Source organism: Ferrovibrio sp. (assembly GCF_029255545.1).
Taxonomy (GTDB): Bacteria; Pseudomonadota; Alphaproteobacteria; order Ferrovibrionales; family Ferrovibrionaceae; genus Ferrovibrio.
In genome coordinates this window covers 58,965-115,143 of the sequence record NZ_JANLJJ010000091.1, presented here as the reverse complement: position 1 = coordinate 115,143, position 56,179 = coordinate 58,965, and the positions used below count along the sequence as shown (strand labels likewise).

Genomic DNA, 56,179 nt, shown 5'->3' with positions numbered 1-56,179 from the left:
GGGCTTTGCCCGAGCCAGAATTGCGGCCGGGCGCGGCCATATCCCAGGCCATGCGGCCCGTCATAAAGCCGCGTATAGCCCAGCGGCTGCAGCGCGGCGTCGTAGAAGCGGCCGGCGGCGGCAAGATCGCGCACGCCGATGGAAACATGGTCGAACATCTTGCCTAACCCTTTTGTTGGTTAGATCGAGCATAACCCGAGACAGCGCCATTCGCCAGAGCGACGCCAAGGCTGACGGCGACGATCCCGGCCCAGGTGGCCAGCTCGGGCCATTCGCCGAGCAGCGGAATGGCCAGCAGGGCGGTCAGCGCCGGGGTCAGCGCGCCGAAGGCGGCGGCGCTGGCGGCGCCGAGCCGGCGCACGGCGAAGCCATAGGCCGCCATGCTGAGCAGGCCGGAAGCAACCGACTGGAACACCTGCACGCCGACCTCGAACAGCGGCGCCACGAGCAGGCGGCTGTCCAGCAGCAGATAGACCGGCGCATAGGCCAGGAAGGAGGCGACATAGACCACGGCGGCGGCCTGCCAGACGCCCAGCCCGCTTTTTTTCATGGCGATGGTGTAGCAGGCCCACATGGCGCCGGCGGCGACGAACATCAGGTCGCCGCGCCAGGTGTTGCCGGTATCGTGCAGGATCTGCCAGCCGCCGACGGCGATGGCGCCCAGCAGCATCAGCAGGATGCCAAGCCGGCGCGACGGCGTGAAGCGCTCGCCCAGCAGCAGCACCGCCAGCAGGGCGGCAAAAAGCGGCATGCTGCCGGGCATCAGGGCGCCGGCATGGGCGGCGGGGGCGAAGACCATGCCGCCGCTACTGGTCAGCAGGAAGGGCAGGCCGGAGCCGGCGACCAGCACGGCGAGCACCAGCGGATAGCGCGGCTGCTCCGCCGCCGAAGACGGCCGCCGGGGCGGATGCCGAAGCAACACCGGCAGCAGGATCAGCGCGGGCAGGGCGAGGCGCAGGAACACGACATCCCACAGCGACAGGGTGCCGGTGACGCCGAAGCGGGTGGCGACCAGCCCGGCAGCCCACAGCATGACGGTGAAGAGGGCCGCCGCTGCCCCGAAGAGGCGGGTCGGTTCGGCACGGGCCGGTTTGGCCAGTGTTTGGGCGGCGGGGTCGGCGAGGCAGCTATCGGCAGACATGGTCTGAATCTCTCAGCTGGGGTGACGGCAGAATGCCGCGGGGCGTACAGGCATGTCCTTGCTATTTCTGCCTGTTATGCGATGATTTCGGCAATCTTTTGTTATTGATAGTTCATTTTCAGGCAGATCATGCCAAATCCATCGCTGGACGCCTTCGACCACAAGATTCTCGCCGCCCTGCAGCGTGATGGCCGCCTGAGCAATGTCGACCTGGCGGCAGAAGTCGGCCTGTCGCCGTCGCCCTGCCTGCGCCGGGTCAAGCGGCTGGAGCAGGAGGGCTATATCCGCGGCTATCGTGCGGTGCTGGATCGCCGCAAGGTCGGCCTTGGCCTGACCGTCTATGTCGATATCAAGGTTGAGAAGCATTCCACCGAGAATGCCGCCATGCACCAGCGCCTGCTGGAGGCAATTCCGGAAGTGGTGGCAGCCCATATGGTGTCGGGCGAGGCGGATTTCGTCGCCGAGGTGGTGGTGCCCGACCTGGCGGCCTATGAGGAACTGTTGACCGAGCGGCTGCTGAGCCTGCCGATGGTGAAGGATGTCCGGTCGAATTTCGTCATCCGCCCGGTCAAAACCGACGCCGCCCTGCCGCTTGGCCACCTGAGCCGGGACTGAGCTGTCCAGCGCGGCCGGTAAACCGCCGTCCCCTCGACTCTTTTCGGGCGTCACCGTATAGTCCGGCGACCGCCGCAAAGCCGCCATATTGCCTGCCTAATCACTGCCCCGCCGGAACGCCGGCAGGGGCGGGCCGGAACGATACGGAGCGCTGCCAGGCGGGTCATCGGGTTGGGTTTCTAGCTGTCAGGCTGCCATGCGCTATTCGGGACTTCTCGTCCTCTTCCTCGTTGCCGTGCTCAATCTGGCCGGCTGGGCCTACATGAACCGTCCGATCGAGCCGCGTCCCTGGGGCGAGGTGATGAACGGCGTCGACTACACGCCGTTCCGCGGCGACCAGGACCCGCGCAACAACAAATTCCCCTCCGAGGCCGAGATCGAGCAGGACATGCAGCTGCTCGCCGGCCAGGTGAAGCAGATCCGCACCTATTCGATGCTGGATGGCCAGAGCGAGATCGCCAAGATCGCCGGCCGCTATGGCCTTGATGTGATGCAGGGCACCTGGCTGGATGGCCGGCTGGAGCGCAACGAGCAGGAAATCGAGGCGCTGGTGCAGGCCGCGCGCACGCACGGCAACATCCGCCGCGTGCTGGTCGGCAACGAAACCCTGCTGCGCGCCGACATGCCGATCCAGGATCTGGTGCAGTATATCCGCCGCGTCCGCACCGAACTGGCCGACAGGCATATCGAGGTTTCCACCGCCGAGACCTGGGATATCTGGCTGCGCTATCCGCAGCTAGGCCGCGAAGTCGATTTCATCGCCATCCACCTGCTGCCTTACTGGGAAGGCCAGGCGCCGGACAAGGCCGTTGAATACGCATTGTCGCGCTACCAGCAGGTCAAGGACGCCTATCCGACCAAGAAGGTGGTGATCACCGAGATCGGCTGGCCGTCGGAAGGTCGCATCCGCCGCGACGCCTTGCCGAGTCCGACCACCCAGGCCGCCTTCCTGCGCGGCTTCCTCAACATCGCCAACCAGCGTGGCCTCGACTATTTCATCCAGGAAGCCTTTGACCAGCCGTGGAAGCGCAACATCGAGGGCTCGGTTGGCGCCTACTGGGGCGTCTACAATGCCGACCGCACGCCGAAATTCCCCATGGTCGGCCCGGTCAGCGACCGGCCGCACTGGCCGCAGCTGGCGGCCGCCTCGATCCTGCTGGCCTTGCCGCTGATGGCGTGGTTCCTGGCGCGCTGGTCCGACCTGCGGTTCTCCGGCCGCTTCTTCTTCATCGCGCTGATCCAGATCGTGACCAGCGCGCTGGTCATGGTGGTCGATTCCGGCCTGCGCACCTACATGAGTCCGGGCATCGCGCTGATGTGGGCGATGCTGCTGCCGCTGCTGCTGCTGCTGTTCATGGTGGTGCTGGCGGAAGGCCTGGAGCTTTCGGAAGTGATCTGGGCCAGCCGGCGCCAGCGGCATTTCCTGCCGTTCAAGACCGATATCGAGCGCGCCTGGCCGAAGATCTCGATCCATATTCCGGCCTATAACGAGCCGCCGGAAATGCTGAAGAAGACGCTCGATGCGCTGGCGCGGCTGGATTACCAGAATTACGAAGTGCTGGTGATCGACAACAATACCAAGGACGAAGCGGTGTGGCGGCCGGTCGAGGAATACTGCCGCCAGCTCGGCGACAAATTCCGCTTCTTCCATGTCGCGCCGCTGCAGGGCTTCAAGGCCGGCGCGCTGAATTTCGCCCTGCGCAACACGGCGAAGGATGTCGAGATCATCGGCGTGATCGATGCCGATTACCTGGTCGAACCCGACTGGCTGAAATCGCTGGTGCCGTATTTCGACCGCGCCGACATCGGCTTCGTGCAGGCGCCGCAGGATCATTACGACTGGAAGAACGACACCTTCAAGGAATTCATCAACTGGGAATATGCCGGCTTCTTCCAGATCGGCATGGTTCAGCGCAACGAGCGCGACGCCATCATCCAGCACGGCACCATGACGCTGGTGCGCCGCAGCGCCATCGAGCATGTCGGCCCCTGGGCCGAATGGTGCATCTGCGAGGATGCCGAGATGGGCCTGCGCCTGCTGGCCGGCGGCTGGCATTCGATCTATACCGACCGTCGCTTCGGCTACGGCCTGACGCCGGACACCTTCTCGGGCTACAAGAGCCAGCGCTTCCGCTGGGCCTATGGCGCGGTGCAGATCATCAAGCGGCACTGGCGCGACATGCTGCCGGGCGACGAGCGCAAGCTCGATCCGATGCAGCGCTACCATTTCGTCACCGGCTGGATGCCGTGGTTTGCCGATGCGCTGGGCCTGGTCTTCGCCATCGCCTCGCTGGCCTGGACGGTTGGCGTGCTGGTGATGCCGAAATATTTCGAGCTGCCGCTGGCCCTGTTCCTGCTGCCGGTGGTGGCGGTGTTCGGCGCCAAGCTGGCGCAGTTCCTCTGGCTCTACAAAATCCGCGTGCCCTGCACGCTGCGGCAGCGGCTGGGCGCCGGCCTCGCCGGCCTGGCGCTGACCTACACCATCGCCAAGGCGATGCTGTTTGGCCTGTTCACCTCCAAGCTGCCCTTCATTCGCACGCCGAAGCATGAAGACCAGGCCGCCTTCGTGCAGGCCCTGATCATGGCGCAGGAAGAAGTGCTGCTGGCGGCTCTGCTGGTGCTGGCCGGCATCGGCATGTGGAATTTCCAGGGTGGCGAGGATCCGGAGGCGCGACTCTGGGCCATCGTGATGTGGGCGCAGTCGGTGCCATACTGGGCCTCGCTGGTGCTGGCCGCGATCAGCACGGCCCCCAAGCCGCCCAGCAAGGAGGCCGCGCCGGCCCAGGCGACCCCGGTCGTCGCGCCAGTCGTCACCTCGGCGCCCGCACAGGGTACGCCGGCCCAATGATCGCATCACGGTGATCGGATTCCTGTGACGGCGGCCGCCAGCTCCAAGCCCAACGGATGATAGTCATGCATGCGCCGAGGCCGAACACGGCCACCCGCTTCCTGCTGTTGCTGCTCTGCCTCGCGCTGGGCGCGGCGCTTACCATCCTGATCTGGTGGTGGCCGAACCGTCCGGTGCAGGTGGGGCATGATCCTGGCGGGCCCAAGGTCGGCATGATCGAAAGCCTGTCCTTCGCGCCGTTCCGGCGCGGGCAGGGGCCGCTGGACAAGATCTATCCCAGCGCGGCCCAGGTGGAAGAGGATCTGGCCAGCCTGCAAGGCATCACCAGAGGCGTGCGCACCTACACGGCCCGCGAGGGCCTGGAGGTCGTGCCGGAAAAAGCCGGTAAATACGGCCTGCAGGTGATGCAGGGCATCTGGCTTGGCCGCGAGCCGGCAATCAACGATGCCGAAGTGGACGCCGGCATCCGGCTGGCCAACCGCTATCCCGGCACCATCAAGTCGGTGATCGTCGGCAACGAGGTGCTGCTGCGCAAGGATCTCACGGTCGATCAGCTGATTGCCCAGATCCGCCGGGTCAAGGCGGCGGTGAAGCAGCCGGTGACCTATGCCGATGTATGGGAATTCTGGCTGCGCTTCCCGCAACTGCTTGATGAGGTCGATTTCGTCACCGTGCATTTCCTGCCCTACTGGGAGGATATGCCGATCAGCGTCGCGCATTCCATGCCGCATATCATGGAGGTCTATCGCACGGTGCAGGCCAAGCTGCCGGGCAAGCCGGTGGTGATTGGCGAAGTCGGCTGGCCGAGCCAGGGTCGTTCGCGCCGCGAGGCGATTCCCTCGACCATCGAGGCCGCCGGCTTCATCACCGATTTCCTGCAACTGGCCGAACGCGAGAAGCTCTCCTACAACCTGGTCGAGGCCTTCGACCAACCCTGGAAGGAGCGGCTGGAAGGCACCGTCGGCGCCGCCTGGGGCGTGCTCGACGAAGTCCGGCAGCCGAAATTCGACGTCGGCGGCATGGTCTCCGACCTGCCGGAATGGCCGCTATTCGCCGGCCTGTCGCTGCTGCTGGGGCTTATCCTGATGGTGGTGCGGGCGCAGCAGCTGGCGGCCCTGCCGCCGCGCGCCATGCTCACCGCCGTGCTGTTCGCGCAGGCGCTCGCCGTGCTGCTGGCGGCCGCCATCGAACACGGCCTGGAATACAATTATTCGCCCCGGCATCTGATCGAATTCGCCGTGCTGGCCTCGGTGCAGGGCGTGTTCGCCGCGCTGCTGTTCGCCGAACTGCTCGATCGCCTGGGCGGGAGCGATCGGCCAGCGGGGCCATTGCGTCCGCTGGGTGCCGGCCTTGCCGAGGTCCGTCGCTTCGCGCCGCTGTATCTCGGAGCCGGCCGCGCCCGCGTTCCGGCTGCGACGCTGGCCAGCCACGCCACCCTGCAACGCGCGCGGCTTGCCGAATGGATCTATGGCCTGCTGGCATTGTGGGCCGTCTATCACGGCGTCATGCTGGTGGTGGCCGGCCGCTATCGCGATTTTCCGATCGACTATTTTCTGCTGCCGATCACCGGCTTCATCGTTTTGCGTCTGCTAACCAGCAGGCGGGAGACCGGTGCGGCGCGCTTTGCCCTGGCGGCCGGCTTCGTTCGCCCGGCCGCGCAGGCCGGGAGCAATCCCCGTTTCGGCTGGGAGGCCGTGCTGGGCTTCCTGCTGCTTTGCCTGCCGGTGCTGGTGCTGCTGATCGAGACCCTGCACAACCGCGAGGCAATCTACTGGTGCGCGATCATGGCCCTCTATGCGCTGCCCTTGCTGGGCAACCTGCTGACCGCGCGGGCGGCCGCCTCGGCCGGGGCCGGACTGGCGGACAAAGCAATTGCCCAATCCTCCCCCAGCCGGTAAAACCGACGCTCACCTGTTTGACGCAACGTAAGTTCTGGGAGGAACCTTATGAGCCATACCCGCCGGAGATTTGTCGCTGCCGCGGCGCTGTCCCTGTCCCTTGCCGTCACTGCAGGTGCGGCCAAGGCGCAGGATTTCGTCAACATTCTGACTGGTGGTACCTCGGGCGCCTATTATCCGATCGGCGTTGCGCTGTCGAACGTCTACACCAAGGCCATGCCGGGTGCGAAAATCCAGGTACAGCCGACCAAGGCCAGCGTTGAGAACCTGAATCTGCTCAATACCCGCAAGGGCGAGATCGCGCTGACGCTCGGCGACACGCTTTCGAATGCCTGGAAGGGCGATGCCGAAACGGGTTTCCCGCAGAAGCTGACCTCGCTGCGGGTGATCGCCGCCGCCTACAACAACTACATCCAGATCGTCGCCAGCAAGGATTCGGGCATCAAGACCCTGGCTGACCTGAAGGGCAAGCGCATTTCCGTCGGCGCCCCGAAATCGGGGACCGAGATCAATGCCCGCGCCGTGCTGGGCGCCGCCGGCCTGACCTACAAGGATTTCTCCAAGGTCGAGTATCTCGGCTTCGGCGAGTCGGTCGACCTGATGAAGAACCGCCAGCTCGACGTCACCCTGCAGTCGGCGGGCCTGGGCGTCGCCTCGATCCGCGACCTCGCCAACTCGGTCGATATCGTCATCGTGCCGGTTCCGGCCGACGTGGTGAAGAAGATCGGCGATCCGGCCTACCTCACCGACACGATCCCGGCCGGGACCTACAAGGGCCAGGACGCCGCCGTGCCGGCCGCCGCGGTCGGCAATTACTTCGTCTCCACCGACAAGGTCAGCAATGACCTCGCCTACAAGATGACCAAGGCGATGGTCGAGGGTCTTGATCAGCTTTATGCCGCGCATTCCGCGGCCAAGGGCATCAAGAAGGAAGCCATGGCGGCGAACCCGCCGGTGCCGCTGCATCCGGGCGCCGAGAAGTATTACAAGGAAAAGGGCATGATCAAGTAAGCGATCGGCTGCCTGATTACAGCGCCGGCGCCGAGGCGAAAGCCAGGGCGCCGGCGTTTCAGTATCCAAGAGGGGAAGCGTACCATGACCGCCAGCAACGCCGCCGATAAAGAGACCCCGGCCATCATCGATCGCGAGAATCCGACGCATGGCCTGACCCAGCTGGTCGGCTGGCACGGCAAGGCGGTGTTCTACATTGCCGTCGTATTCACCTTCTTCCAGATCATCACCGCGGCGTTCAGCCCGCTCTCCTCCCAGGTGCTGCGCAGCCTGCATGTCGGCTTTCTGCTGCTGCTCACCTTCGTGTTGTTCCGCTATCGCCACGGCAAAAGCAGCGACCGCGTGCCCTGGTATGACTGGGCGCTTGGCCTGCTCGGGTTCGCGCTGGCCTTTTACCACTGGGTGTTCGAAGCCGACCTGATCCTGCGCGCCGGCGATCCGATCCTGGTCGACCTGATTGTCGGCGCCATCGTGGTGGCGCTGGTGGTCGAAGGCGCGCGCCGCATCATGGGCTGGGAGCTGCCCCTGATCTGCGCCATCTTCATTCCCTATGCCCTGTTCGGTCGTGAGCTGCCGGGCTTCCTGGTGCATCGTGGCTTCGACATCGAGCAGGTGATCGACACGCTGTTCCTCGGCACCGAAGGCATCTATGGCACGCCGACTTTCGTCTCGGCGACCTTCATCTTCCTGTTCATCCTGTTCGGTGCCCTGCTCGAGCGCGCCGGCATGATCCAGCTGTTCAACGACATCGCGCTCGGCACCGTGGGTCACCAGAAGGGCGGTCCGGCCAAGGTGGCGGTGATCTCGTCGGGCCTGATGGGCACCATCAACGGCTCGGGCGTCGCCAACGTGCTGACCACCGGCCAGTTCACCATCAAGCTGATGCAGCGTTTCGGCTATACGCCACGTTTCGCCGGCGCGGTCGAGGCGACCGCTTCGATGGGCGGCCAGATCATGCCGCCGGTGATGGGCGCGGTGGCCTTCATCATGGCCGAGACGATCGGCGTGCCATATTCCGATATCGCGCTGGCCGCGGTGATCCCGGCGCTGCTGTACTTCGGCTCCGCCTTCTGGATGGTGCATCTGGAGGCCGGCCGCCGCAACCTGACCGGCATGCCGAAATCGGAATGCCCGAACGCACTGACGGCGATCCGCAAGCAATGGTATCTGCTGCTGCCGCTCGGCGTGCTGGTCTATCTGCTGTTCACCGGCTTCACGCCGCTGTTCGCCGGCACCATCGGCATGGCGCTGACCGCCATCCTGATCCTCGGCCAGCAGGCCACGGTCACGACCCGCAGCATCCTGCTGCGCTTCGTCTTCTGGATCGTGCTCGGCCTGGCCGCGGCGATGCTCTATCAGGTGATCGGCCTGCGCATCGAGGTGGCGGCTGTCACGCTGATTGCCGTGCTGATCGTCACCACCTGGTTCGTCAAGGGCGGCCTGGAGGCGCAGCGGCTGTTGCTGCACAGCTTCGCCGACGCGGCCAAGGGCGCGCTCGGCGTGGGCATGGCCTGCGCGCTGGTCGGCATCCTGATCGGCATCATGCAGATGACCGGCCTGGCCAATGCCATCGCGCGCGGCATCCTGGCGGTGGCCGGCGACAACCTGCTGCTGGCCCTGATCATGACCATGGTGGCCTGCCTGATCCTCGGCACCGGCCTGCCGACCATCCCGAACTACATCATCACCAGCTCGATGGCTGCGCCGGTGCTGCTGGAAATGGGCGTGCCGCTGATCGTCAGCCACATGTTCGTGTTCTACTTCGGCATCATGGCCGATCTGACGCCGCCGGTGGCGCTCGCCGCGCTCGCCGCCTCGTCGATCGCCAAGGAAAGCCATATGAAAATCGCGGTGACGGCGACCAAGATCGGCATTGCCGGTTATGTCGTGCCGTTCATGGCGGTCTATACGCCGGCGCTGATGCTGCAGGGCGGCACCTGGTTCGATACCGCCTATGTGCTGTTCAAGGCGGTGATCGCGGTTGGCCTGTGGGGCGGCGCCGCCAGCGCCTGGCTGCTTGGCCCGATGAGCTGGCCGGAACGCATCTGGGCGACGGCGGCAGCCTTCCTGTTCGTGGTGGCCCTGCCGGTTACCGACGAGATCGCGGCGGCGCTCACCGTCAGCTTCCTTGTCTTCCACTGGTGGAAGATCCGGCGGGCCAAAACCACGGCGGCCTGATGCCTGGCCTCTGCCTCGTGCTGGGCGCGGCGATGGTCGCGCTTGGCGTCGATGCAACCGAGCTGCGCTGGACCCACAGCGTGCAGAAAACCGAGTGGCGCGAGAGCTGGCGCGCCACATCGGCCGGCCTGCAGCTTGAACGCGCCGCCGTGCAGGGCAGCGGCGCCGGCATGGAACCGGGCGAAGGCGCGAGACTCGAAAACGGCTTCTGGGCTTGGCGCCCGCAGCGCCCGCCACAGCCTGAGCTGATCCTGACGCGCTCGGGTTACACCGGCGCCGACTGGCAGATCTGCATCAAGGGAAGCTGCCGCGATGTCGGCAGTTACTTCCCCGGCAGCGCGCCTGACCAGGACGCGATCCTGAAACCCTGTCCTTAAAGGACGACCGGCAGCGCGCGCAGGCGCTTGCCGCTGGCGGCGAAGATCGCGTTGGTCAGCGCCGGCGCCACCGGCGGCACGCCGGGCTCGCCGATGCCGCCGGGCGGGGCGTCGCTCTCCACCAGATGCACCTCGATGGGCGGCGTGTTGGCCATTTGCAGCATGCGGTAAGAATCGAAATTGCCTTCCTGCACGGCGGCATCCTTCAGGGAGACCTTGCCGTGCAACGCGGCGGTGAGGCCGAAGACCGCACCGCCGGACAACTGCGCCTTCACGATGGCCGGGTTGACCACCGTACCGGCATCGGCGGCGATGGTGATGTGGTCGATCGCCAGGTTGCCATCGCGCATTGTCACCTGCGCCACCATGGCGACGATGCTGCCAAAGCTTTCATGCAGGGCGATGCCGCGACCCTGGCCTTCGCCCAAAGCCGTGCCCCAGCCGGCTTTCCCGGCCGCCAGCTCCAGCACGCGGCGATGGCGCGGCCGGGCGGCGAGCATCTGCAGGCGATACTCAAGCGGGCCCTGCTTCGCCGCATGGGCGGCCTCGTCGACCAGGCTTTCCTTGACGAAGGCGGAATGGGAATGGCCGACCGAACGCCAGAAGCCGACCGGCACCGGGGTATCGACGGCAACGTATTTCAGCGCCGTGTTGGGAATCGCATAGGTGCCATCCAGGCAGCCCTCGATGGCGGTCTCGTCCGGTCCCAGCCAGGTGGCGGCGGCAAGGATGCGTTTCATGATCGAGGGCGAGGCCAGCGCATGCTTCCAGGCCACCAGCCGGCCCTGGCCATCGAGGCCCAGCTTGACGCGATGCAGGGCGGCGGGCCGGTAGAAATCGCGCCGCATGTCCTGTTCGCGGGGCCACATCACCTGCACCGGCTTGCCGGTGACCGCCTTGGCCACGGTGGCGGCCACGGCGACGAAATCGGCCTCGGCGCGCCGGCCGAACCCGCCGCCCAGATAGGTGGTGTGGATGCGCACGCGATCTTCCGACACGCCGGTAACCGAGGCGGCAGCCTTCTGCGCCATGGTCTGGGCCTGGGTCGGCGCCCAGACATCGACGCCATCGGGGCCGATCCGCACCGTGGCATTCATCGGCTCCATGGTGGCATGGGCCAGGAACGGCAACTGATAATCGGCGCTGATCACGGTGGCCGCCGCGCCGAGCGCCCGGTCGGCATCGCCGGCTTTGTGCGCCTCCTTGCCTTCGGTGTCGACGAGAGCGTTTAGCCGGCGCCACAGCATCGCGTCGTCGAAGCCGCCATCAACCTCCGGCCGCGTCCATTCCGCCGTCACGGCATCGCAGGCCTGCATGGCGCGCCAGGTATTGTCGGCCACCACGGCGAAGCCATCCGGCAGGCGCACCACCGCCTTGATGCCGGGGCGGGCGAGGGCGGCTTTATCGTCGAGCGATTTCAGCATGGCGCCGAAGGCCGGCGCCCAGCGGATGGCGGCGAACAACAGGTCAGGCTCGCGTATGTCGAGGCCGAAATCGGCGCTGCCGTCGATTTTGGCGGCGGTATCGACGCGCTTGTCATGCTGGCCGATCAGCCGCCAGAGGCCGCGTGGTTTCAGCGGCGGGTTGTCCGGCGCATCCAGGGCCGCAGCCGCGTCCGCCAATGCTCCGTAACTCAGGCTGCGATTGCTCGGTTTGTGCAGCACCATGCCGTCGGCCGCGTCGCATTCCGGCGCCGGAACTTTCCAGCGTTCGGCGGCGGCCTGCACCAGGCGCAGTCTGGCTTCGGCCCCGGCCCGGCGCAGACTGTCGAAGCCGCCGCGGATCGAGGTCGAACCGCCGGTCACCTGCTGGCCGATCAGGCGGCCAAGCTGCTCCAGGCCCCAGAGCGGCAGGCCGCTTAAGCTTTCTGCCTTGCCGCCGCTGAGCATGCTCTTGATCATATAGACATTGCGGTAGGCCTTGTCGGCCGGCGCGTTGCGGATGATGACTTTCAGGGGATCGATCCCGAGCTCCTCGGCCAGCAGGGTGGCCAGCCCGGTATGGGCGCCCTGGCCCATCTCGGAGCGGTCGATCAGAAACGTGATACGGTCGTCCCGGCCGATATGCAGCCAGGCATTGAGCCGGGCGACCAGTGGCACGGATACCGTGGTCTGGCCGCGCGCTGGCGCCGGCAGGGCGATACCGATCAGCAGCCCGCCGGCCGTGAGTCCTGCGGCACGCAGCAGGCTGCGACGGGTGGGCGAAAAAGCGCCGGCACGGCGAATGGGGCGGGCGGAAGGCATTGGCGTCTCCCGAAGCTGCGGACCATGGCAGGATACAGGCCGGACCGGCCGGCTCCAAGCCGGCAATGGCAAGACGAAAGAGGCAATCGGGTGACAATGTCGCGGTTGAGTTTCCGGCGCGGCAGGGCTAAGCCGGTACATCAACCATAACAACGCCGTTCGCCATGTCCTCCCCGTCTGTCACCGCCGCCACCCGCGGCCAGCGCCTTGCCCTGGCCGGCCTGGTGATCGGCGCGCTTGCCATCGCCTTTTCGCCGATCTTCGTGCGCCTGTCGGAAGTGGGGCCGACCGCGACCGGCTTCTACCGCACGATCCTGGCCGTGCCGCCTTTGTGGCTGTTCTGGCAGTTCCGCCCGGCCAGCGCGAAAAGCATGGATGCGCCGGGCCTGCCGCCGCTGGGCCTGATCCTGATTCCCGGCCTGCTGTTCGCCGGCGACCTGTTCTTCTGGCACCTGTCGATCCAGTACACCACCGTGGCCAATGCCACGCTGCTGAGCAATTTCGCGCCGGTGATCGTCACGCTGGGCGCCTGGCTGGTGCTGCGCGAGAAGATCACGCCATCCTTCCTGGTCGCCTTACTGGTGTCGATCTGCGGCGCGCTGATGCTGGTGGGAGCCAGTTTCCAGCTTGGCGGCGATTATGTGTTCGGCGACATGCTGGCTTTCACCACGGCGATCTTCTACGGCGCCTACATGATCGCGGTGGCCAAGCTGCGCGGCCGGCACAGCACGCAGCAGCTGATGCTGTGGTCCAGCCTGGTCAGCGGCCTGGCCCTGCTGCCGGTGGTGTGGGTGATGGGCGAGGGCCTGCTGCCGCCGACGCTGACCGGCTGGGCGACGCTGTTTGGCCTGGCCTGGCTGAGTCATGCGCTGGGCCAGAGCCTGATCGCCTATGCGTTAGGCCACCTGCCGGCATCGTTTTCCTCGCTGGTGGTGCTGATCCAGCCGGTGGCGGCCGCCTTCTTCGGCTGGCTCTGGCTGGGCGAGGGGCTGCAGCCGCTGCAGATGGCGGGTGGCGTCGTGGTGCTGGGCGGCATCCTGCTGGCGCGCCGCGCGCAGCTCAAGGCCGGCTAGGCCGCCGAACTGGCGGCGCGCTTCGCTGCGAAATCGACGAACCAGACCAGGCTGCCTGGATTGACCATGGTGCCGGGATTGGAAACCTTCTCGGCCGGCTGGCCGAGCAGGATCTTCTTCACCGGCACTTCCAGCTTCTTGCCCGACAGGGTGCGCGGAACCTCGGTCACCTGGAAGATGTCGTTGGGCACGAAGCGTGCAGAGACCGCCTTGCGGATTGCCTGGTTGATGCGGTCCTTCAGGGCGGCATCCAGCGCGATGCCGGGCCGCAGTACCACGAACAATGGCATGTAGGATTCACGGCCCAGGTATTCGAGATCGATCACCAGGCTGTCGAGCACCTCGGGCAGTTCCTCCACCGCGCGGTAGATTTCCGCCGTGCCCAGCCGCAGGCCATAGCGGTTGATGGTGGCATCCGACCGACCGTAGATCACCGCGCCACCGCGCGGCGTGATCCTGATCCAGTCGCCATGGCGCCAGACGCCGGGATACATGTCAAAATAGCTGTCGCGATAACGCTGGCCGTCCTTGTCGTTCCACAGGAACAGCGGCATGGACGGGATCGGCGAGACGCAGACCAGTTCACCCACCTCGTTGTCGAGTGGTTTGCCCTGATCGTCATAAGCCTGGATGTCGGCGCCGAGGCAACGCACCTGCATCTCGCCGGCATAGACCGGCAGCATGACGCAGCCGGCCACGAAAGCGCCGGCAAAGTCGGTGCCGCCGGAAATCGAGGTCAGCCAGACATCCTGGCCGAGCTCGCCGTAAATCCAGGCGTAAGACTCTTCCGACAGCGGCGATCCGGTCGAGCCGACGCTACGCAGATGCGACAGGTCGGCGATCTGGCGCGGCTGCACGCCCGCCTTCTGGCAATTGGCATAGAAGGCCGCGCCGGCGCCAAAGAAGGTGGCCTTCGTTTCGCCGGCGAAGCGCCAGAGAGTTGTCCAGTCTGGATGGCTCGGCGCGCCGTCGTAGATGGCGATGGTGGCGCCGACCAGCAGGCCCGAAACCTGGGCGTTCCACATGATCCAGCCAGTGCTGGAATACCAGTGATAGACATCGTCAGGCCCGATGTCGTTATGCAGGGCCATCATCGCCATGATGACCATCAGGATGCCGCCATGACCGTGCACGATCGGCTTGGGCAGGCCGGTGGTGCCGGATGAATAGACCACCCAGAGCGGATGGTCGAACGGCACCGGTTCGACTTTTAATTCGGCGGGCCTGGCAACGATGTCGGCCCAGTTGCCGATGCGGACATTCGTCGGCATGGCGTGGCTGCCCAGGAATGTACTTTCCTGCCCCGGCATCAGGATCAGGTCGGCCAGGCTGGGCAGGGCGGCGACCATCTCGGCCAGCACCTCGCCTTTGTCGTGGTGTTTGCCGTTGTAGTCGCAGGACGGCACGGCAAACAGCGCCTTGGGTTCGATCTGGCGGAAACGGTCGAGCACCGCGTTCAGGCCCATATCGGGCGAGCAGACCGACCAGATCGCGCCGAGGCTGGCGGTGGCGAGGAAGGCGATGATGGTTTCCGGCGTGTTCGGCGCATAGGCCACCACGCGGTCGCCGCGCCGGATGCCTTTGCCGCGCAGATAGGCGGCCATGCTGCCGACTTTTTCATGCATCTCGCGCCACGACATCTGGCGCAGCGGCTGGGCTTCCGAAGCAAAAAGAATGGCCGGCCGCGCATCGGTTTCGTGCCGCAGCACCTGGTCGACGAAATTCACCTCGGCGCCGGTGAACCATTCCGCGCCGGGCATCTCGCGTTTGCCCAGAACTTTCGTATAGGGCTTATGGGCCCTGATCTCGAAGTAATCCCACAGCGAGGCCCAGAAGCCTTCCAGATCGCTGACCGACCAGCGCCACAACGTATCGTAATCAGCGAAATCGCGGCCACGCTCGCGCTTCAGCCAGTCCATGTAATGGCGCAGCCGGCTGCGGCCGATCCGATCGGCCGAGGGGGACCATAACAGGGCTGGGGCGTCACTCGCGCTCATGTTTCCTCCGGAGAACGTCTAGGCCTTCTCGATCAGCTTAGCGATCTCGGGCGAAAATGCACCATCCAGCAGGATGAAAGCCATGCGGGCGGGATTGGTCTCTGACGGATTTTCCCAGGCATGGTCGGTGCCGCGCTGCACCACCACATCGCCGGCCTGCAGATGCGTGCGCGAGCCATCGTCCAGCACCAGCACGATCTCGCCGAACACCACGATGCCGTAATCCACCGATTCCGTGCGGTGCATCATCGGATGCGGGCTGTCGGGCTTCCAGGTCGAGGCATGGGCCGAACCAACCATGGCGAAGGCAGCCTCTGCCATCTCGCGCGTCATGGGCGGGCGGGCGGCCTGTTTCGGGCCGAAATCGACGAAGCGGATGATGCTGCCCTGTTGCGGCGGTTCGATCTGCAGCGGGCGAGCAGTCGGATCGGCGCCGTTGTCGACGCGCACCGGGCTGCCACTGGTGTTCCAGATTTCGTAGAAGGCGACGCCGATCTCGGGTTTTTCCAGCGTCGGCTGCATGGCGGTATCCATGGCGACGACGGATTTGCCGTTGGCATCATGGCCGGTGACGATGCGGCGGGGCGTGCGGTTCATGGGCGGTCCTTCCAGTGCACCATGGGCAGGCCGGCAACCGGGCTGCGGAACCACGGGATATTGGTGCCAAACAGGGTGCCGATATAGGCATTGCGCAGGTCGGGGCCGCCGAAGGTGACACTGGCGATCCAGGGCGTGACGCTGCTGCGGGTGGCCATCATCAGCTCGGGCGTGGTCGCGCCGGCCTGATAGGCGGCCTCAAGGGCTGCGATGGCCTGCGGGTTGCCATCGTCGAACAGAGTCAGCATCTCGCCCTCGGGCGTGAGCGCGATCAGCTTCTCGGCCATCACCAGGGTGACCCAGAGATTGCCGAAAGAATCGAAGGCGCAGCCATCGGGGAAGCCGGCCGGGCCGAAATCGCCGGGGCCAAAAATCTCGCGGTTGCCCAGGCTGCCGTCCGCGTTGGCGCGGAAGCGGGTGATGCGGCGGCCGCAGGTTTCCACCGCGTAGAGATATTCCTCGCGGGCGTCGAAACGGATCTCGTTGGTGAAATGCAGGCCATCGGCCACGATGCGCAGGCCACGCTCGTCGGCCAGCGCAATGAAACCGTCATCTATGCCGGGGCGGATCGCTTCCATCCAGTTCTTGATGCGGGTGGAGACGGTAAGCCAGACGCGGTCTTTCGAGTCGCGCAGCACGAAATTGACCTTGCCGATTGGCCGGCCGTCGATGCTGTCATACAGCACGCGGCTGCGGCCTTCGCGATCCATCACCTCCAGCCGGTCGGTGCCGAAATTCGAGATCAGGATGTCGCCGTTGCGGGCAAAGGCCAGGCCATTGGGCAGGGTGCCCTCGGTGAAGCGTTTGGCCAGGTCGGTGGTGCCGGCAAAGTGGCTGTCGGCCTGCTGGGCGATCAGGCGCTGGCTGCCATCAGGCGAAATCCACATCACGCCACCACGGGCATCGGCCGACCACAGCGTGCCGTCGGGTTCGGCCAGGATGCATTCCGGCCGCTGCAGGTCGCGGCCGACGAAGTTCAGGTCATCGCGGGTGAGGCGAAAGCCATGCAGCGGATTGGCGGCGGGCATGTCACACCAGGGCCAGGGTGAGTTTGGGGAACAGTACCAGGATGATCAGGGTCAGCAGCATGATCGCGGCAAAGGGCAGCGTGCCAACGAAGATCGCGCGCAACGTGATGCGTGAGTCGTTCAGCGTACTCTTGATGACAAAGACGCTGAGGCCGAAGGGCGGGGTGAGCAGGCCGATCTCGACGGCGACGATGGTGATGATGCCGAACCAGATCAGGTTCATGTCGAAACCGCTGGCGATGGGCAGCATCAGCGGCAGCACGATCAGCAGGATCGAGCTGGAGTCGATGAAGCAGCCGAGGATGACGATCAGCAGGATATAGACGGCGAGGAAGGCGAAGGGGCCGAGGCCGGCGGCGCTGATCTCGGAAACCAGGAATTGCGGCACGCCGGAAAGCGCCAGCATGCGGGTATAAAGGCTGGCGCCGACGATCAGGAAAGAGACGGCGACGGTGACGTGGCCGGTTTCGACCAGAACCTGCCAGAATTTCCTGTTGTCCAGCTTGCGCTTCCACAGCGCGATCAGCAGCGCCCCGGCGGCGCCCACGGCGCCGGCATCGGTGGCGGTGAAGAAGCCGGCATAGATGCCACCCAGAACGGCAGCAATCAATGCCATGATCGGCAGCAGCTTGGCGGCCATCTCGCGACCGCCCATCAGGGTTTCGTGACCGGCATCGCCTTCGGGTCGTCCGCCGACATAAGACGGCCAGAAGCGTGCCATCAGCATGATGCCGATGGCATAAGTGAGCGCCAGCAGCAGGCCGGGCACGACGCCGGCCATGAACATGCTGCCGACCGAGACCTCGGCGAGGAAGCCATACAGGATCATCAGCAGGCTGGGCGGGATCAGCATGCCCAGCACGGAGGAGCCGGCCACCACGCCGGTGGCGAAACCGGGTTTGTAGCCGTAGCGCAGCATCTCGGGCACGGCGACGCGGGTGAACACGGCGGCCGAGGCGATCGAGATGCCGGTGATGGCGGCAAACACCGCGTTGGCCGCGACGGTGGCGATGCCCAGTCCGCCACGCAGGCGGCGCAGGCCCTGGTTGGCGACCTCGAAGGCATCCTTGCCGATATCGGCGATCGAAACCAGGAAACCCATCAGCACGAACAGCGGCACGACGCCGAAGATATGGCTGGCGACCGCGTCCGACGCGCCCTGGGCCAGCATGGAGGTGGCGACCTCGGGGCTATCCTTGATCAGCCAGACGCCGACGAAGGACGTGAGGCCAAGGGCGACGGCGACATGCAGGCCGAGCCAGATCAGCAGCATCATGCCGGCCAGGGTAAGGAAACCAATCTCAAGGCCGGTCATTTGCCACCTGCAAAAACGAAACGGAAATCCTGCCAGGCCATGATCAGATATTGCAGCCCGGTGGCAGCCGAACCGATCAGGATCAGCAGCCGGATCGGCCAGGTCGGCGCGGTGAAATCGCCGGCGGCGCCGACATATTCACCGATCTCGATGGCTTCCTGGAACGGCGCGATGCTGCCCCAGAAAATGATGGCGAGAAAAATAACGCCGAGCAGGGCGAACAGGCCCTGCAGGGCATGGCCAGCGCGCGGTCGCTTAATCAGCAGGGTTTCGATCACCATGTCGGAACGCGTCATGCGGCCAACCATCAGGGTATGGCCAAGCTGCAGGAAGACGATGCCGACAATGGAGAGCGACAGCAATTCGGTGGTGCCGCGGACCGGGCTGGAAAACAGCTCGCGTCCAAGGATGTCGCTATTGATCAACACCATGAGGAGGAAAATCCACACGGTGCCGAGGGCGTTCATCGCCCCCAGCAGACGGGAAAACATCGACGGCACCACCGATTGATTTCGTGTCGGTTTTATTATTCTTTCGACCAGTCGCGCGGGAACTGCACCCCGGCGGCGCGGATCTGGGCGACAAACTCATTCAGGACCTGGGTGCCGGGCAGGCCCTTGGCGTCCAGATCCTTGGCCCAGGGCAGGGCGACATTGGGCAGCACCGCGGCCCACTGCTTGCGCTCCGCCGGCGAGAGTTCGCGCACCTTGGCGCCGCCTTCCACCATCTTTTGCATCAGGGACACCGACGTGGCCGTCAGCAGGGCGGAGAGCTTGGCATCGTATTCGGCGCCGACTTCCATGACGATCTTCTTCGCGTCGGCCGGCAGCTTGTCATAGACGCGCTTGCTCATCGCCAGGGCGCCGGCGAACTGGGCGCCGTAATTCACCTTGGTGATATGCGGCGCCACCTCGGTCAGCTTGATCGGGAAGGCGCCGGTGGCAAAGGTCAGCGCACCTTCGGTCACGCCGGTCTGGATGTCGTTGTAATAGGTCTGCAGCGAGCCGGCGACGGCGACGGCGCCGGTGCCTTTGACCCAGTTGGCCGAGGGGCCGGGGGCGTTGATCTTCTTGCCGTTGAGGTCTTCCAGCTTGTTGATCGGTGTTTTGGTGAACAGATGATAGCTGTCCAGGCCGGTGCCGCCGAGGAAGACCATGTTGTTCTTGGTCCAGGCATCCGACATCGCCGGAATCTTGGCCTGCATGGTCTTGATCACCTTGGCAATCACGGCGATGTCATCGGTCATGAACGGAGCGACGTAAGACACGTTCTGCAGCGGGAATTTCGGCGCTTCGAAAATGGTTGAGACGAAAGCCAGTTCGGCCAGGCCATCCTTGACCGCGCCGGATTCGCTGCCCAGTTTGACGGCGGTGCCGCCCCAGGCCTTGGTCCATTCGAATTTGGTTTTGCTGCCGGCGGCGGCGAGGCGCTTGTCGACCTCGGGGATGAAGAATTCGTCGGCCAGCTTCACCCAGGGCAGGGCGGGCGGATGGCCGGCGATCGCCGTCATCTTGACAGTTTGCGCCTGCGCGGCGCCGGTCAGCAGAATGGCAGCCGTGGCTCCAAGGGTGCAGGCGATGGTTTTGATCGCGGTCATTTGGTTTCCTCCCGAAAGTTATCCGCGGTTATGCTTTGACGGCTTTCTCCGTGCTGTTGGTTCGGCCGTCGCCGAAACAGAAATCGTAAGTATGGCTTAAGTGATGGTGCAGCATGGCGCAGGCGGCCTCGGCATTGCGCGCCAGTACGAGATCCATCAGCTGGTGGTGCTCGTCCATGATGCCGCGGCCCTGCTCGACCAGGAAATTCTGCATCATGCCGTGGCGGTAGCGCTCGGCCTGGTCGTAGAGCCGGCCCTGTTCGTCCAGCAGCCGTGGCGAGCCGCAGGCGGCGATCAGGGCGTTGTGAAAGGCTTTGTGCAGCTCGCCGAATTCGGTCAGGTTCTCTACCGGCCGGCCGCCCAGGCGGGCGACATAGCGGTCAAGGCGATGATAGGCAGCCAGGATGGCGGCTTCCCATTCATCGTTGCCGCGTTCGATGGCGCGCTTCAGCGCCGCGGTCTCGATTACCTGGCGGGCAATGGTGATATCCGCCAGGTCTTCCGGGCTCATGGCGGCGACGCGGAAGCCGCGCTGGCTTTCCACGGACACAAAGCCCTGGCTGATCAGGCGGGCCAACGCCTCGCGCAGCGGGCTGGCGCTCAGGCCGTAGCGGGTTTTCAGTTCGTCGATCTGCAGCTTGGCACCGGGCGGGAAGAGGCCGGCAATGATGTCGGAGCGAATATTGCGGTATGCAAATTCGGTCAGGCTGCCGGCTTCGGCTGCCAGATCGCGGATATCCGCCTTTGTCCTCCCGTCGGTCATGTGGTCAATCTGGAAGGCTGAAGGGCAGGCTGTCAACGATAAAAAGAAAAAAAATCGACAAAATAGATTCTCGTCGTTATTATGGGCTGTACAAGCCGCCAGTCAGAACCGGCCAAGGAGGAACCATGCCCCGGCGTTTTGTCGACCTCTCCATCTACCTTGAAAACGACGTGCAGTCCGATCCGCCGGGCTTCAGTCCCAGGATCGAGTATATCCGCCACCAGCAGAGCGCGGCCGATGTGGTGAAGTTCTTCCCCGGCCTGAAGGAAGAAGACCTGCCCGACGCGGAAGGCTGGGCGGTCGAGAATGTCACGCTGAACACCCACAATGGTACGCATCTGGATGCGCCGTATCATTTCCATTCGACCATGAACCATGGCGAACGGGCCTGGACCATCGACGAGGTGCCGCTGGACTGGTGCTTCGGCGATGGCGTGAAGCTCGATTTCACGCGGTTTCCCGATGGTTATGTCGTCACGGACAAGGATGTCGAGGCAGAACTGAAGCGCATCGGGTATGAGTTGAAGGAACACGACATCGTCGTGGTCAACACCGCGGCCGGCAAGGCCTATGGCCAGCCCAGCTATGTCAGCACCGGCTGCGGCATGGGCTATAAAGCCACGATGTACCTGCTGGAGCGTGGCGTGCGCGTCACCGGCACGGATGCCTGGAGCTGGGACGCCCCCTTCGTGCATACCGCCGAGAAATTCAAGGACAGCCACGATGCGTCGCTGATCTGGGAAGGCCACAAGGCTGGCCGCCATATCGGCTATTGCCATCTGGAGAAGCTGCATAACCTTGAAGTGCTGCCACCGTTTGGCTTCACCATCTCCTGCTTCCCGCACAAGATCCGCGGCGCCTCCGCCGGCTGGACCCGCGCCGTCGCGATTTTTGAGGAATAACCAGACATGAAATTCTGCACTTTCAGCCATCCGGCGCGCGGTTCCATGCGTCCCGGCGTGCTCACCAGCGACGGCGCCAGTATCGTCGACCTGGGCGATGCCTTTCCGGACATCCTCTCCATCATCAAGGGTGGCGACGAGGCCAAGGCCAAAGCCCGCGTCCTGCAGGAGAAGGCGGAAATCCGCATGCCGCTGAACGAGGCCAAGCTGCATGCGCCGGTGCCGGTGCCCGAGCAGATCCGCGATTCCATGCTGTTCGAGAAGCATGTGCAGCAGGCGATGGAGCGCATCGCCATCATGCGCAAGCCGCTGCTGGGGCCGCTGCTGGTCAAGCTGGGTATGATCAAGGTGGCGCCGACCTGGTACCAGATTCCGATCTACTACAAATCCAACCGCTTCTCGGTGAACGGGCCGGATGGCGACGTGATCTGGCCGCGCTACAGCCAGGTGATGGATTTCGAGCTGGAATTCGGCTTTTTCCTTGGCAAGGGCGGCAAGAACATCAAACCGTCGGAAGCGCGCGACCATATCTTCGGCTTCACCATCTTCAACGACTTCTCGGCGCGCGATGCCCAGAGCATCGAGATGCAGAGCATGCTGGGCCCCTGCAAGGGCAAGGATTTCGATACCGGCAACAGCATGGGGCCATTCCTAGTGACGCTGGACGAGATCGGCGATCCCTACAGCTTACGCATGCAGGCCCGCGTGAATGGCGAGACCTGGTGCGACAGCAATTCCAGCACCATCCACCACACCTTCGAGGACCTGCTGGCCCGCGTCTCGGCTGACGAGACGGTGTATCCGGGCGAATTCTTCGGCTCGGGCACGGTGGGCGATGGCTGCGGCCTGGAGCATGGCCGCTATCTGAAGGATGGCGACGTGGTGGAGCTGGAAGTCGAGAAGATCGGCATCCTGCGCAACCGCGTGGTCAGGCAGAAGTAAACAGGGCCTCGGGCAATCCCGGCACATCGACACGGATACTGAAGATGCCGCCGGCCAGCGGCATCTGCGCCAATTCCTCGTCCGTGTGTTTCTGCCGTGCGGTGGTGATGAACAGGGTGCGCAGATCGGGCCCGCCGAAGCAGGGCATGGTTGGCGCCTTCACCGGCAGCTGAATCTCGCGCAGACGTTCGCCTGAAGCTGAGAACTGCGCCACCTTGCCGGCGCCATAGAGCGCCAGCCAGTAATTCCCTGCGCCGTCCACCGTGGCGCCATCGGGCCGCTCGCCCTTGGCGCGCAGGTCGAGAAACAGCCGTTTGTTCGACAGTCCTGCCGTGGCGATGTCGTAGTCGTAGGCATGCACCTGCATGGCCGGGGTGTCGGCGTGATACATCACGCGGCCATCCGGGCTCCAGGCCAGTCCGTTTGATGTGGCGATCGGGCCAGGCAGTTTTTCCTCATGGAAGCGGGTGCCAATGAGGCGATAGAGCGCGCCATTCGGCCGCCGATCATCCGTCATGGTGCCGGCCCAGAAGCGGCCCTGACGGTCGCAGCGGCCGTCGTTGAAGCGCATCAGCGTGCGATCGTATGGCGCAGCGGCCAGCAACTGATGCCGGCCGTTGGCAGGATCGAACCGGTAGAGACCGTCGCGCAGCGCGGCGACCATGCCGCCGTCGCGGGCCAGTGCGATGCAGCCGATGGCGGCCGGCATTGCCCAGTGTTCGTGTGACAGGGTGACGGGATCGAAGCGATGCAGGGCGCGCGCGTTGATGTCGACGAACCACAGGGCCTGCTCCGCGACCGACCAGACCGGCGATTCCGCCAGGTCGAAGCCGCCATCGAGGATGCAGGCCGCTGTCATCCCGCTGCCTCGGCCAGGTCGGCGACATAGTCCCCGAGCGCCAGCGATGCCGTGAGTCCGGGGCTTTCGATGCCGAACAGGTTGATCAGGCCGGGCAGGCCGGTCTGCTCGGGGCCATGGATGACGAAGTCATCGGCCTTGCCGCCGGACGGGGACAACTTCGGGCGGATACCGGCATAGCCGGGCTGGATCGCGCCATCGGGCAGGCCGGGCCAGTAGCGCCGCACGGCGGCGTAGAATTTTTCACCCCGGGCCGGATCGACTGCGTAGTCGATGCTCTTCACCCATTCCACATCTGGCCCGAAACGCATCTGGCCGCCCAGGTCTATGGTGACATGGGTACCCAATCCGCCGGGTTCGGGCACCGGGTAGATCAGCCGCGAAAACGGCGGCTTCATTCCCGAGAGGATGAAGTAATTGCCCTTGGCATAATGGCAACCTGGCACGCTCTCGGCCCGGATGCCCTCGATGGATGCCGCGATGCGCTGCGCCGAGAGGCCGGCGGCATTGATGACCAGCCGGGCCTTCAGCCGCATCGGCTCACGCCCGCCGGTTTCGATCACAATGCCATCATTCGCCGCCGCGCCGCGCAGCACGGGCGAACTCAGTGCCAGCATGGCGCCATGGTCTTCCGCCTCGCCCTGGAAGGCCAGCATCAGGCCATGACTGTCGATGATCCCGGTGGAGGGCGAGAGCAGGGCGGCGACGCAATGAAGCTGGGGCTCCAGCGCCAGGGCTTGGTCGCGGCTGAGCCACTGCAGGTCAGCCACGCCATTGGCCACAGCTTTCTGTTTCAACACCTCCAGGTCGGCGATCTGTGCATCGTCTGCAGCGACAATCAGCTTGCCACAGCGCCGATGGGCAATGCCGCGCTCGGCGCAATAGGCGTACAGCGCCTGCTTGCCGGCCACGCAGAAGCGGGCTTTCAGGCTGCCGGCCGGATAATAGATGCCGGCATGGATCACTTCGGAATTGCGGGAACTGGTCTCGCTGCCGATCAGGTCGGCGGCCTCGGCAATCACGACCTCGCGGCCACGCCGGGCCAGGGCACGGGCCACGCTTAAACCCACCACGCCGGCCCCGATCACCAGACACTCGACCGTATCCATCTGCCGCCATTCTCCCGCTCGATACTTTCCCTTATCGGCAGGGTGGCGGGCCATGGCAAGCCCTGTCCGGATACCAGCAGAATCCCCGCCGGATAAGCCGGGGCGGCGCTTGACTTCTCCCGGCCGGGGCCGTAAAGACACGCCTCGGTCGCGACGGTCACGCTTTGGACCCCGCACCGCCTGCCCAGGTGGCGGAATTGGTAGACGCGCTAGCTTCAGGTGCTAGTGACCGAAAGGTCGTGTAAGTTCGAGTCTTATCCTGGGCACCAATTCCTCGATTGCCGCGCCGTTTCCCGGCGTCTGCGCAAGAGAGTGCAGCACCCGAGAGAGTGCACCGCAAATGGCGATCACCGTATATCAGAACGACCTGCCCGACGGCCTCGATCTTGGCTCGTCGGTGGCCATCGACACCGAGACGATGGGGCTGCGCACCCTGCGTGACCGCCTCTGCGTCGTGCAGCTTTCCTCGGGCGATGGCAATGCCCATCTGGTCCAGTTCCGCGCCGGCAGTGGTTATAATGCGCCCAATCTCAAGCGGCTGCTGGAAAATCCCGGCATCCTCAAGCTGTTTCACTTTGCCCGCTTCGATCTTGCGGCCCTGAAGCAGTATCTCGGCGCCGAGACCTCGCCGGTTTACTGCACCCGCACGGCCTCCAAGCTGGTGCGCACCTTCACCGACCGACATGGCCTGAAGGATCTCTGCCGCGACCTGATCGGTGTGGAAATCTCCAAGCAGGAACAATCCTCCGACTGGGGCGCGCAAAACCTGACCGAGGCGCAGCAGCGCTATGCCGCCTCGGACGTGCTGCATCTTCACCAGCTTAAAGTAGTGCTGGACGGCATGTTGACCCGTGAAGGACGTATGGGGTTGGCGGAAGCCTGTTTTGCCTTTCTGCCGGCGCGGGCGGCGCTGGATCTCGCCGGTTGGCCTGAAGACGATATTTTCGCCCATTAATTCTTTCGTCTATTGGTGAATTTCGCCTTGGGCGCGGCGCCGGGTTTGCAATTTGGCAGCCGATTCTCCATATTTGGCACGATTCTTGTTTATGTCTCGCAAGCGGTGGGTAACCCATGACATCCGCACCATCCGCCGCGCGTGTTAAGCGCGCCGGAAAGACCGGAAAGAAACGTGCGAAAGCCGTTTCCAAGGACGACCGGTCCGGGACTGTCCGGCCGAAAGTGGTCCAGGTGACCGGCCGGCAGTCGTCGGCAGGTCCTGATATCGCCGCCGCCCGCCGCGTGCTGCTGATGGAAGCCAATGGTCTGGCGGCCCTGGCCGCCGGCCTGACCGACAGCTTCGACCGCGCCATCGACCTGCTGCTCGGCGTCAGCGGCAGCAATCCCGGCCTGTCGAGCGGGGTGCGTGGCCGGGTGATCGTTTCGGGCATGGGCAAAAGCGGCCATGTCGGCCGCAAGATCGCCGCCACTCTGGCATCGACCGGCACGCCGGCATTCTTCGTGCATCCGGCCGAGGCCAGCCATGGTGATCTCGGCATGGTGATGCAGGGCGATGTGCTGCTCTGCCTGTCCAATTCCGGCGACGTGCCGGAAATGGCCGACCTGATCGCCCATGCCAAGCGGTTCGGCATTCCGCTGATTGGCATCACGTCGAAATCGCGTTCCGCGCTGGGCCTGGCCTCCGATGTGGCACTGATCCTGCCGCCGGTTGAGGAAGCCTGCCCGATGGGGCTGGCGCCGACCACCTCGACCACCATGACGCTGGCGCTGGGCGACGCGCTGGCTGTCGCGCTGATGGAGCGCAAGGGGTTCAACCACGACCATTACCGGGTCTTCCATCCGGGCGGCCGACTCGGCAAGCAGCTCATCAAGGTGAGTGATCTGATGCATGGCGGTCCGGAGATGCCGCTGGTCGCCGCCGGTACGCCGATGCGTCAGGCGCTGGTCACCATGGCCGGTCGCAGCTTCGGCTGCATTGGCATCGTCGGAACCAAGGGACGGGAAAAGGGCCGGCTGGTCGGCATCGTTACCGACGGTGACCTGCGCCGCCATATCGAAGGCGACCTGCTGTCGCAGACAGTGGACGCGGTGATGACGAAATCGCCGATTACAATCGGGCCGCATCAACTGGCCGTCGAGGCCCTGCGCCTGATGAACAGCCGTCGTATTACGGCGTTCTTCGTGGTCGATGGCAACCACCCGGTCGGAATCCTGCATATGCATGATTGCGTACGCGCCGGTATTACCTGATGCAGCAGGGCCTCGCATGACCGCCAACAGCGATCGCATCAGCGCGAGTGCTTCGCCGAGCAAGCCTGCGGCGGGCTTTACTCCGCGCAGTGCTGCCGATGCGCTGTCGACGCTCACCCGTCGGCGCCGGTTCGTGCAATTCATGAAATTCATCCTGCCGCTGATCGCGCTGGGTACCATTGCGGTGGTGATCGCCTGGCCGCAGCTTTCCAGGAAGCATCACATGCTGCCGCTGACATTCAGCAATGTCGACAGCGCGAATGCCGCCCTGGTGATGAACAATCCGCGCTATCGCGGCACCGATGCCAACGGCCAGCCTTACATCGTTACGGCCGACCGCGCCGTGCAGGATCCGCAGGACGACAAGCAGGTGACGCTGGATCGCGTGCAGGCCGATCTCACCATGCATAACGGAGAATGGTGGTCGCTGACGGCGGATACCGGGCTTTATCAGGGCAATGCGCAGCTGCTTGACCTGTTTGGCAACATTGCGGTGTTCGGCGACAAGGGCTACGAGATGCACGGCCATTCCGCCGAGATCAACCTGGAGACCAAGGTGGTCTCCAGCGACGAGAAAGTCTGGGGGCATTCGGCGCTGGGCAAGATCAATGCCAATGGCATGCGGATCTATGACAAGGGCCAGCGTGTCGTGTTTATCAATGGCGTGAAGACCACCATCTTCCCGCGCGAACAACGGGGATGATTGGAATGCGTCAGTCTGCGCTTTTCCTCGTCATGCTGGCCGGCAGTGCGCTGCTGGCCTTGTCTCCGGCTTTCGGTCAGATCGGACTGAACGGGCGCAAGAACAGCGATCAGCCGATCGAGATCGCCTCTGATACGCTGGAAGTGCAGCAGGACAAGCAGCTCGCGATTTTCCGCGGCAATGTTGATGCCGTGCAGGGTGATACCCGTCTGCGTTCGGCGGAACTCTTTGTTTATTACCGTGAGCGCAGCCAGCCGGGCCAGGCCGGCGCGGCAAAGCCGGCGCCGCCACGCCCGGCTACGCCGGCGACATCGGCGGGTCCGGATGCCAGCTCGATCACCAAGATCGAGGCCAAGGGGGCTGTTTTCGTCTCCACGCCGCAGGAGCGCGGCCAGGGCGATTTCGGCGTCTACGATGTGGACAAGAAAACCATCACGCTGACCGGCAACGTGGTGCTGAGCAATGACCAGGGTACGGTGCGCTGTGCCCGCGCGGTGATGTACCAGGATACCGGCCGCAGCACCTGCGATCCGGTGACCGGCGGCCGTGTGCGCGGCGTGTTCGTGCCGAAGGGCGACGACAAGCCAGCCGAGGGTGCATCCCCCAAGACCGGGGAAAAGCGCTGATGAATATCGGTGGCGAAAAGCTTGGCGGCGACGGCCTGCGGCTGGTGGCAGAAAACGAATTCCCCGGCCTGGCGGCCCATCGGCTGGGCAAGAGCTTCAAGAAGCGCCCGGTGCTACGCGACGTATCGCTCTATGTCCAGCGCGGCGAGGCGGTTGGGTTGCTGGGCCCGAACGGCGCCGGCAAGACCACCACTTTTTACATCATGACCGGTCTGATCCGCCCCGATCACGGCAGTATCACGCTGGATGGTCACGACATCACCGGCCTGCCGATGTATCGGCGCGCCCGTCTCGGCATGGGCTACCTGCCGCAGGAAGCCTCGATTTTCCGAGGCCTGACGGTGGAGCAGAATATCCGCGCCGTGCTGGAGCTGGTCGAGCCGGAAACCGACCGGCGCGAGGCGATGCTGGATGACCTGCTGGCCGAGTTCTCGATCACCCATCTGCGGCGCACGCCGGCGCTGGCGCTTTCGGGCGGCGAACGGCGCCGCTGCGAGATCGCCCGGGCGCTGGCCACCCAGCCATCCTTCATGCTGCTGGACGAACCGCTGGCCGGCATCGATCCGATCGCGGTGGGTGAAATCCGCCAGCTGGTTTCGCATCTGAAGGATCGCGGCATCGGCGTGCTGATCACCGATCACAATGTGCGTGAAACGCTCGATATCATTGACCGCGCCTATATCCTGCATGATGGCAAGGTTCTGATGGAAGGCAGCCCGAGCGAGATCGTCGCCGACGAGAATGTCCGGCGCGTCTATCTGGGCGAGCGGTTCAGCTGGTGACGGAGCTCTAGCATGGCGCTCGGTCCCCGTCTTGAGCTTAGGCAGGGCCAAGCCCTTGTTATGACACCGCAGTTGCAGCAGGCGATCAAGCTGCTGCAACTGTCCAATCTCGAATTGATGGCCTATGTCGAGCAGGAACTGGAACGCAACCCGCTGCTCGAGCGCGTCGATGGCGAGAACCCCTCGGGCGATGACACCAAGGACCCCTTCGAAGTGGCCGAGGCCAATGCCGCGGTCGAGCGCCTTGACCTGGCGTCTGACACTATTACCGAGAAGGCCCGTGAATCGCTGGATGTTGACAGCGAGTCCGACAGCACCTTCAACAACGACAGCGGCTATGATGCCATGGGCCCGGAAAGCGGCCTGGGCAGCAATTACATCAGCGGTCGCGGCGGCGATTCCCGTTTCGAGGACGAGGGTGGCGGGCTGGAAAACAGCCTGACCGAAACCCGCAGTCTGCGCGAACATGTACAGGATCATTGGCTGTTGATGCCGGCGAATGCCGGCGATCGGTTGATCGGCCAGGCGCTGATCGATTCCCTCGATGAAGCGGGTTACATCACCGAGCCATTGGAGGAGATTGCCGAGCGGCTGGGCGTCGGTGCCGATGATGTCGAGGCCGTGCTGCTGGATTTGCAGACCATCGAGCCGGCCGGCCTGTTCGCTCGCAGCCTGAAGGAATGCCTTGCCCTGCAATTGCGCGAACGTGACCGCCTCGATCCGGCCATGCAGGCCATGCTGGACAATCTCGAATTGCTGGCCAAGCGGGATATTGCCGGCCTGATGCGCATCTGCGGTGTCGACCAGGAAGACATTGCCGACATGGTACAGGAAATCCGCGCGCTGAACCCTAAGCCGGGGCTGCTGTTCGGCGGCGAGCCGGTGCAGACGCTGGTGCCCGATGTCTATGTGCGGCGTGGCAATGACGGCAGCTGGCTGGTCGAGTTGAACAGCGACACGTTGCCGCGCGTGCTGGTCAACAGCCGCTATTACGCCAAGGTGACCAGAGGCGAGAAAAACGCCAACGGCAAGGACAAGGACAAGCAGACCAAAAGCTACATGTCCGATTGTCTCAATTCCGCCAACTGGCTGGTCAAGTCGCTGGACCAGCGGGCACAGACGATCCTGAAGGTCGCCAGCGAGATCGTGCGCCAGCAGGATGCCTTCCTGCGCCATGGCGTGGCGCATCTCAAGCCGCTGAACCTGCGCGCGGTGGCCGAGGCGATCGAGATGCATGAAAGCACGGTCAGCCGCGTGACCTCGAACAAGACGATGGCGACGCCGCGCGGCATCTTCGAGATGAAGTATTTCTTCACCGCCAGCATCGCCGCGACTGACGGTGGCGAGGCTTTTTCAGCTGAATCGATCCGGCATCGCATTAAATCGCTGATCGACGGGGAGGCGGCCGAGGATGTGCTGTCGGATGACAAGATCGTCGAGGTCCTTGCCGGCAAGGGCGTCGATATCGCCCGGCGCACGGTGGCGAAATATCGTGAAGCCATGAATATTCCATCCTCCGTGGAGCGCCGGCGGCTGAAAAAGGCCGGGCTGCTGAAAACCGGTTGAGGCCATGACCGACATTGAACCGCTTTTTGAAAGCAACCGTGCCTGGGCGATGTCGAAGCTGCGGGCCGATCCCGGCTTCTTCGATCGGCTGACCCATCAGCAGAATCCCGCCTATCTGTGGATTGGCTGCGCCGACAGCCGGGTGCCGGCCAATGAAATCGTTGGCCTCGATCCCGGTGAGCTGTTCGTGCACCGCAATGTCGCCAACCTGGTGCATCCGGCCGATATGAACTGTCTGGCCGTCCTGCAATACGCCATTGAGTTCCTGCAGGTGAAGCATGTGATCGTGACCGGGCATTACGGCTGCGGCGGCGTGCGCGCCGCGATGCAACCGCAGCAGCTCGGGCTGATCGATCATTGGCTGCGGCCAATCCGTGACGTGTACGAAAAAAATCACGCCGAGCTGGCCGATATCATCGATGAGTACAAACGTCTCAACGCGTTATGCGAGATGAATGTGCGTGAGCAGGTGCTCAACCTGGCCAAAACGACCATCGTGCAGAACGCCTGGCATCGTGGCCAGGAGCTCAGCTTGCATGGCTGGGTTTATGGTATTTCCAACGGCTTGATCCGCGATCTTGGCGTCACCATATCGAATCCGCAAACGCTGGCCGGGATTTTCCGCACCGAGCTGAATCCGGAGCAGGGTTAAGCCTGTGGTTAACTCGTTAATACGGCCACAAGGTTGTGGATATTAAGGGAATCAAAGAGTTAGGAGGTGGTTATGCGGTTGACAGTGAGAGAGTGCTTCTCTATGGTCCGCGACCGCATGACGGGCGCTGGGCGCCGTACTACAATCATGCCCTGACCGATCGAACTCGGGTTTCGAGACATCATGAAAATCCTGACTTCCGGACAGCAGCTCGACCTCGGTGACTCACTCCGCGCCTATGTCGAGGAACATCTCTCTGCCGCAGTGTCCAAATACATGGACAATGCCATTGAGGCACAGGTGGTCTTCCGCCGCGAAAGGGGGATGTACCATTGCCATTGCTCGGTGCATGTTGGCACCGGCATCGACGCGCAGGCCGAGGCGGAGGGAGCTGAAATTTACCTCAGCTTCGACCAGGCGCTCGAAAGACTGGCCAAGCAAATTCGGCGCGACAAGCGCAAGCGGCGCAACCATCATGCGCGGCTACCCGATGCCGGAGACGTCGCCTGATCATCCGCAAGGATGACAGATGCGATACGGCATTAAAGCCGCGGAGGCATTTTTCCCGATGGAAATCTTTCAGCTCTTGAGCCCTGACGGCGTCATCGCCAACCTCAAGGCCAACAGCAAGAAGCAGGCGTTGCAGGAACTTTCCGCGCGCGCAGCGAAAATCACCGGCCAGCATGAGCGGGCCATTTTCGACACGCTGCTGGAGCGCGAGCGCCTCGGCACCACCGGTGTTGGCAATGGCATCGCCATTCCGCATGGCCGGCTTGCCGGCCTGGACCGGCTTTATGGCCTATTCGCGCGGGTCGAGCGTCCGGTCGATTTCGACTCGATCGATGAGATGCCGGTCGACCTGGTTTTTCTGCTGCTGGCCCCGGAATCGGCCGGCGCGGACCACCTCAAGGCGCTTGCCCGCGTATCGCGCCTGCTGCGCGACAAGGCGGTCTGCGAGAAGCTGCGCGGCGCCGAGAGCGCCGACGCGATCTACGCCCTGCTGACCGACAGCCCGGCCAGCCACGCCGCCTGAACGGCGGCCCCGTTTAACGGCGTCTTTGCATATCCTGACGATGCGGCATCGGTTTGGCTGCCGCGTCGCCTGTCACCTGCCCGCAGGCAGCTGGCAGGCGGTGGCGTGTCGCTCAATGCAGGCTGACCGGAAGCAGATCGTTCTGCAGCGCGGCGGCGAAGGCAAGGTCGCGTTCTGGCGCCCAGCCCAGCTGGGTGCCATTGGCGGAAAAGATGCCCCATCCATCGCCTTCCGGCATATGCACCGGTCGCACATAGGCCAGATCCGGTGCGCCAAGATTGGCAAAGCCTTCGGCGGTCATCGCCGGATAAAGCGGGTTGTTGTTGTAGTAGGCATTATCGTGGTTGCTGGGGGTGCTCATAATCTTACTCCTTCCGTGGCCCGTCTCAGACGCTGCCACCTGATTTTCCGCTTACGCCAATCTGACTGCCGCCATCGCCATTTCCGGTCCTGATCGTAATCGAGCGGATCTGTGGTTCGGGTTTCGGCCGGCGCAGATCGACATGCAGCAGGCCGTTGACCAGTTCTGCCCCGATGACCTCGATGCCGTCGGCCAGCACGAAGCTGCGCTGGAATTGCCGGGCGGCAATGCCACGATGCAGATAAACCCGATCTTTCTCGTCGGCCTGCTTGCCGCGGATCACCAGCTGGTTGTCCTCGATAGTGATCGTGAGGTCGGTAGCGCTGAAACCGGCAACGGCCAACGTGATGCGCAGGCCATCTTCACCGATCTGTTCGATATTATAGGGCGGATAGCCTTCCGAGCCGGCCTTGGTGGCCCGCTCGATCATGCGTTCGACATGATCGAAGCCCAGCAGGAGCGGGCTGGAAAACACTGATACGCGTGTCATTGTCGTCGGACTCCTTAATCAAGCGAGTGCCGTTGAGGCCCTGATCGGCGCCTGAACGGTTATGATGTGGGGAGGGATGGCTTGCAGATCAAGACCTGGACCGGCAGGATACGCCGCCGGAAAGGGAGGCGTATTGTGGCGAAATCAGGACGTGAGATTAATACCTTAGCCGTAATAGGCGCCGGAGCGATGGGGCGGGGCATCGCCCAGGTTGGCATGACCGGCGGCATGGCGGTCATGCTGTACGATGCGGCGCCTGGCGCCGCTGCCAAGGCCAGGGACGCCATCCTGGCCCAGCTCGACCAGATGGCAGCCAAGGGACGGCTTGATCCGGCCGCGGCCGAAGCGGCCAAACGGCGTCTGGCCGTGGTCGACGATCTGAAAGCCTTTGCGCCGGCCGATCTGGTGGTCGAGGCGATTGTCGAAAACCTGGCCGTGAAACAGGAGGTGTTCCGCCAGCTTGAGGCCATCGTGCGGCCGGATTGCCTGTTGGCCTCGAATACCTCGTCGTTGCGCATCGCCAGTATCGCCAGCGCCTGCCAGCATCGTGGCCGGATTGCCGGCCTGCATTTCTTCAATCCCGTGCCGCTGATGAAACTGGTCGAGGTGATCCGCGCGCCGGCCACCAGCGATGCCACCGTCGCGGACCTGGTCATGGTTGGGGAACGGATGGGCCGCGTGCCGGTGGTGGTGCAGGACAGCCCGGGTTTCCTGGTCAATCTCGGCGGTCGCGCCTACACCCAGGAGGCCCTGCGCATTGTCTCTGAGGGCGTCGCGACGCCGGCCCAGGTCGATGCGGTGATGCGCGACAACTGGGGTTTCCGCATGGGGCCGTTCGAATTGATGGACCTGACCGGGATCGACGTGAACTTCCCGGTCAGCCAGATCATCCACGAAGGTTATTTCTACGACCGCCGCCTGGCGACCACGCCGTTGCACCAGTCCTTGCGCGAAAGCGGCCAGCTCGGCCGCAAGACGAAGCAGGGTTTTTTCACCTATGGCGAGGATGGCAAGGCGCTGGCGTCGCCCGCCGACGCCACCAGTGCCGCCGCGCCGGCCAGCCGGGTTGTGCTGGCACAGGAGGATGAGGCACTGGGTGAATTGCTGCGTGGTCTTGGATTGGAGGTCAGCGGTTTTGATGATGGCGAAAGCGCCATCCTGTGCGCCCCGCTCGGCGAGGACTGCGCGACCTATGCCGCGCGGTTGCAACTGGATCACCGCCGGTTATTTGGTCTCGATATCGCCGGCAAGCTGGACCGGCGGCTGACCCTGATGCGGCCGCCCGGCGCGCGCCGCGATCTGCTCGATGGGCTGGTGGCGTGCTTTCATGCCGCCGGCCGCGCCGTTACCGCGATCCATGACAGCCCTGGCTTCATCGGCCAGCGCATCGCCGCCATGGTGGCCAATCTGGGTTGCGAGATGGCGCAGATCGGCGTGGCCAGCCCGGGCGATATCGACAAGGCGATGACCATGGGCCTGAACTATCCCTTTGGCCCGCTGGCGCTGGCCGATGCAATGGGGGTGGAGGCCGTGCATACGGTGCTGAGCCAGTTGCAGGCGATCACCGGCGACGACCGCTACCGGCCCAGCCTGTGGCTGCGCCGCCGCGCGCTGCTTGGGCTTTCGGCCCTGACCGAAGACTGAGCCGGTTTTCAGGCGACCAGCCGGACGAACGGCACCGGCTGGTCGAAGCCTTTCAACTCGGCCGCTTCATGGCGCAGGCCACAGCCCTGCAGCAGCGGCGCGACGGCGGGATCTGTCGCCAGCGGCTGCGACAGGATCACCTCGCCACCGCGGCAGCGGCCCTGCAGCCGCGCCGCCAGATTGACCGTGCTGCCGAAATAATCCAGCCGGTCGTTCAGGTTCACGGCGATGCAGCGACCGCCATGCAGGCCCATTTTCAGCACGATGGCTGCATCGATCGTCTGGCCTTCGCTGGCGGTTTCGGCGCGATATTCGGCATTGAAGCTGCCGATCCGGTCGCGGATTTCCAATGCGGCGCGCACCGCCTGTTCCGGCGTGGCGAAGGCGGCCATCACGGCATCGCCGATGGTTTTCACCAGGGCGCCGTCATGGTCGCGGATGGTGGTAGCCAGGAAACCGAAATGTCGCCGCACCAGACGATAGGCGGCACCATCGCCCAGCCGCTCATACAGCGCGGTCGAGCCCTCCAGATCGGTGAAGATCAAGGTTACATTGTCGATGCCGACATCTTCGCCCGGCCGCAGCACCTGGTCCGGCAGCAGATCGCGGAAGGCCTGCATCGTGGTCACTTCGTGGGCAGTCAGGGCGTCGCGCCGCCAGTCGCGGGTTTCGATCACCAGGGTCAGGTCCCGGCCGGTGCGATTGTGAATGGCGATGCCGCCGATCACCTGGCCGGGTTCGGAATGGATGGTGAAGCCCGGGGCTGTGTCGGTTTCGGCAACCACGGTGGGAAAGGCGCCGCCGTCATACTGCAGCAGGCATTCGCCGCCAGGCTCGAGGGCGCGCAGACGATATTCGCCGGGTTGCAGGGTCGCTGCGACCATACGCTGTTCCCCTGGCTGGACAATCTGCTGCACCAGGATATGGCGCGAGACATGCGGGCCACCCATGCAGAATTCGCCCTCGGTGATGGTGCGGATGCTTGGTATTGGGCTGAAGCTGATCTCGACGTTTTTCGTGAAATCGCCGTCATAGCTGATGTTGCAGGATGGGCAATGGGCCTGCCGGGGCAGTTGATCCAGGCTGGCCGCTCCGGCCTTGGCGCCACCGCAGCGCGGGCAGAGCAGGTTCCATGACAGGTTGAGCATGCCGGCGCGTGTCGCTTCGAGGCAGAGCTCGACGGTATGCCGCAGAGGCACTTGCCATTCCCGCGCCAGCTTGCGCGGGCGAATGCGCACCAGATCGACTTCCTGCGCCGTCCGGATATGGCTGGCCAGCCGTTCGCCCAGGCCATGGGCAAAGGGGGCCCCGGCGATCTGTTGGGTCAGGGTGGCCAGACGCCGCTGTTGCTCGGGGCTGGCCGGAGGCGGCGTGTAGGCGAACGGCATGGCCGTTTCGCCCCGCGCGTAAGCCCCTGCATGGCTGACCATCTCCTCCAGGCCCTTGCCGATCCTGTCCAGCATGCCGGCGGCAAACAGCAGATGGCCAACCAGGCCGCGCGGGGCGCCGCTCAGGCGATAGGTAATACGGCTGCCGCCATCGGCGATGGCCTCGAGTTTGAGGGCCGGGGCCAGATATTCCAGCGGACCACGCCGGAATACGCGCTTCTGGCGGAATTCACGCTCCGCTACCCATTCATAGGGCGGGTCGTCCCATTCGACGGCAATACCCTTGAAGCTGGCGCTGGCCCTTCGGATCACCGAGCCATCAGGCTGGGCGATTTCCTCGACGGCATAACGCGGCGTGCCCGCCGCCTCGTTGAGGCGCGCAGTGTCAGAAAGATAGGGCCAGATCGCGGCAGGCGATGCCGGAACGTCCCAGATCCAGACGCGTTCGTGGTGGTGTGGCATTGGCGGAATCTCCGCCAACAAACTAGCGCTGTAGCCGCGATGGCAAGGGTAAGGCTATTCGCCTGTTGCTATTTACATCGGTTTTGGGGCAGTCGCCGGCGGCGGCTCGGTCAAGATGATCTGGACGGGCTCGGCCGCCATCGGCTGGTCAGGCTCGCTCGGGCTGCCAACCGGCGCGACGGCCACCTGCGGCGGGTTGCGCCGGCCGGGCGGCGTCATCGGCATGCGGGGATCGGCCAGGGGGCGCGGCGCGGCGGGCAGGGCGCGGCCCTCCAGGGAATAGGGGTCGGGTTCGGCGTAGCAGTCGACGCCAGCCAGCGTTTTGAAGCACCAGACTTCCTGGCGATCGGTCGGCTTGTAGTTGCTGACGCAGTAAGTGCCGTCGCTGATCATGTTCAGTGGATTGCAGGTCATCTCCAGGCGTCGCTCGATCCTGGTCTTGACCAGTTCGATGCCGACGCCAAGCGCCAGGGCCTGGGTTGCCGGCGTCATTACTTCCCGGTCGGCCGAACAGGCGGCCAGCAGGCCGGCCAGCAGCGGCAGCATGAACAGTTTGCGGAGCGTGATACGCATGGTCTTTCTCCTGCGCGGCATCCTCTGGACGCCTGTCGGCTTTTCTAGCTGCGGTATTATTGCCCGATCCGCAGTCAACATACAGTTAAACGATATGGTTAACCGGAGATTGGCAGCCGAATCCGGAATGTGGTGCCCAGCGGACCGGTGCGCGCCAGTTCCAGTTCTCCGCCATGGGCACGGATCAACTCGCGCGCAATTGCCAGTCCCAGCCCGGTGCCGCCGTTGCGACCGCCACGGAAGGGTTCGAACAGGTGGCTCTGCGCGGTTTCGCTCAGGCCCAAACCGGTATCGGCAATCTCGATCACGATGTCGTTGCCGCTGATCGCTGCCGCAACCCGGAGGTCGCCACCTTCCGGCATTGCCTGAACGGCATTCCGCATCAGATTGTTCAGAACGCGATAGAGATGTTCGGCATCGGCCAGCAGGCTGAGGGCTTCGGGCACGGCATTGTGCCAGCGAAGGCCACTGCCATCGGTCAGGCCGAGGCCGGCGGCCACGTCCTCGACGAAGCTGTGCAAGGCAAGGGCTTCCGGTTCCGGCGCGCGTTCCTCGGCCTTGCCATAGCGCAGGGTCTGGGCGCAGAGCGCAATAGCGCGATCGACGGCGCTGACCAGGCGCGGGGCAACCTGACGCACGGTGGGGTCGTCGGAGGCGGCGAGGCGATCGGAAACCAGTTGCGCCGAAGCCAGCATGTTGCGCAGATCGTGGCTGATCTTGCTGACGGCAATACCAAGTTGCGCCAGCCGGGCGCGCTGGGTCAGGGCCTGGCGCAGCTCCTGCTGCATCACCTGCAATTCGCGTTCGGCCAAACCAAGCTCGTCGCGGCGCAACGATGGCCGGATGATCTGGCGCGCATCTTCCGGCGCGTCGCGGAAACCGACGATGCTGCCAATCAGGCGCTGCATCGGCCGCACCAGAAGCCATTGCAGACTGAGGTAGACAAGGCCGGCGGTGACTAGGGAAATCAGCAGCGACAGGGAAAAAATCCGCCAGGAAAACTCGCGCAGGGCCTCGGCCAGCGGTGCCGTGGGCAGCACCAGCTCGATGCGAGTCTGCGGGTCGCGCGGCGAAGGTCCCAGCACGCGGATGTAACGGTCGGCATTGCCGCTCAGGGTGACGACGGCATCGACGATGGCTTCCCACCACATCCATCTGGAGAGGTCCACCGGCTGTCCGAGCATCGGCAGTTCCTGCCTGTCGCTGAGGATCAGGGCATTCGATTCCTGTCGCCGCATCGCCACCAGCTTGCCGCCGACATTGCGCAGCAGCTCATCTTCCAAGTCGGCGCTGACCATGCCGTTGGGGGCGGCCAGCAGAGCCAGCGCGGCCTGGTCGGCCAGCTCGATGCGGGCCTCCAGATAGCTGATGCGGAAGCGCGCCATCGACGGCAGGTAGATCAGCACTTCGGCCAACATGACGAACAAGATGGTCAGCAGCAGAAGGCGGCTCGACAGGCTGGCGGCGCCGGCCGGCCGGGCCGGCGGCGACGAAGCCGATCCGTCATGCGAGGGCTGTGCATCCATGGTCGGTATTATAGGCCGTCAGTCAGTCGAAACGCGCGAGAAACTGCACGACCCGGCGGGTCAGGGGGCTGAGCAGTTTCGGACGGTAGAAATCCCCCGCGGCCCTTTTGCTGGCCTCGCCACGATTCGGATAGGGAACCAGCAAAGCCTGCATGGCGCCAATGCCCAGCCTCTTTTGCATGGCCATGACCCAGGGCTGGATCAGTTCGCCAGCCTCCGGGCCGACGATGGTGGCCCCCAGGATGCGGCCACGCGGCGTTACGATGGCCTTGACCAAGCCTTCAGGGCGGCCCTCGGTACGGGCGCGGTCATTCTCGGCGAAAGGCCAGCGCAGGATGGTAATGCGGCCATGGTTGGCCCGGGCCTCTGCTTCGCTCAGGCCCACGGCCGCCAGTTCAGGATCGCCATAGGTGACCCGCGGGATCATGCCGTGATCGGCGGCTGCCGGCAGGCGGAACAGGGTGTTCTTCAGCACGACGCCAGCATGATAGCCAGCGGTATGAGTGAAGGGGCTGAGCCCGGTGACGTCGCCAATGGCGAAAACGCGCCGGTTCGTGCTGCGCAGCCGGCGGTCGACGGTGATGCCGCGCGCGTCGGCGGCGATTCCGGCCTTTGCCAGATCGAGAGAGTCGAGATTTGGCTTGCGGCCGGTCGCGACCAGCAGATGCGAACCGGCAATGCGGTCCACGCTGCCATCGCTGTGGCGCAAAGTAAGCACAATGCCGGATACGGAGCTCTCGGCCTGCGTGACCTCGGTATTTTCATGCAACACAACGCCGTCATCGCGCAGGGCATCAATCAGCAGATTGCTGAGTTCGGCATCTTCACGCGCCAGACAGGTCAGGCGGTCGATCAGCGTTACTCTGACGCCAAGCCGGCGGAAGGCCTGGGCCAGTTCGACGCCGATCGGTCCTCCCCCCAGGATCATGAGATGCAGTGGTCGCTCGGTGAGATCGAAGACTGTTTCATTGGTCAGATATGGAATCCCATCCAGCCCTGGGATTGGCGGAATGGCCGGGCTGGAACCGGTGGCGATCACGATGCGCCGTGCCCGGATCGTCGCATTGCCGGCAACCAACTGGTCCGGGCCTGTGAACCGCGCTTCATTCTGCAGGATGCGGACCCCGAGCGCGGCGAATCGCTCCGCCGAATCATGGGGGGCAATACCGGCAATGGTATTTTTGACATGCCGCATCACCGCGGCGAAATCGACTTCCGGTTCATCGTAACGGATGCCGAGATGAGTGGTGTGGCGCCAGGCTGTGGCATGGCCGGCGGCTGCGATCAGCGCTTTCGAGGGGATGCAGCCGTAATTCAGGCAATCGCCGCCCATGCGACCGCGCTCGACCAGCACGGTGCGGGCACCCATCAGCGCTGCGCCAGCGGCAACCGATAATCCACCGGAGCCACCGCCAATTACGGCGATGTCGCAATCGATCTGCTCGCTCATGTCTTCACTCCTGCCCAGCCTTCATTCCTGTCTGGGACGGCGGCGTCGCTTCAGCCATATCGGCAGCAAAGACAGCAGGGCGAGAAGTGTCAAGGCAATCATGGTTTCGAAACCGATCAGGCCACCGAGGCCGGTTCCGCCGGCCTGTTGCAGCGTCATATCGAGGCCATGGCCCAGATAGGTTAAGACAAAGGTGCCGGGCAGGATGCCGATGGCGGTGACGGTCACGAAAGTGCCAAGCGGCATGCCAAAGAAGGCGGGGGCGATATTGACCAGCCAGAATGGGAAGGCCGGCACCAGGCGCAGGAACAAAAGATAATGGAATCCGTTCTGCCGCAACTCATGCTCCAAGGCGGCAAGCCGCGTCCCGGCCTTGCGTTGCAGCAGGCTGGCCAGGCCGTCGCCCAGAGCCGCGCGGGCGGTGAGAAAAACCAGAATGGCGCCCAGGGTTGCGCCGGTTGCGGTCCACAGAGTGCCGAGCCAGGGCCCGAACAGAAAGCCGCCGGCCAGCGTGACAAGGCTGGCAACCGGCAGGGAAAAAGCGACCAGCAGGGTGTAGAAAGCCACATAGCCCAGAACGGCCTGCACGGGATGAATGGTCACCCAGTGACGCAGCGCCACCTGTTGTTCATGCGGGCCGGCAAGTTCTGAGATGCGGCCCAGATCCAGGGCCAGAAACAGCGCTAGCCCGAAGCCAAGCAGCAGAAGGGGAAGAAAACGCATGATGCGCATGTGGGTTCTGGGTCTCGCCGCATTCTCTAGCCAGCTGGGATTACCCCTGCAGACGGCTCTCACCGGCTCACCGGAGCCTTGTTTTTGCCCCAATCTGGCAGCAAAGGGAGTAAATTGCACCGGGGCCGGGCTGTCAGACCGGTATGACTCACTGAAACGTGACCCTGTCTCCGGTTGCCACTATCCGCCTGTGCATCATCCATGTTGAACCAAGCAAAAACCATCATTCGGCCGACCGGCAGTTTCTGCCGCATACTCTGCCTTGCCCTGGCGATCCTGTTCGTCCCCGCAGCGGGGACGGCGCCATCACTGGCGCAGCCCGCCGGAACTGCTGCCAGTGGTATGACGGAGCTGCGCAAGCCAACCAACTGGGATGCAGCGCTTGGCGCCGTCGCCCGTCAGTTGCGTGACCCGCGCATGGATGATGAGGGTTTCACCAGATTGCGGGCCGAGCTTGACCGGTTGCGTGTGGCGGCCAGCCAGGAACGCGATCAGTTCAAGCAGGCCGCCACCGCGGCGCAAACCCAGCTTGACGCACTCGGCCCGGCGCCGGCCGCGGGACAGCCTCGCGAATCCGCGGCGGTCGCCGAATCGCGCCGCCAGCTTTCTGCCCGTTTGCAGGCGCTGCAAGACGGCGTGAAGCAATCCGAACTGGCGCTGGCCAGAATCATTGCCATGCAGGACGATGTGGGCGCCGAGGCTCGCCGGCAGTTCACCCGGCAGCTGATCTATCGCGGCGTCTCGCCGATCAGTCCGGCATTCTGGCGCGACGGCATTGCCGATATTGCCGCCGCTGCCGAGCAGGTCATGGCGGCGCCGCAGGAATGGTGGGAGGCGACGGGCGAACGGCGCTCCGGAACCACCACGCTGATGCAGATGGCTGTCGTTGCCCTGCTGGCGATCGTGCTGGTATTCCCGATGCAGCGCTGGCTGCATCGGCATTATGGCACCCGTTCGGATATCGAAAGTCCATCGCCTGCGCGGCGCACGGTGGCAGCTTTCACCGAACTGATGAACCGCACGGCCATGCCCCTGGCGGTATTGTGGGCAGCTTACGGTGTTGTGGCCGGCAATGGCTGGGCTTCCGGGCTGGCTGGCGCCCTCCTGCATGCCCTGATGCTGGCGCTGAGCATGGCGCTGCTCGCCCATGGTCTGGTTTACGCCATTCTGGCGCCGCGCAATCCAGCCTGGGCGGTGATCCAGTTGCACCAGCTGCAGCGCGACAGCCTGTTGTGGCGGGTTGCCGTTTTCGCTGTCGGCATCGTGCTGGTGGCTGTGCTGGTGGCGCCGTCACGCACGCCGGATTTCGGCTCGGCAGGCCGTGATCTGGTCATCGCCGCGGTCGCCTTGTTTCTCGCCATCGCCAATCTCGCCTTTGCCGATCCGCGTCTCTGGCGTCAGCTGGGCGACGATCTGCGCCCGTTGCGCCTGCTCACTGGCGTGATCTTCACGCTGAATCTGGTGGCGCTGGCTGCGATCCTGCTTGGTTATTACAGCTTTGCCGCCTTCCTGTCGTATGCGTTGCTGGGATCGGCGCTGGCGCTGGCCGCTTATTCCGTGGTGCGTACGGCCATCCGCGATGGTCTGAACAATCTGGCCGACAGTCCGGAGAGCCGGTTCCGGGTTCTGCGCAAGACACTGGGTTTAACCGGACCGATGAGCACAACGACGCAGCTTTTCCTGGGGCTGCTGGTCGACATCATCCTGTTTTTCCTTCTGCTGATTGCCCTGGCGCTGGCTTGGGGGATGAGTGGCGCAACCCTGGTCGCTTATGCGTTGGAACTGTTCTACGGCGTCACCATCGGTCCGGTGACCATATCCTTGGGCAACATCCTCGGCGCCATTGTTGTTCTGGTGATCGGTATCGGCGTGACGCGGCTGCTCAGCGGCGGGCTCAATTCGCGACTGGAACAGCAGAGTGGCATCGATCCGGGCGTGCGCAATTCGATGGTTACCGGTCTGACCTATGCCGGCTACCTGCTGGCTGGTGTCGCATCCATCGGTGCGGTCGGCCTCGATCTTTCAAATCTGGCGATCATCGCTGGCGCCCTGTCAGTCGGCATCGGTTTCGGCCTGCAGAATATCGTCAACAATTTCGTGTCCGGTCTGATCCTGCTGATCGAGCGTCCGGTCAAGGTCGGCGACTGGGTCGTGGTCGGTGATCGCGAAGGCTATGTCCGGCGCATCAACGTGCGCTCGACGGAGATCGAGACCTTCCCGCGCGCTTCGGTGATCATTCCTAATTCCGACCTGATCTCCAGCCCGGTGATGAACTGGACGCACCGCAATCGCCTGGGGCGCATAGACATCAATATCGGCCTGGCTTACGGAACCGATGTCGACAAGGCGCGCGATGTGCTGCTGGATTGCCTGAAGCGGCATCGCGATATTCTGGCTATCCCTGAGCCGATGGTGGTATTCCGCGATTTCGGTGACAGCGCACTGATGTTTGCCTTGCGCGGCTTCATCGCCGATGTCGAGCGGCGCATGAGCATCGAAAGCGATTTGCGTTTTGCCATCTATAAGGCCTGCAGCGCCAACGGCATCGAGATTCCCTATGCCCAGAGCGATGTGCACCTGGCAGATATCGATCGCCTGGAGAAAATGGTGCTAGCCCTAGCGGGCAATAAAAAACCGGCTGCGGACTAGCCACAGCCGGCAGAGACGGGTTCGCTTGCCGGGTTAGTTCGGTCGGGGCAGGTCGAACAGCAGGATTTCGGCGCCATTCGCCGCGGCGATCTCGAGCTTGCCTTCGCCGACCAGCGCGACGCCGGCCCGCGTCTGCACCTCCTGGCCATTCACTGTAACCTTGCCATCGGCAACCACCAGATAGCCCATGCGGTTTTCCGGCATGTCGAAGCTGGCCGTGGCGCCTTTGTCGATCAGGGCGCCATACAGCGTGGCATCCTGGTGGATCAGCAATGTGCCGGGATTGGCGTCCAGCACCGGTTGTTCCCCCGAGGCCAGCGGCACCAGGCGATTGGCGCGGTCGCCCTTGGGGAACTGGGCCTGGTCCCAGCGCGGCTTCAGCCGGGCCTGACGGGGTTCGATCCAGATCTGGAACAGATGCGTCAGTTCGTCCTCGGCATTCCATTCCGAGTGCATGATGCCGGTACCGGCAGACATCACCTGCACGTCGCCGGCGGGTGTGCGCCCCTTGTTGCCAAGCGAGTCCTCATGGCTGATGGCGCCCCTGGTGACATAGGTGATGATTTCCATGTCGCGGTGGCCATGCATCGGGAAGCCCGATTGCGGCTGGATCTCGTCATCGTTCCACACCCGCAGGGGGCCGAAACCGAAGCCCATCGGCGCGGCAACGCCCGAGAAGTTGAAATGGAACCGACTGTTCAGCCAGTCGATCTGCATGCGACCGAGACGGTCGAAGGGAATGACATGGATCACGGTATCCTCCATCGGATGCGACGGCCCGCAGGCCGTCGCCCCGGAGATAAATGCTACGCCTTCAACTTGGCGGCAATACTCGCCACATGCTTGCCCTGGAAACGGGCGGTTTTCAGTTCAACCTCGGTCGGCTGGCGGCTGCCATCCGGGCCGGCGATGGTCCCAGCGCCGAGCGGCGAACCACCCTTCACCACGCTAACATCCATCGTCTCGGGAATGGCATAGGGCAGGCCGACAATCACCAGACCATGATGCAGCAGGGTGGTGTGGAAGCTGCTGGCGGTGGTTTCATTGCCGCCGCCGGTGCCGGTGGACACGAACACGCTGCCGACCTTGCCGACCAGCGCGCCCTTTACCCACAGACCGCCGGTCTGGTCGAGGAAGGTGCGCATCTGGCCGCTCATGTTGCCGAAACGGGTGCCGGTGCCGAAGATGATGGCGTCGTAGTCGGCCAGTTCGGCCGGATCTGCCACCGGCGCCGCCTGATCCCATTTTCCGCCGGCTTTCCTGAAGGCCTCTTCCGGCATGGTCTCGGGAACACGTTTCACCGTCACTTGGGTGCCGGGGACCTCGCGGGCGCCAGCGGCAACGGCCTCGGCCATCTTTTCCACATGGCCGTACATTGAATGATAGAGAACGAGAACCTTGGTCATTGCTGTCTCCTTGACGTCTGGGGGTGGTTTGGTCTCGCTACGAAATTTAGGTATCCAAAATTTAGAAACAATCTTATATTTGGAACATTATTGTTTCCAAAAAGAAACGAATACAGGGACATGGATCATTTAGCCGATCTGGCCGTCTTTGCCCGTGTGGTGGAAACGGGCGGCTTCAGCGCTGCCGCGACAACCCTCCGGCTGTCCAAATCGGCCGTGTCGAAACAGATCGCCCGACTGGAACAACGACTGGGCGCCCAATTGCTCCAGCGGACCACCCGGCGCCTGTCGCTCACCGAAACCGGCCGCATCGTGCTGGAGCATGCCCAGCGCGTGCTGATCGAGGCCGAGGCGGCCGAGGCCGCCGTGCAGAACCTGCAGGCGATGCCGCGTGGCCTGCTGCGGGTGAACCTGCCGATGAGCTTCGGCCTGGCCTATGTCTCGCCGCTGCTGCCCGACCTGCTGGCGCTGTATCCCGAGTTGCGCATCGACCTTACTTTCAATGACCGGCTGATCGACCTGATGGAAGAGGAGGTCGATGTGGCGATCCGCATCGGACATCTGGCCGATTCCAGCCTGACCGCGCGGCGTCTGGCGCCGGTGCGGCCAATCACCTGCGCGTCCGAATCGTATCTGCGCAAAGCCGGTGTCCCATTGAAGCCGGAAGACCTGCGTCAGCATGAATGCCTGCTCTACAAATACCTGCCCGAGCCAGACATCTGGCGTTACGAGGGGCCGGGCGGTCCCTGGGCGGTGAAAGTCGGCGGCCGGCTGCAGGCCAATAACGGCGATGTGCTGCGTGCAGCGGCCGTGGCGGGGCATGGCATCGTGCGGTCGCCCAGCTTCATCGCCGGGCCTGACATCGCCGCCGGCCGGCTGGTCCCGCTGCTGGAGGCTTACGAGCCGGCGCCGCTGGGCATCTATGCCGTCTATCCGGCGCAGCGGTTCCTGACACCCAAGGTGCGCGCCTTCATCGATTTCCTAGCCGAACGCTTTGGTCCCCGGCCGCCCTGGGAGTGTGTCCTGGCGGACACAGCCAAGCCCGCCGATCGCGGAACCGCATGAACCCGGTTTACGACCCCCAACGGCTATGCTATCGAACGAACGCGACAAGAGGACGCAGTCTCATGACCCGCCAGTGGCGACATCGACGAGCTCGTACCGGCGCACCGGCCCAGCGACGACAGATGCAAATGCATCTGCAATCGCGAAAGCGGTGCGCGGCGGCTGTTTGCGCCTCCTGAAGCAGGGTCATCGTCTCCTACAATCCGACCGATATCAGCTTCCCCGATGAGCGCGAACCGCCGGCCGAACGGACGGAAGGCTCAGGCCACCCGTCCGCCTGTGGTCTCCGAACTTGTTGCCGGAAGCAAGCTGATGTTCCCCATTCTGCCAGAGCGGCCGACTGACGCCGCCCAGATCGATACCCTGCTCGACCTCACCTTCGGTTCCGAGCGGACCAAGAAAACCGTCTACCGGTTGCGCGAGAATGTCGCGCATCTCAAGCCGCTGGCCTTCGTCGTGCGCGACGAGGACGGCGTCGTGCTCGGCTCGATCCGCTACTGGCCGGTCGCCATAGGCGAACAGGCCGCGCCGGCGATCATGCTCGGGCCCGTGGCCGTGCATCCCGATTACCAGGGCCAGGGTATCGGCCGCGCGCTGATCCGGCATAGCCTCTATGCCGCGACCCGGCTGGGCCACCGGCTCTGCATTCTGGTCGGCGACAAGCCCTATTACGAACCCTTTGGTTTCGTGAATGCGGCCGATCGCGGCATGGAAATGCCGGGCTGGGTCGAGCGCGAGCGATTCCAGGTGATGGAACTGGCCGCCGGCGCGCTAAAGGGCGTGTCAGGCGTGGTCGGCAAGCCGCCGCGCGGCAAGCGCAAGGCGGCCTGACAATGGCCCGTGCCGTTGTCGCCTGCGATGACCGCACCGTCCTGCTGCTCGATAGCGTTACCGAGATCCGCCCCGAGGATGCGGGTCATGTCGTGGTCGCTGCCAGTCATGGCGGCAGCAGCGCCGTGCGCTATGCCCTGGGCGTTCCGCTGGCCGGCTGCTTCTTTAACGATGCCGGCATCGGCAAGGATCAGGCCGGCATCACCGGCCTGACGCTGCTGGCCTGCCCGACGCTGGCCTACAGCCACGCCAGCGCGCGAATCGGCGATGCGGCCGATGGTTGGCAGAACGGCGTCGTCACGGCGCTGAATCCGGCCGCTGTCTCCGCGGGATTGCAGGCAGGAATGACCGTTCAGGCCGCCGCGCGGGCGTTGTTGCGCCGCTAGCGGCTTTCGCGCCGCCACATCAGCATCAGCGCTGCCAGAATGGCGGCGAGCACAGCCAGCGGCAGTACCAGCGGCGTGATGCTCAGCCCGGTCACCACATAATCATTCTGGCGATACAGCCCGATCCAGTTGCGGCCGCCGGCCTCGCGTGCGGCGGTGCGGGTCGGTTTATCGATCATGCGGATATCGGACAGGCCGTCGCGCAGCCAGCGCACGGTGCCGTTGCTGGCGTCGACCAGGGGTTTGAGCACGGCCGGCGTGGCGCGCGGATCGGCGAATTCGCGTGGATTGATCGCTCCCACGGTGGCAACGGTTTCCTTGTCACCGTCACGCACGCGATAGATGCCGGGCTGGTCGATGCTCAGCATGTTGCTGGCGAGGCCGCCGCCGCGTTCTTCCAGCGTCAGGCTGGTTTCGCTGCCATCGGGGCGCGTCACCGTCACCGGTTCGCGGCTTTCCTTCAGGCTGCGGCGCTCCACCTCGATGCGGTTGCCGCGTGCCTCGGCACGCAGGGCCTCTTCCTCCAGGTCGGGTTCCTTCATCAGCCAGTGTGCCAGCCGGCGCAGCAGTTCGCCCTGTGGCCCGCCGCCTTCGAAGCCGCGCGACCACAGCCAGACATGGTCGGAATAGAACTGCGCCACGCGGCCCTTCTCGATGCGGTCCAGCACCAGCAGCGCCTCGCGGTTTGGCGTCTCCATCACGCTGTTGCCGCGCATGACGTCGACATTGACGGCACGGAACCAGCGGCTCCAGGTCGGATTGCCGTTTTCGCCCACCGAACCGGGCAGGCCGGCCGTAACTGGATGGCGGCGCCCCAGATCGCTCAGGCGTGCCTGGAACGGTTCGGTGCGCACGGTGCCGGTCGGGCGGCCGGGAAAGATGTCGGCCAGCGGCGTGCGGTACAGACTCAGCGGCGTGGCATAGGCCGGACCCGAGACCTCGAGGAAAGCGCCGCCGCGCGCCACATAATTGGCGATGTTTTCGAAATACGAGGTCGGCAGGATGCCACGCCGGCGATAGCGGTCGAATATGATCAGGTCGAACTCGCTCAGTTTGAGCTCGAACAGCTCACGGATCGGGAAGGCGATCAGCGACAGCTCGCGGATCGGCGTGCCGTCCTGCTTGTCGGGCGGCCTGAGAATCGTGAAATGCACCAGGTCGACATTGGGGTCGGCCTTCAGCAGGTTGCGCCAGACGCGTTCGCCGGCATGCGCCTCGCCGGTCACCAGCAAAACGCGCAGGCGGTCGCGTACGCCATTGACCGACAGGGCCACCCGGTTGTTCAGCGGCGTCAATTCGCCCGGGACTGGCAGAACCTCGAATTCCAGCAGGCTGCGGCCGGCACGCGGCAGTTTGAACGGCACCGTGATGTCGCGCCCGACCGGCACTGAAAGAGTCCGTTCACCGGCTTCCTGCTGGCGGAAACGCAGCTCGGCCATTTCGCCGGACGCCGCGCCGGTATCGTCCACGCGCAGGGTGACGTTCAGGTCCTGGTTCACCATGCCGAAGGTGGGGGCGTTCTTCACTACCAGCCGGCGGTCGCGTTCATCCGGTCGGCCAGTCAGCAGCACGTGCACCGGCGCGCCGGTCGCATCCTGCGCGGCGGCGATCTCGGGCAGGTCATGCACCTGGCCATCGGTGACCAGGATGCTGCCGGCCAGGCGGTGGCGCGGCAGATCGCTGAGCGCCAGAGTAAGGGCGGAGAACAGTCGCGTGCCTTCGTCGCGTTCGGCATTTTCAGCAGCCGGCTTGCCGCCGCGCACATAGCGCACTTCCAGATTCTCGATGGCGCCGAGCTTCTCGCGCAAAGCCACTTCGGCCTGTTCAGCCTGTTGGCGGCGGTCGCCGATGCCCTGGCTCAGGCTTTCGTCCACCACCACCACGGCGATGTCAGGCAGGGTGGCGCGCTCTTCGCGGCGCGCCACCGGATTGGCCAGCGCACCGACCACCAGCAGGGCCACCAGGCAACGCAGCAGGGTGCCGCGGGCGCCGCGCCACAGACCGAAGCCGGTCAGCAGGACCGCCAGCGCCGCACAGGCCAGCAGCAGCGGCCAGGGCACCAATGGGGCGAAATCGAAGGTGAAGGCACTGGTCATCAGTTGCCCAGCCGTTCGAGCAGGGCCGGGACATGAACCTGGTCGGCCTTATAGTTGCCGGTGAGCGTGTACATCATCAGGTTGATGCCAAAGCGGTAGGCGAATTCGCGCTGGCGCGGATTGTTTGGCACGGTGACGGCGAGCGGCCGGCCATTGGCATCCATCGCCCAGGCGGCGGCATAGTCGTGGCTGCCGATCACGATGGAGGTAACGCCATCCTTGTCCCCGCCGGGGTTGCGCTCCACCCATAAAGTGCCGCCGCTGTAACGGCCCGGGAAATCCTGCATCAGGTAAAACGCCTTGGTCAGCACATGATCATCCGGCACCGGCATCAGCGGCGGAATGTCGAGCTTGGCCAGCAGTTGGCGCAGCTTGTCAGTGTTCGGACTGGCCGCCGTGCCGCTCAGGCCCATCGCCTGATCGCGGGTATCGAACAGGATCATGCCGCCGGTCTTCATGAACTGATCGAGCCGACGCAGTGCGGCATCGGAAAGCTGTGGCTGGGCCGGACTGATCGGCCAGTAGAGGAAAGGCAGCAGCGAGATGTCGTCGGCTTCGAGATTGACGCCGAGCGGTTCGGCCGCCTCGATCGAGGTGCGGCGATACATCACCTCGGTCAGGCCATAGAGGCCGGCGCGGCTCATCTGGTCGATATCGGCCTGGCCGGTGACGACATAGGCCAGCCGCAGGTCAAGCGAGGCTTTCAGCGCGAATTCATCTCCGGCCGACAGCGTATTGCGGCGTGGCTGGGCTCCGACGCTGGCGGCGAACAGCAATGCCAGCAGCAGGGCGGCGGCGGTCGCCGGTCGGCGCAGGCGCGGCAGCAGGCCACGCAGGGCCAGGCCAATCAGCCAGTCGGCCAGGAACAACAGCAGAGCGGCCGTGAGCAGCCAGGGCAGCAGGCGGGTTTCGCGGCTGGTCTGGTCGAGATTCAACAGCACGACGTCGGCGGGCCAGCGGTCAACGGCACGCAAAACGGTATCGGCGGTCACGGCATTCAACGCCTGACGGCTATCGAGCCGGCCATACCAGCCCGGCGGATGACGCGGGCCGGGTTGCGTGGTAGCCAGCGCGCGGGCCGGCAGCGGCTGTACGGCCGGCCCGGGTTCGACCGCGCGGCCAAAGCCATCCAGCACGGTCAGTGGCGGCAGGGGCAAGTCGGCCGCTTCGCCGTTACCGCCGACGCCATGCGACAGATCGATCACCTTGCGCAGCATCTCGACATAGAAGCCGCTCAGCGCAAGATCCGACCACAGCGTATTGGCCGAAGTATGCACCAGGATCACCCAGCCCTTGCCGCGCTGGGTGGCGGTGACCAGTGGCGTGCCGTCTTCCAGGCGCAGCCAGGTCTTGTCGCCGAGTTGCGGTTCTGGTTCGGCCAGCACCTGGCGGCTGACACTCACCTCACTGGCGCCCCCCAGACCGTAGAACGGGCTGGTTTCTGGCGTAGGACCCAGGCGCTGCGGCTGCGACCACGACAACGCGCCACCGAGCTGGCGGGCGCCCTGGCGCAGCCTCACAGGCAGCAGATTGTCGGTCGTCTCCGCCATGCGCGGACCGGCGAAGCGCAGCAATACGCCGCCGCGTTCGACCCAGTCTTCCAACTGGTGGCCTTCGCCGCCGACCAACTGCGCCACATCGGCCATAATGATTACGGCGATTTCACGCTGCAGCAGTTCGGCCACCGGTGCGTTACGCAACTCGGCATAGGGATTCAGCGCACGCTCAAGATAGAACAGGTCACCCAGCAGGGGCTGCCGCGTTTCCACCGCGCCACCCGAAACCAGCCCGACCGGCCGGCGGCGCCAGCGGTCATCCAGAAGCTGAACGGTACCGGCGGCCGGCTGTTCCTCGATCTCGAGCCGTGACAGCTGGTTGCGCAATTCGCTCGGCAGGTCGAGTTTCAGCGTTGCCGTTTCGGCGCCAGCGGCAAAAGACATCGTCTCGCGTGCCAGGATACGGCCCTGGTCGGTCGCGGCGCGCAGGGTCAGGCTGCGGGTATCATTGGCGCCGGCAGGGCGACGCAGGGTGATGATGTCGCTCTGGGCGCTGACGGACGGCGGCAGCAGGGCCAGGGAGAGATCATCCCGCCCGGCCGTGATGACGCTGAGCGGCCCGAGCCGCAGCAGCCATTCCGCCAGGGTGTAGGCGGCCTCGCCGGATGCGTCGTCCTGCAGGCCATCGCTCAGCCAGATGGTTTCCGCACTTTCGGGCAGGCGGGCCTGGATCAGGGCCTGCACGACGGCGGCGCGGTCGCTGGACCAGGCTTTGGGCTGCAGGGCGGCTACGACGGGGCGCAGATCTCCGGCTGGCATCAATGGCCCGGGCTGGACTGCCTCGCCGCTGGCCGGCGCTGCAGTGGTGATCAGCAGGGCCGGGCGACCATCTCGCTGGGCGCTTTCCAGCACGGCGTCGGCACGGTTGAGCCGCTCGCGCCAGCGCGGTGTCGCTGTCCAGCCATCGTCGATCACCAGCACCAGAGCGGCGTTGTTGCTCTGGCTGGTCTGCGGGTTCAGCACCGGCTCGGCGAGGGCGATGATAACCAGCGCCGCAATCAGCAGCCGCAGCAGCAGCAGCCAGAGCGGGGTATGGGCTGGGGTTTCCTCCTTCGGCCTCAGCAGAAGCAGCAGACGCAGCGGCGGGAAGGTGACCTGCTTGGGCGTCGGCGGCGTTATGCGCAGCAGCCACCACAGAATCGGCAGGCTGAGCAGTGCAATCAGCGCCAGCGGTGTGGCAAAGGCGAGGCTGCCCAGCGTCAGCATGCTCAGCGGCCTCCCGCGGGTCCAAGGGCGCGTTCGCCCTGCAGGGCCTGATACAGCGCCAGCAGGGCAGTCTGTGGGGGCTTGTCGGTGCGATGCTTCAGATGCCGCCAGCCGAGTCGGCGGCATACCTCGGCCAATTCATGCTGGTGCGCGGCGAAACTGCTGCGCCATTCCTCGGCTAGCGACTCGGCGCGCGGGGCCAGCATCGGGCTCTCTCCCTCCAGCCCTAGGAAACGCGTGCGCCCGTTATAGGGGAAATCCTCTTCGGCCGGATCGACCAGGCGCAGCAAAGTGCCGCGCACGCCCATATCGGCGATGGCGCGCAGGCGGGCGGCGATCTCGGGCACCGGATAGAGGAAATCGCCGATCAGCACCACATGGGCATACCGCGGCAGGGGTTGCACCGGCGGCAGGCTGGTTTCGGCGGTTTCGAACCGTGAGCGAATCAGACGTTCGGCGATCCGCTCCAGCACCAGCCGTCCGGACGAGGGACGCTGTGGATGGCCGAGCAGAGCGATGCGCTCGCCGCCACGCAGCAGCAGGCTGGCCAGAGCCAGCAGCAGCAGGTCGCCGCGCTCGTCTTTCTGTTCTGTGCCGAGACTGGATTTCCAGCGCATCGAGGGCGAAGGATCGCGCCACAGCCAGACGCTTTCAGCGGCTTCCCACTCATTCTCGCGGATGAAGGCGTGGCTGCGCTTGGCGGTCTGGCGCCAGTCGATGCGGGTGATGGCGTCGCCGGGGCTGTAGCGACGGAACTGCCAGAAGGCATCGCCAGGGCCGACGCGGCGGCGGCCATGTACACCCTGTTCGATGGTGGCGGCGACCCGTTCGGCGGCGACCAGCAGCGGCGGCAGGAATGCGGCGAAGTGTTCGGCGCGCTGGCGCCGGGCATTCGCTTTTGCTGCCCCGGCCGCTGCCGTTTTGTTCATCGCAACGGTTCGGTCAGCTTGGCGATGACGTCGGTGACGGTGACGCCTTCGGCGCGGGCAGCGAAGGTCAATGCCATGCGGTGGCGCAGGATAGGGCCGGCCAGCGCCAGCACATCCTCTATGGAAGGCGCCAGGCGGCCCTGCAGCAGGGCGCGGGCGCGCACGGCCAGCATCAGGGCCTGGCTGGCGCGCGGACCGGGACCCCAGGCAACAAGGTCTTCCAGTCCGGCAATATCGCTGTCCTGCGGCCGTCCGGCGCGGACCAGATTGAGAATGGCTTCCACCACGCTCTCGCCGACTGGAATACGCCGCACCAGCCGCTGCGCCGCGATCAGGTCGGGCGCGTTCAGCACGGTGGGGATGGCTTCCTCGGCGGCGCCGGTAGTGGCGAACAGCATGCGCCGTTCGGCCTCGCGGTCGGGGTAGCGCACGTCGATCTGCAGCAGGAAGCGGTCAAGCTGGGCTTCGGGCAGCGGATAGGTGCCTTCCTGCTCCAGCGGGTTCTGCGTCGCCAGTACATGGAATGGCGATGGCAGTTCGTGGCGCTGGCCGGCCACCGAAACCTGGCGCTCTTGCATGGCCTGCAGCAGGGCGGACTGGGTGCGCGGGCTGGCGCGGTTGATTTCGTCGGCCATCAGCAACTGGCAGAAGACCGGGCCAGGCAGGAAGCGGAAGGCACGGCGGCCGGTTTCGCTTTCCTCCAACACTTCCGAGCCGATGATATCGGCCGGCATCAGGTCGGGGGTGAACTGGACCCGGCGGGCATCCAGCCCCAGAACCCGGGCCAGGGTTTCCACCAACTTGGTCTTGGCCAAACCCGGCACGCCAACCAGCAGGGCATGGCCACCCGCCAACAGGGTGATGAGCGTTTCCTCGACCACCTCGTCCTGGCCAAAGATCACCCGGCCGATCGCATCGCGAGCGGTGGCGAGGCGGCCACCGATCCGCTCGATCTCGGGGAGGATATGTTCGGCGGTATCGCTCAAATTGTGCATGGAAATGAGTATATAGTAGAAGCGAAACGAAAGCCCATATGTCTCAGATGACCATACCCACGACCAAAGCCCCCAGTCTCCAAGATGTGATCGCCCGGTTCGGCGGCGAGGCGAATCTGCGCAAGAAACCCCCGGTCCATTTGTGGAATCCGCCATTTTGCGGCGAAATTGACATGCGGATCGCACGCAACGGGGCCTGGTATTACATGGGCACACCCATTTCCCGGCCGGCCATGGTGAAGCTGTTTGCCAGTATTCTGCGCCGTGAACCCGATGATACCTACGTGCTGGTGACCCCGGCGGAGAAATGCCGCATCAGGGTCGACGATGCGCCGTTCATGGCAGTTGAACTGACGGTGGCGGGCGAGGGGGAAGGGCGGCTGATCGCCTTCCGCACCAATGTGGACGATATCGTGCCGCTGGATGCCGAACATCCCCTGCGCGTGGCGGTCAACCCTGCCACCGGCGAGCCGTCGCCCTACATCCTGGTCCGTGACCGGCTGGAGGCGCTGATTGGCCGGGCGGTGTATTATGAGTTAGCAGACATGGCCGAAGAAACGGAACTGGACGGACGGCGGGTTGTGGCCGCCCGCAGTGCGGGGCGGTGGTTTTCATTGGGGGATGCGGCATGAATGCCGAACCCAAGTTGATCACCCAGGCTACGCTGATGCTGGAGGAGTTGCGCCAGCGTCTGCAGCCGGTGCCGACCTTTGCCGACCTGCCGCGGGAATACCAGGCTGCCGCCAAGGGTGACTTTCAGCTTAATCCCGGTTTCACGCCGCTGCGCTCCGGACCGCTGATGCCGGCGGCCGTGCTGGTGCCGGTGGTGTCGTATGACGACAGCGAAAGGGTGATCCTGACCAAACGTACGGCGCATTTAAGCAACCATGCCGGACAAATCAGCTTTCCCGGCGGCCGGGTCGATCACGAAGATCCCGATGTGATTGCTACCGCCCTGCGTGAAACGGAAGAGGAGATCGGCCTCGACCGCAGCCATATCACCGTCCTCGGCGCGCTCGACCCCTATGTTACCGGCACCGGATTCGTGGTGGTGCCCGTGGTCGGCCAGGTGCAGCCCGGCTTCAGCCTGCAACTGGCCCAGCATGAGGTGGCCGAGGTGTTCGAGGTGCCGCTGAGCTTCCTGATGGACCGCCGCAACCACCAGCGCCACAAGGGCGTGTTCAATGGCGTGGAGCGGCAATGGTGGGCCATGCCGTACAACGACTATTACATCTGGGGTGCCACCGCCGGCATGCTGCGCAACCTGCATGAGATGCTGCATGGCGCCGTCGCGGGAGATCTGGCATGAGCCGCCTTATCGTCCACCTGCTGCCGCTGCTGCTGCCCTTCCTGCTGTATGGTCTCTATATCTGGCATGTGAAACGCAGCGGCAGGGATGGCCCGGAAGCCACGCCGTGGTTCTGGCTGGCCGCCATCGGCCTGCTTCTGGTGATTGTCAGCTTTGTCGTCTGGGGCGCGTTTTTTGAGGAAACCCTGGGCGATTATGTACCCGCACGGATTGAGGAAGGCCGTATCGTGCCGGGTCGCATCGACCAATGACCGATAGTCTGCCTGATCACATCCCTCCCACCGAATGGATGGTGGCGGAGCCTACCCGGCGGGTAATGGCCGCACTGGGCGCCGGTGGCGCGACAGTACGATTCGTCGGGGGCTGTGTACGGGATGCGATCCTTGGTCTTAGACCGGATGATATCGATCTGGCCACGCCGGAAACACCGGATGTGGTCATCAAACGATTGCAGAAGGCCAAGCTGAAAGCCGTACCGACCGGTATGGCCCATGGCACGGTGACCGCCGTGGCACCACCGGGGACTTTCCAGGTCACCACGTTGCGCCGCGACATTGCTACCGATGGCCGTCATGCCGAAGTGCTCTTCGGCACCGACTGGGCCGAGGATGCCCAAAGGCGCGATTTCACCATCAATGCACTGTACGCCGATGTCGACGGGCGGTTGCATGATTTCACCGGCGGGCGAGCCGATCTGGCCGCCGGAATCGTGCGGTTCATCGGTGACCCCGGACGCCGCGTGGCCGAGGATTACCTGCGGGTGCTGCGGTTTTTCCGCTTTCATGCCCGTTTCGCCAAAGGTGAGCCGGATTCGGCTTCTCTGGCTGCCTGCGCAGCGGCAAAAGATCGGCTCGGCCGCCTGTCGGGCGAACGAGTCCGCGACGAGTTGCTGAAGATCCTGGCGCTACCGAATGCCGCCGCTGCGCTTAGACTCATGGAGCAGAGCGGCGTACTGCAGGCCCTGCTGCCGGAAGCGCGGTTCGACGCGGCACGCTTCGACACCATGACTGACCTGCAGCAGGCAGTCGCGGCGGCCGGTGGCGTGGAGCCGGAAGTCTGGCC

The 56,179-nt window shown here is 64.6% G+C and carries 52 protein-coding genes and 1 tRNA gene (1 of these 53 running past the window's edge); 28 read left to right on the top strand and 25 right to left on the bottom strand.

The features are described 5' to 3' along the window. Both Q1J79_RS17960 and Q1J79_RS17955 read right to left on the bottom strand, forming a co-directional pair. Positions 1 to 158, bottom strand: partial view of a VOC family protein gene (locus Q1J79_RS17960; RefSeq protein ID WP_300303080.1) — the 5' portion only. The gene continues 220 nt to the left of window position 1, outside the view; only the first 158 of its 378 coding nucleotides appear in the window; its start codon is at positions 156 to 158; the stop codon falls past the left edge of the window. A gap of 5 nt (positions 159 to 163) precedes the next feature. Beyond that, a complete protein-coding gene (locus tag Q1J79_RS17955) occupies positions 164 to 1,141 on the bottom strand; it encodes a DMT family transporter (RefSeq protein WP_300303078.1) in 978 nt (325 codons plus the stop codon). A 129-nt stretch (positions 1,142 to 1,270) separates the two neighbouring features. On the opposite strand from Q1J79_RS17955, the gene Q1J79_RS17950 reads away from it, so the two are divergent. The 6 genes from Q1J79_RS17950 to Q1J79_RS17925 all read left to right on the top strand — a co-directional run bounded on the left by Q1J79_RS17950 (position 1,271) and on the right by Q1J79_RS17925 (position 10,068). Next, complete coding sequence (locus tag Q1J79_RS17950) at positions 1,271 to 1,756, top strand: Lrp/AsnC family transcriptional regulator (RefSeq protein ID WP_300303076.1); 486 nt, start codon at positions 1,271 to 1,273, stop codon at positions 1,754 to 1,756. Between the two features lie 196 nt (positions 1,757 to 1,952). Beyond that, positions 1,953 to 4,604, top strand: coding sequence for a glycosyltransferase (locus tag Q1J79_RS17945; RefSeq protein ID WP_300303074.1), 2,652 nt, complete (start codon positions 1,953 to 1,955; stop codon positions 4,602 to 4,604). 65 nt (positions 4,605 to 4,669) lie between these two features. After that, on the top strand, positions 4,670 to 6,502 hold the full coding sequence (locus Q1J79_RS17940) for a hypothetical protein (RefSeq protein ID WP_300303072.1): 1,833 nt from the start codon (positions 4,670 to 4,672) through the stop codon (positions 6,500 to 6,502). A gap of 48 nt (positions 6,503 to 6,550) precedes the next feature. After that, positions 6,551 to 7,513 carry a TAXI family TRAP transporter solute-binding subunit gene (locus tag Q1J79_RS17935; protein ID WP_300303070.1) on the top strand — a complete coding sequence of 321 codons (963 nt, stop codon included), beginning with the start codon at positions 6,551 to 6,553 and terminating at the stop codon, positions 7,511 to 7,513. 84 nt (positions 7,514 to 7,597) lie between these two features. Further along, entirely contained in the window at positions 7,598 to 9,691 is a 2,094-nt protein-coding gene (locus Q1J79_RS17930) for a TRAP transporter permease (RefSeq protein ID WP_300303068.1), read from the top strand. Next, the gene (locus tag Q1J79_RS17925) at positions 9,691 to 10,068 is read left to right on the top strand and encodes a DUF1850 domain-containing protein (RefSeq protein ID WP_300303066.1); all 378 of its coding nucleotides are present in this window, start codon (positions 9,691 to 9,693) and stop codon (positions 10,066 to 10,068) included. Before Q1J79_RS17930 ends, Q1J79_RS17925 begins: the two co-directional genes overlap by 1 nt. Here Q1J79_RS17925 and Q1J79_RS17920 read toward each other — a convergent pair. Then, positions 10,065 to 12,311: a molybdopterin cofactor-binding domain-containing protein gene (locus Q1J79_RS17920; protein ID WP_300303064.1), complete on the bottom strand. Its 2,247-nt coding sequence runs from the start codon at positions 12,309 to 12,311 to the stop codon at positions 10,065 to 10,067. The two genes, Q1J79_RS17925 and Q1J79_RS17920, sit on opposite strands and share 4 nt — an antisense overlap. A 164-nt stretch (positions 12,312 to 12,475) precedes the next feature. On the opposite strand from Q1J79_RS17920, the gene Q1J79_RS17915 reads away from it, so the two are divergent. Beyond that, positions 12,476 to 13,384 carry a DMT family transporter gene (locus Q1J79_RS17915; RefSeq protein WP_300303062.1) on the top strand — a complete coding sequence of 303 codons (909 nt, stop codon included), beginning with the start codon at positions 12,476 to 12,478 and terminating at the stop codon, positions 13,382 to 13,384. On the opposite strand, the gene Q1J79_RS17910 is transcribed toward Q1J79_RS17915, so the two are convergent. From Q1J79_RS17910 to Q1J79_RS17880, 7 genes are read right to left on the bottom strand one after another with little or no spacing between them, the layout of a single operon-like run. Beyond that, positions 13,381 to 15,381: an acetoacetate--CoA ligase gene (locus Q1J79_RS17910; protein WP_300303060.1), complete on the bottom strand. Its 2,001-nt coding sequence runs from the start codon at positions 15,379 to 15,381 to the stop codon at positions 13,381 to 13,383. The two genes, Q1J79_RS17915 and Q1J79_RS17910, sit on opposite strands and share 4 nt — an antisense overlap. Positions 15,382 to 15,399: 18 nt before the next feature. Beyond that, on the bottom strand, positions 15,400 to 15,978 hold the full coding sequence (locus tag Q1J79_RS17905; RefSeq protein WP_300303058.1) for a cupin domain-containing protein: 579 nt from the start codon (positions 15,976 to 15,978) through the stop codon (positions 15,400 to 15,402). Continuing rightward, entirely contained in the window at positions 15,975 to 17,006 is a 1,032-nt protein-coding gene (locus tag Q1J79_RS17900) for an SMP-30/gluconolactonase/LRE family protein (RefSeq protein ID WP_300303057.1), read from the bottom strand. Before Q1J79_RS17900 ends, Q1J79_RS17905 begins: the two co-directional genes overlap by 4 nt. A gap of 1 nt (position 17,007) precedes the next feature. Continuing rightward, entirely contained in the window at positions 17,008 to 18,321 is a 1,314-nt protein-coding gene (locus Q1J79_RS17895; protein WP_300303055.1) for a TRAP transporter large permease, read from the bottom strand. Continuing rightward, complete coding sequence (locus Q1J79_RS17890; RefSeq protein ID WP_300303053.1) at positions 18,318 to 18,812, bottom strand: TRAP transporter small permease subunit; 495 nt, start codon at positions 18,810 to 18,812, stop codon at positions 18,318 to 18,320. Before Q1J79_RS17890 ends, Q1J79_RS17895 begins: the two co-directional genes overlap by 4 nt. 35 nt (positions 18,813 to 18,847) lie before the next feature. Beyond that, on the bottom strand, positions 18,848 to 19,918 hold the full coding sequence (locus Q1J79_RS17885; RefSeq protein ID WP_300303051.1) for a C4-dicarboxylate TRAP transporter substrate-binding protein: 1,071 nt from the start codon (positions 19,916 to 19,918) through the stop codon (positions 18,848 to 18,850). A 28-nt stretch (positions 19,919 to 19,946) separates the two neighbouring features. After that, positions 19,947 to 20,681 carry an FCD domain-containing protein gene (locus Q1J79_RS17880; RefSeq protein ID WP_300303049.1) on the bottom strand — a complete coding sequence of 245 codons (735 nt, stop codon included), beginning with the start codon at positions 20,679 to 20,681 and terminating at the stop codon, positions 19,947 to 19,949. 125 nt (positions 20,682 to 20,806) lie between these two features. On the opposite strand from Q1J79_RS17880, the gene Q1J79_RS17875 reads away from it, so the two are divergent. Both Q1J79_RS17875 and Q1J79_RS17870 read left to right on the top strand, forming a co-directional pair. Beyond that, positions 20,807 to 21,583: a cyclase family protein gene (locus Q1J79_RS17875; protein WP_300303047.1), complete on the top strand. Its 777-nt coding sequence runs from the start codon at positions 20,807 to 20,809 to the stop codon at positions 21,581 to 21,583. A gap of 6 nt (positions 21,584 to 21,589) precedes the next feature. Continuing rightward, a complete protein-coding gene (locus tag Q1J79_RS17870) occupies positions 21,590 to 22,525 on the top strand; it encodes a fumarylacetoacetate hydrolase family protein (RefSeq protein WP_300303045.1) in 936 nt (311 codons plus the stop codon). Here Q1J79_RS17870 and Q1J79_RS17865 read toward each other — a convergent pair. Next, positions 22,512 to 23,384: an SMP-30/gluconolactonase/LRE family protein gene (locus Q1J79_RS17865; protein WP_300303043.1), complete on the bottom strand. Its 873-nt coding sequence runs from the start codon at positions 23,382 to 23,384 to the stop codon at positions 22,512 to 22,514. The genes Q1J79_RS17870 and Q1J79_RS17865 overlap by 14 nt on opposite strands. Further along, positions 23,381 to 24,493, bottom strand: coding sequence for an NAD(P)/FAD-dependent oxidoreductase (locus Q1J79_RS17860; protein WP_300303041.1), 1,113 nt, complete (start codon positions 24,491 to 24,493; stop codon positions 23,381 to 23,383). The genes Q1J79_RS17865 and Q1J79_RS17860 overlap by 4 nt, the downstream gene beginning before the upstream one ends. A 182-nt stretch (positions 24,494 to 24,675) precedes the next feature. Here Q1J79_RS17860 and Q1J79_RS17855 point away from each other — a divergent pair. The 10 genes from Q1J79_RS17855 to ptsN all read left to right on the top strand — a co-directional run bounded on the left by Q1J79_RS17855 (position 24,676) and on the right by ptsN (position 32,063). Beyond that, positions 24,676 to 24,762 (top strand) — tRNA-Leu (locus Q1J79_RS17855). A gap of 71 nt (positions 24,763 to 24,833) precedes the next feature. Next, a complete protein-coding gene (locus Q1J79_RS17850) occupies positions 24,834 to 25,448 on the top strand; it encodes a ribonuclease D (protein ID WP_300303039.1) in 615 nt (204 codons plus the stop codon). 233 nt (positions 25,449 to 25,681) lie between these two features. Further along, positions 25,682 to 26,701, top strand: coding sequence for an SIS domain-containing protein (locus Q1J79_RS17845; RefSeq protein ID WP_367183009.1), 1,020 nt, complete (start codon positions 25,682 to 25,684; stop codon positions 26,699 to 26,701). Between the two features lie 16 nt (positions 26,702 to 26,717). After that, positions 26,718 to 27,404 (top strand): LPS export ABC transporter periplasmic protein LptC, encoded by a 687-nt coding sequence (gene lptC, locus Q1J79_RS17840; protein WP_300303037.1) that lies wholly within the window; start codon positions 26,718 to 26,720, stop codon positions 27,402 to 27,404. Positions 27,405 to 27,409: 5 nt separating this feature from the next. After that, a complete protein-coding gene (locus tag Q1J79_RS17835; protein WP_300303035.1) occupies positions 27,410 to 28,030 on the top strand; it encodes an LptA/OstA family protein in 621 nt (206 codons plus the stop codon). Then, positions 28,030 to 28,812: an LPS export ABC transporter ATP-binding protein gene (gene lptB, locus Q1J79_RS17830; protein ID WP_300303033.1), complete on the top strand. Its 783-nt coding sequence runs from the start codon at positions 28,030 to 28,032 to the stop codon at positions 28,810 to 28,812. The genes Q1J79_RS17835 and lptB overlap by 1 nt, the downstream gene beginning before the upstream one ends. Positions 28,813 to 28,824: 12 nt before the next feature. Then, entirely contained in the window at positions 28,825 to 30,378 is a 1,554-nt protein-coding gene (gene rpoN, locus Q1J79_RS17825; protein ID WP_300303030.1) for an RNA polymerase factor sigma-54, read from the top strand. Positions 30,379 to 30,382: 4 nt separating this feature from the next. Beyond that, on the top strand, positions 30,383 to 31,030 hold the full coding sequence (can, locus tag Q1J79_RS17820; RefSeq protein WP_300303028.1) for a carbonate dehydratase: 648 nt from the start codon (positions 30,383 to 30,385) through the stop codon (positions 31,028 to 31,030). A gap of 183 nt (positions 31,031 to 31,213) precedes the next feature. Beyond that, complete coding sequence (gene raiA / locus Q1J79_RS17815) at positions 31,214 to 31,540, top strand: ribosome-associated translation inhibitor RaiA (protein WP_300303026.1); 327 nt, start codon at positions 31,214 to 31,216, stop codon at positions 31,538 to 31,540. A 58-nt stretch (positions 31,541 to 31,598) separates the two neighbouring features. After that, a complete protein-coding gene (gene ptsN, locus Q1J79_RS17810) occupies positions 31,599 to 32,063 on the top strand; it encodes a PTS IIA-like nitrogen regulatory protein PtsN (RefSeq protein WP_300303024.1) in 465 nt (154 codons plus the stop codon). A gap of 112 nt (positions 32,064 to 32,175) precedes the next feature. Here the strand turns inward: ptsN and Q1J79_RS17805 are convergent, their stop codons facing one another. Both Q1J79_RS17805 and Q1J79_RS17800 read right to left on the bottom strand, forming a co-directional pair. After that, a complete protein-coding gene (locus tag Q1J79_RS17805) occupies positions 32,176 to 32,424 on the bottom strand; it encodes a DUF1150 family protein (protein WP_300303022.1) in 249 nt (82 codons plus the stop codon). A gap of 25 nt (positions 32,425 to 32,449) precedes the next feature. After that, positions 32,450 to 32,914: an Hsp20 family protein gene (locus tag Q1J79_RS17800; protein WP_300303020.1), complete on the bottom strand. Its 465-nt coding sequence runs from the start codon at positions 32,912 to 32,914 to the stop codon at positions 32,450 to 32,452. Positions 32,915 to 33,049: 135 nt separating this feature from the next. On the opposite strand from Q1J79_RS17800, the gene Q1J79_RS17795 reads away from it, so the two are divergent. After that, positions 33,050 to 34,558, top strand: a complete 1,509-nt coding sequence (locus tag Q1J79_RS17795; RefSeq protein ID WP_300303018.1) for a 3-hydroxyacyl-CoA dehydrogenase — start codon at positions 33,050 to 33,052, stop codon at positions 34,556 to 34,558. An 8-nt stretch (positions 34,559 to 34,566) separates the two neighbouring features. Here the strand turns inward: Q1J79_RS17795 and Q1J79_RS17790 are convergent, their stop codons facing one another. The 5 genes from Q1J79_RS17790 to Q1J79_RS17770 all read right to left on the bottom strand — a co-directional run bounded on the left by Q1J79_RS17790 (position 34,567) and on the right by Q1J79_RS17770 (position 40,680). Then, positions 34,567 to 36,408, bottom strand: coding sequence for an adenylate/guanylate cyclase domain-containing protein (locus tag Q1J79_RS17790; protein WP_300303016.1), 1,842 nt, complete (start codon positions 36,406 to 36,408; stop codon positions 34,567 to 34,569). A 72-nt stretch (positions 36,409 to 36,480) separates the two neighbouring features. Then, entirely contained in the window at positions 36,481 to 36,981 is a 501-nt protein-coding gene (locus Q1J79_RS17785) for a hypothetical protein (protein WP_300303014.1), read from the bottom strand. Between the two features lie 98 nt (positions 36,982 to 37,079). Beyond that, complete coding sequence (locus Q1J79_RS17780; RefSeq protein ID WP_300303012.1) at positions 37,080 to 38,507, bottom strand: HAMP domain-containing sensor histidine kinase; 1,428 nt, start codon at positions 38,505 to 38,507, stop codon at positions 37,080 to 37,082. A gap of 22 nt (positions 38,508 to 38,529) precedes the next feature. Further along, positions 38,530 to 39,957: an FAD-dependent oxidoreductase gene (locus Q1J79_RS17775; RefSeq protein ID WP_300303010.1), complete on the bottom strand. Its 1,428-nt coding sequence runs from the start codon at positions 39,955 to 39,957 to the stop codon at positions 38,530 to 38,532. Between the two features lie 21 nt (positions 39,958 to 39,978). Further along, positions 39,979 to 40,680, bottom strand: coding sequence for a TVP38/TMEM64 family protein (locus Q1J79_RS17770; protein WP_300303008.1), 702 nt, complete (start codon positions 40,678 to 40,680; stop codon positions 39,979 to 39,981). A 351-nt stretch (positions 40,681 to 41,031) separates the two neighbouring features. Between Q1J79_RS17770 and Q1J79_RS17765 the strand changes: the two genes are divergently transcribed. Then, a complete protein-coding gene (locus tag Q1J79_RS17765) occupies positions 41,032 to 43,338 on the top strand; it encodes a DUF3772 domain-containing protein (protein WP_300303006.1) in 2,307 nt (768 codons plus the stop codon). Between the two features lie 33 nt (positions 43,339 to 43,371). Here the strand turns inward: Q1J79_RS17765 and Q1J79_RS17760 are convergent, their stop codons facing one another. Both Q1J79_RS17760 and wrbA read right to left on the bottom strand, forming a co-directional pair. Beyond that, on the bottom strand, positions 43,372 to 44,091 hold the full coding sequence (locus Q1J79_RS17760; RefSeq protein ID WP_300303004.1) for a pirin family protein: 720 nt from the start codon (positions 44,089 to 44,091) through the stop codon (positions 43,372 to 43,374). Positions 44,092 to 44,144: 53 nt separating this feature from the next. Next, complete coding sequence (wrbA, locus tag Q1J79_RS17755; protein WP_300303002.1) at positions 44,145 to 44,744, bottom strand: NAD(P)H:quinone oxidoreductase; 600 nt, start codon at positions 44,742 to 44,744, stop codon at positions 44,145 to 44,147. 120 nt (positions 44,745 to 44,864) lie between these two features. Between wrbA and Q1J79_RS17750 the strand changes: the two genes are divergently transcribed. From Q1J79_RS17750 to Q1J79_RS17740, 3 genes are all read left to right on the top strand, one after another. Next, positions 44,865 to 45,809: a LysR family transcriptional regulator gene (locus Q1J79_RS17750; RefSeq protein WP_300303000.1), complete on the top strand. Its 945-nt coding sequence runs from the start codon at positions 44,865 to 44,867 to the stop codon at positions 45,807 to 45,809. 312 nt (positions 45,810 to 46,121) lie between these two features. Further along, positions 46,122 to 46,640 carry a GNAT family N-acetyltransferase gene (locus tag Q1J79_RS17745; RefSeq protein WP_300302998.1) on the top strand — a complete coding sequence of 173 codons (519 nt, stop codon included), beginning with the start codon at positions 46,122 to 46,124 and terminating at the stop codon, positions 46,638 to 46,640. Between the two features lie 2 nt (positions 46,641 to 46,642). Next, positions 46,643 to 47,026, top strand: coding sequence for a hypothetical protein (locus Q1J79_RS17740; RefSeq protein WP_300302996.1), 384 nt, complete (start codon positions 46,643 to 46,645; stop codon positions 47,024 to 47,026). On the opposite strand, the gene Q1J79_RS17735 is transcribed toward Q1J79_RS17740, so the two are convergent. From Q1J79_RS17735 to Q1J79_RS17720, 4 genes are read right to left on the bottom strand one after another with little or no spacing between them, the layout of a single operon-like run. Further along, positions 47,023 to 49,122 (bottom strand): hypothetical protein, encoded by a 2,100-nt coding sequence (locus Q1J79_RS17735; protein WP_300302994.1) that lies wholly within the window; start codon positions 49,120 to 49,122, stop codon positions 47,023 to 47,025. The two genes, Q1J79_RS17740 and Q1J79_RS17735, sit on opposite strands and share 4 nt — an antisense overlap. Continuing rightward, positions 49,122 to 51,884, bottom strand: coding sequence for a DUF4159 domain-containing protein (locus tag Q1J79_RS17730; protein WP_300302992.1), 2,763 nt, complete (start codon positions 51,882 to 51,884; stop codon positions 49,122 to 49,124). Before Q1J79_RS17730 ends, Q1J79_RS17735 begins: the two co-directional genes overlap by 1 nt. A 2-nt stretch (positions 51,885 to 51,886) precedes the next feature. Beyond that, entirely contained in the window at positions 51,887 to 52,813 is a 927-nt protein-coding gene (locus Q1J79_RS17725; RefSeq protein WP_300302990.1) for a DUF58 domain-containing protein, read from the bottom strand. Continuing rightward, a complete protein-coding gene (locus Q1J79_RS17720; RefSeq protein WP_300302988.1) occupies positions 52,810 to 53,808 on the bottom strand; it encodes a MoxR family ATPase in 999 nt (332 codons plus the stop codon). Before Q1J79_RS17720 ends, Q1J79_RS17725 begins: the two co-directional genes overlap by 4 nt. Before the next feature lie 38 nt (positions 53,809 to 53,846). Between Q1J79_RS17720 and Q1J79_RS17715 the strand changes: the two genes are divergently transcribed. The 4 genes from Q1J79_RS17715 to Q1J79_RS17700 all read left to right on the top strand — a co-directional run. Next, on the top strand, positions 53,847 to 54,440 hold the full coding sequence (locus tag Q1J79_RS17715) for a DUF1285 domain-containing protein (RefSeq protein WP_300302986.1): 594 nt from the start codon (positions 53,847 to 53,849) through the stop codon (positions 54,438 to 54,440). Further along, complete coding sequence (locus Q1J79_RS17710) at positions 54,437 to 55,117, top strand: CoA pyrophosphatase (RefSeq protein WP_300302984.1); 681 nt, start codon at positions 54,437 to 54,439, stop codon at positions 55,115 to 55,117. The genes Q1J79_RS17715 and Q1J79_RS17710 overlap by 4 nt, the downstream gene beginning before the upstream one ends. Next, positions 55,114 to 55,368: a DUF6111 family protein gene (locus Q1J79_RS17705; protein ID WP_300302982.1), complete on the top strand. Its 255-nt coding sequence runs from the start codon at positions 55,114 to 55,116 to the stop codon at positions 55,366 to 55,368. Before Q1J79_RS17710 ends, Q1J79_RS17705 begins: the two co-directional genes overlap by 4 nt. Positions 55,369 to 55,406: 38 nt before the next feature. Beyond that, the coding region (locus tag Q1J79_RS17700) for a CCA tRNA nucleotidyltransferase (RefSeq protein WP_367183013.1) at positions 55,407 to 56,179 on the top strand (773 nt) is incomplete at its 3' end.

Coding starts and splice junctions, on each gene's coding strand:
- lptC (WP_300303037.1), top strand. CDS start 26,718: ATGACCGCCAACAGCGATCGCATCAGCGCGAGTGCTTCGCCGAGCAAG.
- Q1J79_RS17725 (WP_300302990.1), bottom strand. CDS start 52,813: ATGAACAAAACGGCAGCGGCCGGGGCAGCAAAAGCGAATGCCCGGCGC.
- Q1J79_RS17780 (WP_300303012.1), bottom strand. CDS start 38,507: ATGGATGCACAGCCCTCGCATGACGGATCGGCTTCGTCGCCGCCGGCC.
- Q1J79_RS17950 (WP_300303076.1), top strand. CDS start 1,271: ATGCCAAATCCATCGCTGGACGCCTTCGACCACAAGATTCTCGCCGCC.
- Q1J79_RS17790 (WP_300303016.1), bottom strand. CDS start 36,408: ATGCCACACCACCACGAACGCGTCTGGATCTGGGACGTTCCGGCATCG.
- Q1J79_RS17745 (WP_300302998.1), top strand. CDS start 46,122: ATGTTCCCCATTCTGCCAGAGCGGCCGACTGACGCCGCCCAGATCGAT.
- Q1J79_RS17730 (WP_300302992.1), bottom strand. CDS start 51,884: ATGCTGACGCTGGGCAGCCTCGCCTTTGCCACACCGCTGGCGCTGATT.
- Q1J79_RS17880 (WP_300303049.1), bottom strand. CDS start 20,681: ATGACCGACGGGAGGACAAAGGCGGATATCCGCGATCTGGCAGCCGAA.
- Q1J79_RS17920 (WP_300303064.1), bottom strand. CDS start 12,311: ATGCCTTCCGCCCGCCCCATTCGCCGTGCCGGCGCTTTTTCGCCCACC.
- Q1J79_RS17735 (WP_300302994.1), bottom strand. CDS start 49,122: ATGACCAGTGCCTTCACCTTCGATTTCGCCCCATTGGTGCCCTGGCCG.
- ptsN (WP_300303024.1), top strand. CDS start 31,599: ATGGAAATCTTTCAGCTCTTGAGCCCTGACGGCGTCATCGCCAACCTC.
- raiA (WP_300303026.1), top strand. CDS start 31,214: ATGAAAATCCTGACTTCCGGACAGCAGCTCGACCTCGGTGACTCACTC.
- Q1J79_RS17715 (WP_300302986.1), top strand. CDS start 53,847: ATGTCTCAGATGACCATACCCACGACCAAAGCCCCCAGTCTCCAAGAT.
- Q1J79_RS17860 (WP_300303041.1), bottom strand. CDS start 24,493: ATGGATACGGTCGAGTGTCTGGTGATCGGGGCCGGCGTGGTGGGTTTA.
- can (WP_300303028.1), top strand. CDS start 30,383: ATGACCGACATTGAACCGCTTTTTGAAAGCAACCGTGCCTGGGCGATG.
- Q1J79_RS17765 (WP_300303006.1), top strand. CDS start 41,032: ATGACGGAGCTGCGCAAGCCAACCAACTGGGATGCAGCGCTTGGCGCC.
- Q1J79_RS17900 (WP_300303057.1), bottom strand. CDS start 17,006: ATGCCCGCCGCCAATCCGCTGCATGGCTTTCGCCTCACCCGCGATGAC.
- Q1J79_RS17925 (WP_300303066.1), top strand. CDS start 9,691: ATGCCTGGCCTCTGCCTCGTGCTGGGCGCGGCGATGGTCGCGCTTGGC.
- Q1J79_RS17895 (WP_300303055.1), bottom strand. CDS start 18,321: ATGACCGGCCTTGAGATTGGTTTCCTTACCCTGGCCGGCATGATGCTG.
- Q1J79_RS17955 (WP_300303078.1), bottom strand. CDS start 1,141: ATGTCTGCCGATAGCTGCCTCGCCGACCCCGCCGCCCAAACACTGGCC.
- Q1J79_RS17875 (WP_300303047.1), top strand. CDS start 20,807: ATGCCCCGGCGTTTTGTCGACCTCTCCATCTACCTTGAAAACGACGTG.
- Q1J79_RS17775 (WP_300303010.1), bottom strand. CDS start 39,957: ATGAGCGAGCAGATCGATTGCGACATCGCCGTAATTGGCGGTGGCTCC.
- Q1J79_RS17885 (WP_300303051.1), bottom strand. CDS start 19,918: ATGACCGCGATCAAAACCATCGCCTGCACCCTTGGAGCCACGGCTGCC.
- Q1J79_RS17935 (WP_300303070.1), top strand. CDS start 6,551: ATGAGCCATACCCGCCGGAGATTTGTCGCTGCCGCGGCGCTGTCCCTG.
- Q1J79_RS17835 (WP_300303035.1), top strand. CDS start 27,410: ATGCGTCAGTCTGCGCTTTTCCTCGTCATGCTGGCCGGCAGTGCGCTG.
- Q1J79_RS17890 (WP_300303053.1), bottom strand. CDS start 18,812: ATGTTTTCCCGTCTGCTGGGGGCGATGAACGCCCTCGGCACCGTGTGG.
- Q1J79_RS17720 (WP_300302988.1), bottom strand. CDS start 53,808: ATGCACAATTTGAGCGATACCGCCGAACATATCCTCCCCGAGATCGAG.
- Q1J79_RS17930 (WP_300303068.1), top strand. CDS start 7,598: ATGACCGCCAGCAACGCCGCCGATAAAGAGACCCCGGCCATCATCGAT.
- Q1J79_RS17865 (WP_300303043.1), bottom strand. CDS start 23,384: ATGACAGCGGCCTGCATCCTCGATGGCGGCTTCGACCTGGCGGAATCG.
- Q1J79_RS17800 (WP_300303020.1), bottom strand. CDS start 32,914: ATGACACGCGTATCAGTGTTTTCCAGCCCGCTCCTGCTGGGCTTCGAT.
- Q1J79_RS17905 (WP_300303058.1), bottom strand. CDS start 15,978: ATGAACCGCACGCCCCGCCGCATCGTCACCGGCCATGATGCCAACGGC.
- Q1J79_RS17945 (WP_300303074.1), top strand. CDS start 1,953: ATGCGCTATTCGGGACTTCTCGTCCTCTTCCTCGTTGCCGTGCTCAAT.
- Q1J79_RS17785 (WP_300303014.1), bottom strand. CDS start 36,981: ATGCGTATCACGCTCCGCAAACTGTTCATGCTGCCGCTGCTGGCCGGC.
- Q1J79_RS17705 (WP_300302982.1), top strand. CDS start 55,114: ATGAGCCGCCTTATCGTCCACCTGCTGCCGCTGCTGCTGCCCTTCCTG.
- Q1J79_RS17870 (WP_300303045.1), top strand. CDS start 21,590: ATGAAATTCTGCACTTTCAGCCATCCGGCGCGCGGTTCCATGCGTCCC.
- Q1J79_RS17710 (WP_300302984.1), top strand. CDS start 54,437: ATGAATGCCGAACCCAAGTTGATCACCCAGGCTACGCTGATGCTGGAG.
- Q1J79_RS17850 (WP_300303039.1), top strand. CDS start 24,834: ATGGCGATCACCGTATATCAGAACGACCTGCCCGACGGCCTCGATCTT.
- Q1J79_RS17805 (WP_300303022.1), bottom strand. CDS start 32,424: ATGAGCACCCCCAGCAACCACGATAATGCCTACTACAACAACAACCCG.
- Q1J79_RS17750 (WP_300303000.1), top strand. CDS start 44,865: ATGGATCATTTAGCCGATCTGGCCGTCTTTGCCCGTGTGGTGGAAACG.
- wrbA (WP_300303002.1), bottom strand. CDS start 44,744: ATGACCAAGGTTCTCGTTCTCTATCATTCAATGTACGGCCATGTGGAA.
- lptB (WP_300303033.1), top strand. CDS start 28,030: ATGAATATCGGTGGCGAAAAGCTTGGCGGCGACGGCCTGCGGCTGGTG.
- Q1J79_RS17770 (WP_300303008.1), bottom strand. CDS start 40,680: ATGCGTTTTCTTCCCCTTCTGCTGCTTGGCTTCGGGCTAGCGCTGTTT.
- rpoN (WP_300303030.1), top strand. CDS start 28,825: ATGGCGCTCGGTCCCCGTCTTGAGCTTAGGCAGGGCCAAGCCCTTGTT.
- Q1J79_RS17940 (WP_300303072.1), top strand. CDS start 4,670: ATGCATGCGCCGAGGCCGAACACGGCCACCCGCTTCCTGCTGTTGCTG.
- Q1J79_RS17915 (WP_300303062.1), top strand. CDS start 12,476: ATGTCCTCCCCGTCTGTCACCGCCGCCACCCGCGGCCAGCGCCTTGCC.
- Q1J79_RS17740 (WP_300302996.1), top strand. CDS start 46,643: ATGGCCCGTGCCGTTGTCGCCTGCGATGACCGCACCGTCCTGCTGCTC.
- Q1J79_RS17910 (WP_300303060.1), bottom strand. CDS start 15,381: ATGAGCGCGAGTGACGCCCCAGCCCTGTTATGGTCCCCCTCGGCCGAT.